Source organism: Alkalibacterium kapii (assembly GCF_007988865.1).
In the GTDB taxonomy this organism is placed as follows: domain Bacteria; phylum Bacillota; class Bacilli; order Lactobacillales; family Carnobacteriaceae_A; genus Alkalibacterium; species Alkalibacterium kapii.
The window spans coordinates 1-47,059 of record NZ_BJUY01000013.1; the positions used below are offsets into that span (position 1 = coordinate 1).

The 47,059-nt window shown below is 37.5% G+C and carries 50 protein-coding genes and 3 other annotated features; of the genes, 46 read left to right on the top strand and 4 right to left on the bottom strand.

Features of this window, described 5'->3' with window-relative positions; genetic code table 11:
- The first annotated feature begins 94 nt into the window (after nucleotides 1–94).
- The 18 genes from AKA01nite_RS05655 (at nucleotide 95) to ileS (ending at nucleotide 18,114) form a co-directional block, all read left to right on the top strand.
- Nucleotides 95–655: a YceD family protein gene (locus AKA01nite_RS05655; protein WP_186805114.1), complete on the top strand. Its 561-nt coding sequence runs from the start codon at nucleotides 95–97 to the stop codon at nucleotides 653–655.
- A 40-nt stretch (nucleotides 656–695) separates the two neighbouring features.
- Nucleotides 696–875 (top strand): 50S ribosomal protein L32, encoded by a 180-nt coding sequence (gene rpmF / locus AKA01nite_RS05660; protein WP_091489072.1) that lies wholly within the window; start codon nucleotides 696–698, stop codon nucleotides 873–875.
- 155 nt (nucleotides 876–1,030) lie between these two features.
- Nucleotides 1,031–1,369, top strand: coding sequence for a DUF3397 family protein (locus AKA01nite_RS09470; protein WP_371860864.1), 339 nt, complete (start codon nucleotides 1,031–1,033; stop codon nucleotides 1,367–1,369).
- A 180-nt stretch (nucleotides 1,370–1,549) separates the two neighbouring features.
- Nucleotides 1,550–1,981 (top strand): division/cell wall cluster transcriptional repressor MraZ, encoded by a 432-nt coding sequence (gene mraZ, locus AKA01nite_RS05670; protein WP_146924353.1) that lies wholly within the window; start codon nucleotides 1,550–1,552, stop codon nucleotides 1,979–1,981.
- 27 nt (nucleotides 1,982–2,008) lie between these two features.
- Nucleotides 2,009–2,962, top strand: coding sequence for a 16S rRNA (cytosine(1402)-N(4))-methyltransferase RsmH (gene rsmH, locus AKA01nite_RS05675; protein ID WP_146924354.1), 954 nt, complete (start codon nucleotides 2,009–2,011; stop codon nucleotides 2,960–2,962).
- Nucleotides 2,963–3,000: 38 nt separating this feature from the next.
- Entirely contained in the window at nucleotides 3,001–3,387 is a 387-nt protein-coding gene (gene ftsL, locus AKA01nite_RS05680) for a cell division protein FtsL (RefSeq protein WP_146924355.1), read from the top strand.
- Nucleotides 3,384–5,558, top strand: coding sequence for a penicillin-binding transpeptidase domain-containing protein (locus tag AKA01nite_RS05685; protein WP_146924356.1), 2,175 nt, complete (start codon nucleotides 3,384–3,386; stop codon nucleotides 5,556–5,558). The genes ftsL and AKA01nite_RS05685 overlap by 4 nt, the downstream gene beginning before the upstream one ends.
- 26 nt (nucleotides 5,559–5,584) lie before the next feature.
- Nucleotides 5,585–6,547 (top strand): phospho-N-acetylmuramoyl-pentapeptide-transferase, encoded by a 963-nt coding sequence (gene mraY, locus AKA01nite_RS05690; RefSeq protein WP_146924357.1) that lies wholly within the window; start codon nucleotides 5,585–5,587, stop codon nucleotides 6,545–6,547.
- Nucleotides 6,548–6,642: 95 nt separating this feature from the next.
- Nucleotides 6,643–8,016, top strand: a complete 1,374-nt coding sequence (murD, locus tag AKA01nite_RS05695; RefSeq protein WP_146924358.1) for a UDP-N-acetylmuramoyl-L-alanine--D-glutamate ligase — start codon at nucleotides 6,643–6,645, stop codon at nucleotides 8,014–8,016.
- Between the two features lie 29 nt (nucleotides 8,017–8,045).
- Nucleotides 8,046–9,182 (top strand): undecaprenyldiphospho-muramoylpentapeptide beta-N-acetylglucosaminyltransferase, encoded by a 1,137-nt coding sequence (gene murG / locus AKA01nite_RS05700; RefSeq protein ID WP_146924359.1) that lies wholly within the window; start codon nucleotides 8,046–8,048, stop codon nucleotides 9,180–9,182.
- A gap of 11 nt (nucleotides 9,183–9,193) precedes the next feature.
- A complete protein-coding gene (locus tag AKA01nite_RS05705) occupies nucleotides 9,194–9,988 on the top strand; it encodes a cell division protein FtsQ/DivIB (RefSeq protein ID WP_146924360.1) in 795 nt (264 codons plus the stop codon).
- A 221-nt stretch (nucleotides 9,989–10,209) separates the two neighbouring features.
- The gene (gene ftsA / locus AKA01nite_RS05710; protein ID WP_186805115.1) at nucleotides 10,210–11,520 is read left to right on the top strand and encodes a cell division protein FtsA; all 1,311 of its coding nucleotides are present in this window, start codon (nucleotides 10,210–10,212) and stop codon (nucleotides 11,518–11,520) included.
- A gap of 30 nt (nucleotides 11,521–11,550) precedes the next feature.
- Complete coding sequence (gene ftsZ / locus AKA01nite_RS05715; RefSeq protein ID WP_146924362.1) at nucleotides 11,551–12,768, top strand: cell division protein FtsZ; 1,218 nt, start codon at nucleotides 11,551–11,553, stop codon at nucleotides 12,766–12,768.
- A gap of 23 nt (nucleotides 12,769–12,791) precedes the next feature.
- Nucleotides 12,792–13,265 carry a cell division protein SepF gene (locus tag AKA01nite_RS05720; protein WP_146924363.1) on the top strand — a complete coding sequence of 158 codons (474 nt, stop codon included), beginning with the start codon at nucleotides 12,792–12,794 and terminating at the stop codon, nucleotides 13,263–13,265.
- Between the two features lie 25 nt (nucleotides 13,266–13,290).
- Nucleotides 13,291–13,581, top strand: a complete 291-nt coding sequence (locus AKA01nite_RS05725) for a YggT family protein (RefSeq protein WP_146924364.1) — start codon at nucleotides 13,291–13,293, stop codon at nucleotides 13,579–13,581.
- A 16-nt stretch (nucleotides 13,582–13,597) separates the two neighbouring features.
- Nucleotides 13,598–14,383: a YlmH family RNA-binding protein gene (locus AKA01nite_RS05730; protein ID WP_146924365.1), complete on the top strand. Its 786-nt coding sequence runs from the start codon at nucleotides 13,598–13,600 to the stop codon at nucleotides 14,381–14,383.
- 31 nt (nucleotides 14,384–14,414) lie between these two features.
- Entirely contained in the window at nucleotides 14,415–15,062 is a 648-nt protein-coding gene (locus AKA01nite_RS05735) for a DivIVA domain-containing protein (RefSeq protein WP_146924366.1), read from the top strand.
- 271 nt (nucleotides 15,063–15,333) lie between these two features.
- The gene (gene ileS / locus AKA01nite_RS05740; RefSeq protein ID WP_146924367.1) at nucleotides 15,334–18,114 is read left to right on the top strand and encodes an isoleucine--tRNA ligase; all 2,781 of its coding nucleotides are present in this window, start codon (nucleotides 15,334–15,336) and stop codon (nucleotides 18,112–18,114) included.
- 51 nt (nucleotides 18,115–18,165) lie between these two features.
- Here the strand turns inward: ileS and AKA01nite_RS05745 are convergent, their stop codons facing one another.
- The 3 genes from AKA01nite_RS05745 to AKA01nite_RS05755 all read right to left on the bottom strand — a co-directional run bounded on the left by AKA01nite_RS05745 (nucleotide 18,166) and on the right by AKA01nite_RS05755 (nucleotide 20,430).
- Nucleotides 18,166–18,408: a GlsB/YeaQ/YmgE family stress response membrane protein gene (locus tag AKA01nite_RS05745; RefSeq protein WP_146924368.1), complete on the bottom strand. Its 243-nt coding sequence runs from the start codon at nucleotides 18,406–18,408 to the stop codon at nucleotides 18,166–18,168.
- A 96-nt stretch (nucleotides 18,409–18,504) separates the two neighbouring features.
- Nucleotides 18,505–19,695, bottom strand: coding sequence for a toxic anion resistance protein (locus AKA01nite_RS05750; protein WP_146924369.1), 1,191 nt, complete (start codon nucleotides 19,693–19,695; stop codon nucleotides 18,505–18,507).
- Nucleotides 19,696–19,737: 42 nt separating this feature from the next.
- A complete protein-coding gene (locus tag AKA01nite_RS05755; protein ID WP_146924370.1) occupies nucleotides 19,738–20,430 on the bottom strand; it encodes a 5-bromo-4-chloroindolyl phosphate hydrolysis family protein in 693 nt (230 codons plus the stop codon).
- A gap of 120 nt (nucleotides 20,431–20,550) precedes the next feature.
- Here AKA01nite_RS05755 and AKA01nite_RS05760 point away from each other — a divergent pair, with 120 nt between their 5' ends.
- From AKA01nite_RS05760 to rpsD, 7 genes are all read left to right on the top strand, one after another.
- Nucleotides 20,551–21,150, top strand: coding sequence for an NUDIX hydrolase (locus AKA01nite_RS05760; RefSeq protein WP_246117001.1), 600 nt, complete (start codon nucleotides 20,551–20,553; stop codon nucleotides 21,148–21,150).
- Nucleotides 21,151–21,152: 2 nt separating this feature from the next.
- Nucleotides 21,153–21,398, top strand: a complete 246-nt coding sequence (locus AKA01nite_RS05765) for a hypothetical protein (protein ID WP_146924371.1) — start codon at nucleotides 21,153–21,155, stop codon at nucleotides 21,396–21,398.
- A gap of 18 nt (nucleotides 21,399–21,416) precedes the next feature.
- Nucleotides 21,417–22,109, top strand: coding sequence for a 5'-methylthioadenosine/adenosylhomocysteine nucleosidase (locus AKA01nite_RS05770; protein WP_146924372.1), 693 nt, complete (start codon nucleotides 21,417–21,419; stop codon nucleotides 22,107–22,109).
- A gap of 33 nt (nucleotides 22,110–22,142) precedes the next feature.
- The gene (locus AKA01nite_RS05775; protein WP_146924373.1) at nucleotides 22,143–22,778 is read left to right on the top strand and encodes a DUF1054 family protein; all 636 of its coding nucleotides are present in this window, start codon (nucleotides 22,143–22,145) and stop codon (nucleotides 22,776–22,778) included.
- Complete coding sequence (locus AKA01nite_RS05780; protein WP_146924374.1) at nucleotides 22,775–23,332, top strand: sugar O-acetyltransferase; 558 nt, start codon at nucleotides 22,775–22,777, stop codon at nucleotides 23,330–23,332. Before AKA01nite_RS05775 ends, AKA01nite_RS05780 begins: the two co-directional genes overlap by 4 nt.
- A gap of 156 nt (nucleotides 23,333–23,488) precedes the next feature.
- Nucleotides 23,489–24,616 carry a baeRF6 domain-containing protein gene (locus AKA01nite_RS05785; protein ID WP_146924375.1) on the top strand — a complete coding sequence of 376 codons (1,128 nt, stop codon included), beginning with the start codon at nucleotides 23,489–23,491 and terminating at the stop codon, nucleotides 24,614–24,616.
- A gap of 322 nt (nucleotides 24,617–24,938) precedes the next feature.
- Complete coding sequence (gene rpsD, locus AKA01nite_RS05790) at nucleotides 24,939–25,544, top strand: 30S ribosomal protein S4 (protein WP_146924376.1); 606 nt, start codon at nucleotides 24,939–24,941, stop codon at nucleotides 25,542–25,544.
- A 104-nt stretch (nucleotides 25,545–25,648) separates the two neighbouring features.
- Here the strand turns inward: rpsD and msrC are convergent, their stop codons facing one another.
- Nucleotides 25,649–26,107, bottom strand: a complete 459-nt coding sequence (gene msrC / locus AKA01nite_RS05795) for a free L-methionine (R)-S-oxide reductase MsrC (protein WP_146924377.1) — start codon at nucleotides 26,105–26,107, stop codon at nucleotides 25,649–25,651.
- A 128-nt stretch (nucleotides 26,108–26,235) separates the two neighbouring features.
- On the opposite strand from msrC, the gene AKA01nite_RS05800 reads away from it, so the two are divergent.
- The 21 genes from AKA01nite_RS05800 (at nucleotide 26,236) to AKA01nite_RS05900 (ending at nucleotide 46,791) form a co-directional block, all read left to right on the top strand.
- On the top strand, nucleotides 26,236–27,960 hold the full coding sequence (locus AKA01nite_RS05800) for a septation ring formation regulator EzrA (RefSeq protein ID WP_146924378.1): 1,725 nt from the start codon (nucleotides 26,236–26,238) through the stop codon (nucleotides 27,958–27,960).
- 142 nt (nucleotides 27,961–28,102) lie between these two features.
- Nucleotides 28,103–29,239, top strand: coding sequence for a cysteine desulfurase family protein (locus tag AKA01nite_RS05805; protein ID WP_146924379.1), 1,137 nt, complete (start codon nucleotides 28,103–28,105; stop codon nucleotides 29,237–29,239).
- Nucleotides 29,240–29,251: 12 nt separating this feature from the next.
- On the top strand, nucleotides 29,252–30,469 hold the full coding sequence (gene thiI / locus AKA01nite_RS05810) for a tRNA uracil 4-sulfurtransferase ThiI (RefSeq protein WP_146924380.1): 1,218 nt from the start codon (nucleotides 29,252–29,254) through the stop codon (nucleotides 30,467–30,469).
- Between the two features lie 69 nt (nucleotides 30,470–30,538).
- Nucleotides 30,539–31,042: a thiol peroxidase gene (tpx, locus tag AKA01nite_RS05815; protein WP_146924381.1), complete on the top strand. Its 504-nt coding sequence runs from the start codon at nucleotides 30,539–30,541 to the stop codon at nucleotides 31,040–31,042.
- Nucleotides 31,043–31,057: 15 nt separating this feature from the next.
- Nucleotides 31,058–31,280 (top strand) — a binding site (T-box leader).
- A 45-nt stretch (nucleotides 31,281–31,325) separates the two neighbouring features.
- Complete coding sequence (locus AKA01nite_RS05820) at nucleotides 31,326–33,974, top strand: valine--tRNA ligase (protein ID WP_371860863.1); 2,649 nt, start codon at nucleotides 31,326–31,328, stop codon at nucleotides 33,972–33,974.
- A gap of 2 nt (nucleotides 33,975–33,976) precedes the next feature.
- Nucleotides 33,977–34,633 carry an HAD family hydrolase gene (locus tag AKA01nite_RS05825; protein ID WP_146924383.1) on the top strand — a complete coding sequence of 219 codons (657 nt, stop codon included), beginning with the start codon at nucleotides 33,977–33,979 and terminating at the stop codon, nucleotides 34,631–34,633.
- A gap of 62 nt (nucleotides 34,634–34,695) precedes the next feature.
- On the top strand, nucleotides 34,696–35,379 hold the full coding sequence (gene radC / locus AKA01nite_RS05830) for a RadC family protein (RefSeq protein WP_146924384.1): 684 nt from the start codon (nucleotides 34,696–34,698) through the stop codon (nucleotides 35,377–35,379).
- A gap of 212 nt (nucleotides 35,380–35,591) precedes the next feature.
- Nucleotides 35,592–35,792 carry a cold-shock protein gene (locus AKA01nite_RS05835; RefSeq protein ID WP_146924385.1) on the top strand — a complete coding sequence of 67 codons (201 nt, stop codon included), beginning with the start codon at nucleotides 35,592–35,594 and terminating at the stop codon, nucleotides 35,790–35,792.
- An 831-nt stretch (nucleotides 35,793–36,623) separates the two neighbouring features.
- Nucleotides 36,624–37,634, top strand: coding sequence for a rod shape-determining protein (locus AKA01nite_RS05840; protein WP_146924386.1), 1,011 nt, complete (start codon nucleotides 36,624–36,626; stop codon nucleotides 37,632–37,634).
- Nucleotides 37,635–37,795: 161 nt separating this feature from the next.
- Nucleotides 37,796–38,650 carry a rod shape-determining protein MreC gene (mreC, locus tag AKA01nite_RS05845; protein ID WP_146924387.1) on the top strand — a complete coding sequence of 285 codons (855 nt, stop codon included), beginning with the start codon at nucleotides 37,796–37,798 and terminating at the stop codon, nucleotides 38,648–38,650.
- Nucleotides 38,650–39,216, top strand: a complete 567-nt coding sequence (mreD, locus tag AKA01nite_RS05850) for a rod shape-determining protein MreD (protein WP_146924388.1) — start codon at nucleotides 38,650–38,652, stop codon at nucleotides 39,214–39,216. Before mreC ends, mreD begins: the two co-directional genes overlap by 1 nt.
- Nucleotides 39,217–39,234: 18 nt before the next feature.
- Nucleotides 39,235–39,921 carry a septum site-determining protein MinC gene (locus AKA01nite_RS05855; protein ID WP_146924389.1) on the top strand — a complete coding sequence of 229 codons (687 nt, stop codon included), beginning with the start codon at nucleotides 39,235–39,237 and terminating at the stop codon, nucleotides 39,919–39,921.
- Nucleotides 39,914–40,708: a septum site-determining protein MinD gene (minD, locus tag AKA01nite_RS05860; protein ID WP_146924390.1), complete on the top strand. Its 795-nt coding sequence runs from the start codon at nucleotides 39,914–39,916 to the stop codon at nucleotides 40,706–40,708. The genes AKA01nite_RS05855 and minD overlap by 8 nt, the downstream gene beginning before the upstream one ends.
- A 24-nt stretch (nucleotides 40,709–40,732) precedes the next feature.
- Nucleotides 40,733–40,966: a binding site (T-box leader), on the top strand.
- 110 nt (nucleotides 40,967–41,076) lie between these two features.
- Nucleotides 41,077–41,871, top strand: coding sequence for an amino acid ABC transporter substrate-binding protein (locus tag AKA01nite_RS05865; RefSeq protein WP_146924391.1), 795 nt, complete (start codon nucleotides 41,077–41,079; stop codon nucleotides 41,869–41,871).
- Nucleotides 41,872–41,919: 48 nt separating this feature from the next.
- Nucleotides 41,920–42,525 (top strand): amino acid ABC transporter permease, encoded by a 606-nt coding sequence (locus AKA01nite_RS05870; RefSeq protein WP_186805116.1) that lies wholly within the window; start codon nucleotides 41,920–41,922, stop codon nucleotides 42,523–42,525.
- Between the two features lie 11 nt (nucleotides 42,526–42,536).
- Nucleotides 42,537–43,181, top strand: a complete 645-nt coding sequence (locus tag AKA01nite_RS05875; protein ID WP_146924392.1) for an amino acid ABC transporter ATP-binding protein — start codon at nucleotides 42,537–42,539, stop codon at nucleotides 43,179–43,181.
- 102 nt (nucleotides 43,182–43,283) lie between these two features.
- Nucleotides 43,284–43,359, top strand: a sequence feature (ribosomal protein L21 leader region).
- Between the two features lie 48 nt (nucleotides 43,360–43,407).
- Complete coding sequence (gene rplU, locus AKA01nite_RS05880) at nucleotides 43,408–43,719, top strand: 50S ribosomal protein L21 (RefSeq protein WP_146924393.1); 312 nt, start codon at nucleotides 43,408–43,410, stop codon at nucleotides 43,717–43,719.
- Nucleotides 43,720–43,741: 22 nt separating this feature from the next.
- On the top strand, nucleotides 43,742–44,083 hold the full coding sequence (locus tag AKA01nite_RS05885) for a ribosomal-processing cysteine protease Prp (protein ID WP_146924394.1): 342 nt from the start codon (nucleotides 43,742–43,744) through the stop codon (nucleotides 44,081–44,083).
- Nucleotides 44,084–44,099: 16 nt separating this feature from the next.
- Entirely contained in the window at nucleotides 44,100–44,384 is a 285-nt protein-coding gene (gene rpmA, locus AKA01nite_RS05890; protein WP_146924395.1) for a 50S ribosomal protein L27, read from the top strand.
- Nucleotides 44,385–44,575: 191 nt separating this feature from the next.
- Complete coding sequence (locus AKA01nite_RS05895; RefSeq protein ID WP_146924396.1) at nucleotides 44,576–45,583, top strand: class I SAM-dependent methyltransferase; 1,008 nt, start codon at nucleotides 44,576–44,578, stop codon at nucleotides 45,581–45,583.
- A 17-nt stretch (nucleotides 45,584–45,600) separates the two neighbouring features.
- Nucleotides 45,601–46,791, top strand: a complete 1,191-nt coding sequence (locus AKA01nite_RS05900) for an acetate/propionate family kinase (protein WP_146924397.1) — start codon at nucleotides 45,601–45,603, stop codon at nucleotides 46,789–46,791.
- Nucleotides 46,792–47,059 lie beyond the last annotated feature (268 nt).

A 47,059-nucleotide genomic window follows, 5' to 3' on the forward strand; every position in this document is an offset into this window, starting at 1 on the left:
AAATATAAAAATAGATTGACATAAGCTTTTTAAACTAGTATAATTATTTTTGTTGCTCAATTAATAAAAGACGTTAAGCACTGAGGTGAAGTCTGTGAAAATAAAATGGGCATTAAATGAATTGAAAAAACACCAAGATTCTTCGCTGACTTTAGACGGGTCTGTCGATTTAGAGAAGTCTTTAAAAGAAAGAGACGATGATATCATTGCGGCAAGTCCGGTTTCTTTAAAAGGGTTACTCACAGTGGACGAAAAATCCGTTTATTATGTTGATATGACGATTGAAGTCACTGTCACCTTACCTTCTTCACGCTCATTAGAGCCGGTCGAATTGAAGATGACTATACCTTTTTCAGAAATATATCTGGCAGCTGATACTTCAGCTAGTCTAGAGCAATTTGGAGAAGAAGAATTGGTCGAACAATTACAGTCTGAAGTATTAGATCTGAAAAAACCGATTGAAGATGCGATATTGGCAAGCAAACCAAGTCAAATCTTCACATCAGAAGAACGTTTGTCAGATGAAATGCCTAAAGGTAAAGATTGGGTCGTTTTGCCGGAAGATCAGCATAGCAATGCTATGTTTTCAACTGATGGTAACGGAGATCCCAGGTTTGCAGTTCTTGAAGATCTCATTAAAGACAATAACGAGTGATAAGTAGAAACAGAAACCTTTTAAGGAGGTGTGTTGGAAAATGGCAGTACCTAAAAGAAGAACATCTACTAGTAGAAAAGCAAAAAGACGTACTCATATCAAATTGGATCTTCCAAACATGAGTGATTGTCCAAACTGTGGAGAAGTAAAACGTAATCATCACGTTTGTCCTTCATGTGGACATTACGCTGGTAAAGAAGTTATCAATAAAGAAGCGTAATCCAGTCTGGATATTAATTATTAAAAAAGTGCTTATGGCGAATGCTATAAGCACTTTTTTAATATTTTCTGTGGTATAATAATTCCTGGTTAATATACTGAAAATCTACAAGAAATGGAAGTGAGTTCATGTACACAATTAGAGAGTTGTTCCCGATGATCGGATTTTATTTAGTCCCTTTCGTTATTCTGTTCTTTTCCAGATGGGTCAGTAGCTACTTCAAACGGCTGAGGATATCAGTAAAATTAGTTGATCTTATCATTCCGTATATGTTCATGCTTTTGTTTATTATGAGTCAGATGTATTTACCAATAAATCTTATTCCGTATATTTTTATTGTCATCTCAATTGTGGGTATAATATTATCGACGTATTTCACCTTTTTTAAAAAAAAATTAAGCGTATATTTCTTTATCAGAATCTGGTGGCGTATTGTCTTTATCGTTTGTCTGATTTTTTACATAGCAACAGGAATATGGATCATTTATTTGTAAAAATCTATGAAGGTTTCAGTCATGAAAATTTAATAAACGCTTGTTCCCTAGCCGTTTCCATAAGCGGCTGGTTTTTTTTATGTTGAAAAATAAAAGCAAGATTTTTTAACTTATATTTTGTGGTGGAAAGTGGGGAATTGTGGTAGACTTTAACATATAAGTGGAAGGAGGGACATCATATTGTTATTAGGCGAGTATAAGCACTCTATTGATACTAAAGGACGATTGATCGTCCCTTCTAAATTTAGAGATGACTTAGGAACTAACTTCATTGTGACTAGAGGTCTGGACGGTTGTCTCTTTGGATATCCTATAAACGAGTGGCAGCAGCTCGAACAAAAATTAAAACAGCTGCCACTTGCAAAAAAAGAAACGAGAGCGTTTACACGCTTTCTTTATTCTGCAGCGACTGAATGTTCTTTTGATAAACAAGGACGTATAAATCTACCCAGCACATTAATTAAGCATGCTGGGCTAAAAAAAACATGCTACATCATTGGTGTGTCAGATCGAATAGAAATTTGGAGTGAAGAAAGATGGACATCATTTGCAGAAGAGGCAAATGAATCTTTTGAAGAAATCGCTGAGGAAATGATCGACTTTGGTTTTTAAATACCTTAGGAGCAGAGGAGTACCACAATGTTGAAATTTGAACATGAAACAGTATTATTAAACGAAACAGTAGATGGGCTAAGTATAAAGCCTGACGGTATTTATGTAGACTGTACCTTAGGCGGTGCCGGCCATACGGCACTTTTGCTGGACAAGCTTGGATCGGATGAGCGTGTTTATGCATTTGATCAAGATATGATCGCAATACAGAATGCTCGCAAAGAGTTATCGGATGAATATGAAAGCGGGAAACTAGTATTTATTCATGATAATTTTAGAAATTTAAAAAAAGCACTTCAAGATGAAAATATATTTAAAATAGACGGTATACTTTATGATTTAGGGGTTTCTTCTCCACAACTAGACGTTACAGAACGAGGTTTCAGTTATCATAGAAATGCCCGATTAGATATGAGAATGAACCAGAATCAAAAACTTACTGCACATGATATTGTCAATCAATGGGATTACAGCAGTCTGGTCCGTATTTTTTTCCGCTACGGCGAAGAAAAATTTTCAAAACAAATTGCACGGAAGATTGAAAGTAAGCGAGCCGAACAAACGATAGATACAACACATGATTTAGTAGATATTATAAAAGATGCAATCCCTGCACCTGCTAGAAGAAAAGGCGGACATCCTGCAAAACGAATCTTTCAAGCTCTGCGTATAGCAGTTAATGACGAACTTGGTGCACTAGAGGATTCACTTGAACAGGCTGTAGACATGTTGAAAGTTGGTGGCCGAATAAGTGTGATCACTTTCCATTCCTTGGAAGACCGTATCGTGAAACAGCTATATAAAAGTTATTCAGAACTGCCTGACTTGCCTCGCGGGTTACCGGTTATACCAGATGATAAACAACCTGTATTAAAAATGATAAATAAAAAACCTATACTGCCAGAAGCAGACGAACTGAACCAGAATAATCGCTCACGAAGTGCTAAACTGCGAATTGCAGAAAAACAGAGAGAAAATTAATAGACATTAAATATAGTTGTAGAAAGGAGACGATTACAATGATGAATGATAATCTAGCAAGGCCTTTGATAGATGAAACGCAACATAAACCACAACCCTATGCTGATCAAAAATATAACCAGAATAAAGACATACCGGAAAAAACATATAAAAAAGGACTTACTCGTATTGAGATGATTGTCAGCAGTTTGTTCTTATCTGTGCTTTTTATTATGGCGGCAGGACATATTACATTATCTATGCAAGTATCCACAATGAATAGAAGTATTCAGGATATCAAAACAGAGTCATCTCTAATGCAAGTTGAAAATACTAATTACGAACAGAATGTTCAGGAATTATCACGATATGATCGTGTGTATTCTATTGCTAAGAAGAATGAACTCAAAATGAACGAAGAGCAAATTAGGAATGTATTTAAATGAAACAGCTAAAGAGAAAGATAAAAGGAGCAAACCCTTTTCGTAATAGAAGATATATAGCGATCGTGCTGTATATTTTTTGTTTTTTGTTATTTTTCGGTATTTTTTCTCGTTTAGCATGGATAATGGTCAAAGGTGAGGTCAATGGGGAAAATTTAGATTCAAATGTACACAGTCTTTATACAAGAAATAATATCCTGAAAGCGAATCGCGGAACGATATATGATGCTTTTGGGAATCCAATTGCTATGGACTCCAATACTTATAAAATGATAGCTGTCTTGACAGATGAATGGTCTACATCTGAGCGGCCCATTCATGTTCAAAAACCAGAAAAAGTTGCAAAAATTTTAACCAGACATTTACCGATGAGTGAAGAAGCGCTGCTCGAAAAACTGACGAAGGACAATAGTCAGGTTGAATTTGGGACTGCCGGTAAAAATTTAACTTTTGAAACAGTTAATGCAATTAAAGAAGAGCTTGAAAAAGAAAACTTGACAGGCATAACATTTGAAGAGAAGAAAAGCCGACTTTATCCCAATGGTGTGTTTGCTTCACACACTATTGGACTGGCACAAAACGACACAGAAAACCAAAAAGAGCAAACACTTGAAGGTGTGCTTGGGTTGGAAAAAGAATTTGATGATATTTTAAGCGGCGAGGATGGCTGGATCGAATATCAAAGGGACCGGTTCGGGTATGTAATACCTAACCAGGAAATCAAAGAGGTCCAACCTGCTGATGGAAAGGATATACACTTGACACTGGATAGACGCCTGCAGATTTTTCTGGAGAGCATCGTAGAAGAAGTCAACAAAGAACACGAACCGGAAGTTCTGACTGCTACTTTGATGAATGCCAAGTCAGGCGCAATCATTGCAACCACCCAGCGCCCGACATTCAATGGTACGACAAAAGAAGGAATAGATCAGACATGGCAGAATTATCTGACTGAGTACACATTCGATCCGGGATCTACGTTTAAAGTAATGACTTTGGCCTCAGCAATAGAAGAAGGTACATTCAAACCGAATGATTATTATCAGTCCGGCAAGATCCAAGTTGGTGGAGGAACGGTCCACGACGTTAAACCTGAAGGCTGGGGACAAATATCATATCTTGAAGGTGTTGCGCGTTCCAGTAACGTAGCCTTTGTCCATCAGGTACAGAAAATGGGTCTGGATACATGGAAAAAACATCTGGACAGTTATGGTTTCGGGAAGAAAACAGGTATATCATTACCCAATGAATATGCTGGGGCAAACCCGTTTGGCGGCGTTCTTCAAAAAGTGAATACCTCTTTTGGCCAAGGAATCTCTGTTACTCCTGTGCAGATGCTTCAAGCTTTTTCTGCTGTAACTAACAAAGGAAAAATGGTTGGACCGCATTTAGTGAAAAAAATCAGTGATAATCAGACTCATGAGGAAGAAATATTCGAGCCAGTTGAAACAGCTACTTTGATATCTGAAGAATCAGCTGATCAAACACTTGAATATTTAACTGAAACAGTATACAGTGATGTGGGTACAGCTAGAGGCTATGCAATAGAGGGCTTTAAAATAGCAGCTAAAACCGGAACTGCCCAAATCGTGGGTGACAACGGAAGTTACTTGAAAGGCGGCTCCAATTACGTGTATTCTATCGTAGGAATGGGACCAGTTGAGGATCCAGAGCTTATATTTTATGTTACGGTACAAAAACCTGAATTAAACGGGGTAGGACATGGAAGTCATGTTGTCCAAAAAATATTTAATCCGGTAATGAAAAGGGCTCTTGAATACTATTCTTTAGAGAATACCGGAACCGCCTTTGATTTAGAGTACGAAAACATCGATAATATGATTCAAAAAAACACTCAAACAGTGCTCGATGATCAGAATCTTGAAGAAAAAAATGTCAGTATTATCGGTACAGGCAATACGATTGTTCAACAATATCCCATCCCTGGCTCTGAAATAAATAAATCTGATAGAATCATACTTATGACAAATGGAGCGATGACTCTTCCGGATTTAACAGGCTGGTCCAGGAGTGATGTTCTTAAACTATCAGAAATGACAGGGATCAAAGTTTCTTTTGAAGGGGAAGGATTTGTTGATTCCCAGAATTTACCTGTCAATTCTTTTATAGAGAGTGAGACAGAAATCACAGTATCTTTATCAGCAAACGAATAAAATAGTTTCATGAAAGGAAAAAAATAGTGCAGATCACAGAATTACTTTATCCCTTTATTTTAAGTGGATTGATCGTTGCGGGTTTAACACCGGTATTTATTAAAATTTTTAGAAAGAGACAACTGGGACAAACGACTAGAGGCGAAGGACCTTCTTGGCATCAAGTTAAATCAGGGACACCTACAATGGGTGGAATAGCCATCCTCATTGCTGTGTCCATCATAACAGTGCTTTTCGGCCGGATATATCCGGTTAGAAGCAACCTCGTTTTGTTGTTAACATTTATATTACTAATATACGGAAGCATAGGCTTTATTGATGATTACATCAAGGTCATGATGAAGCGTAACTTAGGATTGACGAGTTTACAGAAATTGATAGGCCAAATTATAGCGGCGGTACTTTTTTATCTTGGGGTATCACAAATACTAGGTATAGAGAGCATCGCATTACCTTTTGGGGTCAGTTTGAATTTAGGTATATTCTACCTTGTTTTCGTACTCTTTTGGCTTGTTGGATTTTCAAATGCCACGAATTTGACAGATGGACTTGATGGATTGCTGACAACCACTGCTTTTATTGCCTATTTTAGTTACACAGTGATAGCTGTCGTCCAAGATCAATATGAAGTGGCTATTTTCACCAGTGCTATATTGGGTGCATTGGCAGGCTTTTTCTTATTCAACAAAAAACCAGCTCAAATATTCATGGGAGATGTTGGCTCGCTGGCATTAGGCGCAGGACTAGCCGGTGTGTCTATCATATTGAACCAAGAGTGGACGTTATTGCTGATAGGGATAATATTTGTTGCAGAAACAGCGAGTGTGATGCTTCAAGTCTCATCTTTCAAGTTAACAGGTAAGAGATTATTCAAAATGAGCCCGATCCATCATCACTTTGAAATGGTTGGGTGGGGAGAGTGGAAGATAGTTATCGTCTTTTCACTTATTACTCTAGCTGCTTCAATAGTGACATTGCTGATTTTATAACAAAATTAAAAACTGGCAGTAGTCTTTCTACTTCCAGTTTTTTTAAATTCACTGTACAATCTTACATAAGATAGTTAAAAAAGAGGGATTTTTAGATGAAAAACACAACATACTTCAATGATAAAAATGTTTTAGTTCTAGGTCTTGCGGTTTCAGGATATAATACCGCGTTACTGCTTTTTCGTTTAGGAGCTAAAGTAGTGGTCAACGATTTCAAAGATTTGAGCGATAATAAAGAAGCAGAGGACTTGAAGAATAAAGGAATAAAAGTGATTTCTGGTGGACATCCTATGAACATTTTAGAGAAGCCATTGGATTTCATAGTGAAAAATCCGGGAATACCGTACTCAAATCCGCTGATTAAAAAGGCAATGAGTAAAAAAATAAAAATCATTACTGAAGTGGAACTTGCAGATATGATCTCCGAAAGTCCGGTCATCGCAATTACTGGAACAAATGGTAAAACAACTACAACGATGATGTGTGAAGCACTTTTGAATCAAAATCGTTCAGAGGGAAAGGCTTATGCAGTGGGGAATATCGGAGTGCCTGCAAGTCTTGTAGCACAAGAAAGTTCAAAAAAAGATGACTTGATCATGGAAGTTTCAAGTTTTCAATTAATGGGTACTGATAAGTTTCATCCATCGATTGCGGTCATTACTAATATATATTCGGCGCATTTAGATTATCATAAAAACCGGAAAGAATATGTCGAGGCCAAAATGGCTATTACAAAAAATCAGAAAGAGACCGATTATATTGTCTTTAACCGAGATCAGGAAGAACTTACTCAATTAATAGCTCAAGGAGCTAAAGCTGAATCTATCCCTTTTTCAAGAAAAAAAGCACTGGGCTACGGGACATTCATTAAAAACAATAGGATAATGTTTAATGACGAAGAGGTTATGCCCGTTGATGATTTACTGATACCTGGCGAACATAATTTGGAGAATGCTTTGGCAGCTATCACGGTAGCAAAGCTAAAGGGGGTCCCAAATGAAGATATCAAACAAGCATTCAATCGTTTTAAAGGGGTAAAACATCGTTTGCAGCTTGTAGATACAGTCAATGGCAGAACATTTTACAATGACTCCAAAGCGACAAATGTTCTGGCAACCAAACATGCTCTTGAAAGCTTTTCCCGCCCAGTAATTTTAATTGCCGGTGGATTAGATAGAAAAGAATCACACGAAGAGTTGATTCCAGTACTCGAAAAACACGTTAAAGCAGTAGTGACCTTTGGTGAAACAAAAAGTCAGTTAGCCGAAGCAGCCAATAAAGCACACGTAGACACAGTGATTATTAAAGATACTGTTTCAAATGCTGCAAGAGAAGCCTTTAAAAACAGTGAGGAAGGCGATGTTATAGTGTTATCACCAGCTTGTGCCAGCTGGGATCAATATGCGAATTTTGAAGAACGTGGGAATGATTTTATTGAAACAGTCAGAAAGATAAGTCAGTCAATCTGAAAAGGGGGAAGCACTCAGGTGCATACATGATGAAAATATTAGTTACAGGCGGCGGAACCGGGGGACACATTTATCCTGCTCTTGCATTAATGAACAGAATGAAAGAACTTGATGGGGAAACTGAATTTTTATATGTAGGAACACATCGTGGTCTGGAAAGTACGATTGTCCCAGATCAAGGCTATGCGTTTGAACCACTGAAAGTCGAAGGATTTAAGCGAGACATGAGCATTAAAGGTATCTTGTATAATCTGAACACAGTGAAACTCTTTCTGTCGTCAGTATTCAAAGCCAAGGCAATAGTGAGAAAGTTTCAGCCGGACATCGTTATTGGCACAGGAGGGTATGTCAGCGCTCCTGTATGCTATGCAGCTGCTAAATTGAAAGTACCTACGATCATTCATGAACAGAACAGTGTTGTAGGATTGACCAATAAATTCCTTTCCAGATATGTCTCAGCTATTGCTGTATGCTTTGAAGAGGCACGGGAACAATTTGGGAAATATCAACATAAAATCGTATATACAGGTAATCCACGTGCGCAAGAGGTGTCAGGATATAAAGAAACAGATGTATTGAAAAAATATAATTTAAACCCAAAAAAACCTACAGTACTTATATTTGGCGGGAGTCGTGGAGCTCTCAAGATTAATGAAGCCGTTCTAAAAATGGGTGATAAATTAATGGAAAAATCTTATCAGACACTATTTATCACTGGGAAACAACATTATGCGTCCATAAAAGAGAAGTTTGACAAAGATAAACTTATGAATAAAGATAGGAATAATAATCTGGCGATCGTTCCATATATCAATGAATTGCCTCAAGTTTTTGCATCGGTATCCTTGGTGGTCTCTCGCAGTGGCGCAACAACTCTTGCAGAGTTGACTTCGCTTGGAATACCGAGCATCCTGATACCTAGTCCAAATGTTACAGAAGATCATCAAACTAAAAATGCTCAAAGTCTTGTCGACAAAAATGCTGCTTTAATGATCAGAGAGTCTGAGCTGAATGAGGATATTTTGATGAATAAAATAGATTTTCTAATGAATAATGCGGTTGAGAGAATTAAAATGAGCCAAGCATCTAAAGAACTGGGTAAACCTAATGCATCAGATTTGATCATTAATATCATTTTGAAACTATTAAAAAATGAGTCACTTTAGGAGATAGTTCTATGGGGAAGAATAAGAAAGAATATAAAAAAACTGAAAAAAGTCCTGAGTCTTCTGTGATATATTTAAAAAACAATAAAAATAGATTTTTAAAATGGGGTCTGCTTGTCACCTTATTTACTTTGATATTGCTCATCTCGGTTTATTTTATCAGTCCTTACCGGCTTGTGGAGAACATCTATGTAACCGGGGCAAATGAAGTTTATGATCAGAAAATTCTCGATTCCAGTGGGTTGAAATCCGGGGAGTCGATTTGGGAATATTATTTTGACAAAAGCGAAATAGAAGAACAGGTTATGAATTCTGATCCTCAAATAAAAAATGTTGAATTGTCATTATCTGGATTGCAAGATTACACCTTAGCTGTTGAAGAGTACGAAACAGTTGCTTATCTGACTGAAGAAGATAAGTATAAAAAGATATTGGAAAACGGGGATATTTTGACTGCGTCTACAGCCAACATGGACGCCGAATATCCAATACTTCATGATTTTAAAAAAGGAAGAGTTCTAGAACAGTTTCTTGAAGAATATAAACAGGTGGATAAGAAAGTCAAAGATCAGATTTCAGAGATAGAGTACATGAAAAATAAACCAGGGAAAAGACTCATTTATATCTTCATGAATGATGGCAACGAGGTTCTGGTCACTGTGCCTGACTTTTCTGAGCGGCTCAATTATTATCAAGAAATGAAGGGAGCAGTGGATAAAAGAAAAGGATTGTTTGATTTAGAAGCCGGTGCGTATTTCAAGCCATTTTCTGATGAAGAAGAAAATGAAGAAAAAAATAATGAATAGACAGAAAGAATAGCCCATTATAAGGTTCTTGCTATCTGTTATGTATCATTTATTATGGGCTGTTACATAAAAGTAATCGAAAAAAACTGATAAATCAGTAAACACACTTCATTATAAGACTCATTTTATGGTAAAATGAATTGGAGTAATAACTTTAATAATAAAAAAATTTAAATTATCTAGAAGACGAATAAGTATTGAAGATAGGAGGTTTCAATAAATTGAAAAATGGTGTGTATACAAGCTTGGATATTGGAACCACTTCAATTAAAGTCATTGTTTCTGAAGTTATAAATAATCAGATGAATGTTATTGGAGTTGGAAGCGAACGAACAGACGGTATAAGTAAGGGATTAATCGTTGATATAGATGAAACGGCTCAATCAATCAAAAAAGCTGTCAATCAGGCAGAAGAAAAAGCAGGTATTTCCATCGATTCACTGATCATAGGCGTACCTGCCGTAAATATTGAAATCGAACCCTTTCACGTTAATGTCAACGTTTCAAGCACTAATCAGGAAATTAATGATGAAGTCATCCATACTATGGTGAAACAGATCCGTGAAAAAAAAGTTTCTTCAGATCAGACGCTACTTTCCATAATGATCGAAGAATTTATAATAGACGGATTTGATGGAATCAAAGACCCGAGAAAAATGGTTGGTGATCAGATAGAATGTTATGGCACGGTATTGACTATTTCAAAAACTGTGCTGCACAATATCAAAAAAAGTATCAACAATGCAGGCTATGTCATCGATGATTTACTTTTCCAGCCTAAAGCGATGTCTGAACTGATAATGTCAGAGGATGAGAGACGTTTTGGCACGATACAGATTGATATGGGAGGCGGACAAACGACGGTTTCTGCTGTTCATGACCAGCAAGTCAAATTCTCTAAAATGATCAAAGAAGGCGGATATAACATTACTAAAGACATATCGGTCGTTTTGAATACATCTTTGAAAAATGCAGAAAAAATTAAAAGAGAAGTGGGCTATGCGTTTGTTGACGAAAATGATTTAAACAACAGCCAGTCTATTTCTATAGATGTGGTGGGACAGGACCAAAAGTCTCAAGTAAAAGAATCATATATAGCTGAAATCATTGAAGCAAGAGCGGCACAAATTTTTGAGCAAGTCAAAGCAGAGCTTGATGAAATAGGTGCTTTAGAACTTCCGGGCGGCGTTATACTGACAGGTGGAACATCAGCTATTCCATTAATAGAAGAACTGGCTGAAGACATATTTGAAGTCAATGTCAAAAAATATGTCCCTGATTTTATGGGGGTGCGCTACCCATCGTTTACGAACGGAATCTCACTAGTCTATTATAAATCAAGCATGGACGATCTTCATGAGATGATGAATCATTATGCGCTGTTCAACGAGAAAGAACCACCCAAAAAAATGATGAAAGCGCAGGAAAACGGTACATCAGAGTTATCTGTTCAACAATACAAGGATACCCAAGATAAAAGCGAAACATTTATGGATAAATTCAAAAAATTCTTGAAGCATTTTTTTGATTAGTAATTAATTTTCTACAGGAGGATAAACAATATGGATCTAGAATTTGACTCTTTTGCTGCAAATGGAGCAAAGTTAAAAGTAATTGGTGTAGGTGGAGCAGGTGGTAATGCTGTCAATCGCATGATCGAAGATGGCGTTGAAGGTGTGGAATTTATTGTAGCCAATACAGACCTGCAGGCTTTAGATATGATGAGTGCTGAAACTAAAATACAGCTCGGACCTAAGCTGACGCGTGGACTGGGTGCAGGTGCCAATCCTGAAGTGGGGAAGAAATCTGCTGAAGAAAGTGAAGAAGCTATCGCTGAAGCTTTAAGTGGCGCAGATATGGTTTTCGTAACTGCTGGAATGGGTGGCGGAACAGGGACAGGTGCTGCCGGAATCGTTGCAAGAATTGCCAAAGAACAAGGTGCATTGACAGTGGGCGTGATCACTCGACCGTTTACATTTGAAGGGCCGAAAAAAGGACGCTTTGCTGCCGAAGGAATCGCTTCCATGCGTGAACATGTGGATACACTGGTAACTATTTCAAATAACCGTCTCCTTGAAATCGTTGATAAAAAGACACCAATGATGGAAGCTTTTAGAGAAGCAGACAATGTCTTGCGTCAAGGGGTACAGGGGATATCTGATCTGATCACAAATCCTGGGTATGTCAATCTGGACTTTGCTGACGTGAAGACTGTCATGGAAAATCAGGGATCAGCCTTAATGGGGATCGGTACAGCTACGGGCGAAAACAGAACTGCAGAAGCAACTAAAAAAGCGATTTCTTCTCCACTTCTTGAGGTATCTCTGGATGGAGCTGAAAATGTTCTGCTCAATATTACAGGTGGTTCTGATTTGACACTATTTGAAGCGCAGGACGCTTCAGATATCGTCTCAGCTGCAGCAACTAATGAAGTGAATATCATTTTCGGTACATCGGTAAATGAAGAATTAGGGGATGAGGTCGTTGTTACAGTTATAGCAACGGGAATAGACCCTGAAAAACGAGGATCCCAGTCCAAACAGACTAAACAGAAAAGCGCTAACCAGACTTCAACGGTAAACAAAGAAAAGGATCCATTCGGTAACTGGGATATTAGAAAAGAACCGAATCTGAGAGATAGACATAATGCCGATTTAGACGAAAAAAATAAAAACAAAACAGACTCAACTAAAAATCTTTTCGAACGAGAAGATTCATCAGAAAACAAAGCTGATGATGAAATCGACACACCGCCTTTCTTTAGAAGAAGACGTAAATAATTCATTGGAAAGGATGAATATAGATGAGTTTAAAAGATAAATTCAATAATTATTTTTCTCTAAATGACTCGGATGATGATTTTGAATATGAAAGTACTGAAAGCACTGAAAATATGGTCCAAAAAGAAAGAGAGAAATCACCGAAACCTTTAGCAGTAGAAAACAGAAAAATGAATCATAAAAGTTTAAATCAAAATATCGTGGCAATCAATCAGCAGCAGGCTATAAAAAAACCTAAAATAAAGGTGGTTGAACCACGCTTATACTCAGACGTTCAGTCTATTGCAGATATATTATTAAATAATCAATCTGTGATCCTCAACTTCAGGAGGATGGAAAAAAATCAGGCGAAAAAAATGCTCGATTTTCTAATGGGGGCAACCTATGCCGTTAAAGGAGATATCGAACGACTAGGCGAAGAAATATTTATCTGCACACCTCAGTCATTTGAAATCGATGGCTCAGAACTGCAGTCACTAAAAAATAATGATTTTTAATTAGAATGGGGTTCCAATTCATACTATGTCAGCACAAATTTTAATAACACTACACAGATTGGTGATGCAAGGTATTGACCTTTATAGAATAGCGCTGGTCGTTTATTTTCTATTGTCCTGGATGCCGGGAGGGTACCAGTCTAAGCTTGGGCAATTCCTTATTCGCATCTGCGAACCTTATGTTGGGATTTTTCGACAGTTTGTTCCGCCGATCGGTATGATCAGTTTAGCAGGAATCGTAGCCTTTTTCGCTTTGAGATTTATTGAGTATGGTGTTACAGCCGTATTTCAACTTGTTTTTAATCTATTAATTTAAATTGGATGATGATTAAATGGAAGAGATTTATCAACATTTTAGAGAAGAAGAGAAAGTTTTCATAGATAAAGTGATTGACTGGATTCATAAAGTTGAATTTCAATATTCACCTTATCTCACTCCTTTTTTAAATCCTAGGGAACAATATATTGTAGAATCGATGATTGGACGACATAACGATATTAAATGGGAGTCATTTGGTGGTTATGAAGCAGCAGAAAGAAAACGGCTGTTTCTTTCTCCATCATACTTTGAACCTGCTCAAGACGATTTTGAAATAAAAACTGCTGAAATCCGATATCCTAAAAAGTTTGCAGAATTATCACACGGTAAAATATTGGGTTCTCTTTTGGGTTCAGGCCTTAAGCGTGAAATGATCGGTGACATTATAACAGATGGAGAAGACTGGCAGTTCTTTATCGATCAGACTATTATGGAGTATCTATATTCTTCATTATCTAAAATCGGAAATATCACTGTCAAACTTGAAGAAATTCCTTATACAGATATCCTTTTACCTAAAGATACTTGGGATGAGCAGACGCTCATTGTTTCTTCTTTGCGACTCGATGTGGTATTAGCCAGTGTATTCAACTTTTCCAGACAAAAATCCAAAGAACTTATTTCATCGAACAATGTGAAAATAAACTGGGTTGACGTCATGCGTCCGGATATCGTTTTAGGCATCCATGATATTGTTTCTATAAGGAAATATGGACGCATAAGAATAAATGCGATGGAAGGGAAAACAAAAAAAGAGAAAATCAGATTGAAGTTGGGGATCTTGGATCGAAATAGATAAAAAAGACTAATAAAATATGGAGGTGTTGTCCATGGCTTTAACACCAATGGATATACATAATAAAGAATTTCCTGTTAAAATGAGAGGCTATGATCAGGATCAGGTCAATGATTATCTTGACCAGATCATTAAAGATTATGAAATGCTTTTAAAACAGAAAAAAGAAACTGAAAAAAAATTGGACATGTCTGAAGAAAAACTAGCTAATTATGATCAGATGCATGATTCTTTAAACAAATCGATCCTCGTGGCTCAAGAAGCAGCAGACAGATTGAAGCTGAATGCCGAAAAAGAAGCTGAAATGATCACAAAAGAAGCAACTACAAATGCATCCAATCTCATCCATGAAGCTGAAAACAATGCAGATGAGTTATTGAAAAATGCAGTAAACAAAGCACGTAAGATCGAACAGGAAACAGAGGAACTTAGAAAACAAAGCAGAATATTTAGACAAAGGCTTCAATTAATGATAGAATCTCAATTGGAGTTAGTAAAAAAAGAAGAATGGGACGATATATTACAGCCGCCGCTTTCGGATGAAGCTGAAATAGAGACTATCAAAGAAGTAAAAAAAGAATTAGATGAAAAAAATGAAGAAACAGAAAAAATAGACAGTGAGATGACAGACATATCAGCTAATGAGTCATTTGAAGAAAGTATATCTCCTGCAGCAAATTAATATTAATTTAAATAAACAACAAAATTTTTGAGATAGCTTTTAAAGTGAAAACTTAACAGAGAGTCAAATAATGCTGAGAATTTGACAGGCGGAAACTTTGATCGATCACTCAAAATAAACATATGATGAATAGAGTAGTTATTTGCGTATTCCTGCGTTAAAGGATCAAGAAAAAGTATTTAAACTTTTTAAATTAAGGTGGTACCACGAAGATTTCGTCCTTTCAGGATGGAGTCTTTTTTTATTAAAATAAAAAATCAAGGGTGATAATATGGAAATGAAAGAAACATTGAATTTGCTGAAAACCAAATTCCCAATGAGGGCAAATTTACCAAATAAAGAAATAGAGAGACAAAAAGAATGGAACGAACAAGAGATTTATACTAAAAGACAGGAACTTAACAAGGATAAACCGGCTTTCATATTACACGATGGCCCTCCTTATGCTAATGGGAATATTCACATCGGGCATGCATTAAATAAAATATCAAAAGATATCATTGTAAGATATAAGTCGATGTCTGGTTATCGCGCACCCTATGTGCCCGGATGGGATACACACGGACTTCCTATCGAACAGGCTCTGACTAATACCGGTGTAGACAGAAAATCAATGTCGATTGCAGAGTTCAGAAAACTGTGTGTAGATTATGCCTGGAAGCAAATAAACAAACAGCGCGATGACTTTAAACGATTAGGTATTTCGGGTGAATGGGATAATCCTTATGTTACTTTGAATAAACAATATGAATCAGAACAAATTCGTGTATTTGGAAAAATGGCTGAAAAAGGTTATATATACAGAGGCTTGAAACCCATCTACTGGTCCCCGTCAAGTGAATCCGCACTAGCTGAAGCTGAAATAGAATACCATGATGTTCGTTCTCCAAATATCTATGTCGCTTTCGACGTAAGAGAAGGAAACTCGGTGCTAGAAGAGGGAACCTCTTTTGTGATTTGGACGACGACACCATGGACGTTGCCAGCTAACTTGGCTATTACCGTGAAGCCAGATGCTGAGTATGGCGTGTATGAGGTAGATGGAAGAAAATTTGTTGTTGCTGTAGATCTAGTGGATAAAGTAGCAGAAACACTAGAATGGCACAATATAAGACTGATAAAAGAAGTTTCAGGTAAAGAATTGGAAGGAATAAAGGCCAAGCATCCATTTTATGACCGGGACTCCTTGCTCATTGTTGGCGACCATGTCACACTGGAAGACGGGACAGGTTTAGTCCACACGGCACCTGGCCACGGTGAAGATGATTACATCGTTTGTCAGAAATATGATTTGCCAGTTATATCTCCAGTAGACAGTAAAGGATGTTTTACCGATGAAGCCCCTGGTCTTGAGGGTGTGTTTTATGATAAAGCAAATAAAACCATTACAGAATGGTTGGAGGAGAATAATGCACTACTGAAACTGGATTTCTTTACGCATAGTTATCCGCATGATTGGAGAACTAAAAAACCTGTTATCTTCAGGGCAACACCTCAGTGGTTTGCTTCTATCAAAGACTTCAGACAAGATATCCTGGATTCTATAAAAGATGTGGACTGGCTCCAGCCTTGGGGGATGCAGCGCATCTATAACATGGTTCGAGATCGTGGGGACTGGGTCATATCAAGACAGCGTGCCTGGGGGGTTCCATTGCCTATTTTTTATGCAGAAAATGGCGAATCGATCATTACACCAGAGACAACTGAACATGTTGCCAAACTGTTTGCTGAGTATGGTTCCAATGTCTGGTTTGAAAGAGAAGCAAAAGATTTATTACCAGAAGGATTCAAGCACGAAGCAAGTCCCAATGGTCATTTTGAAAAGGAAACGGACATTATGGATGTCTGGTTCGATTCAGGTTCTTCCCATCAGGCAGTGCTGCGTCAAAGAGAAAATCTTGAATTCCCTGCTGATATGTATCTAGAGGGATCTGATCAGTATAGAGGCTGGTTCAATTCAAGTTTGACAACGTCTGTAGCGATAAATGGAGTTCCCCCTTATAAGTCAGTGCTGTCACAAGGGATGGTTCTGGATGGAAAAGGGAAGAAAATGAGTAAATCTATCGGAAATGTTATTGATCCGAATAAAGTGATCAAACAGATGGGTGCCGATCTTATCCGTCTATGGGTGTCTAGTGTTGACACACAAGCGGATGTAAGGGTAAGTATGGAAATCCTGCAGCAAGTATCAGAAGTATACAGAAAAATAAGAAATACGATCCGTTTTCTCATTCAAAACACTGAAGACTTTAATATCAGAGAAAATGGTATTGCATATGATGACTTGAGACCTGTTGATCAGTATTTAATGAATAAACTGAATATGACGGTTGAGCATGTGACTGACGGTTATGAACGTTATAACTTCTCGGATATATTCAAAGAGATCAATCACTTCTTGACGCTAGACGTTTCAAATTTTTATGCTAACTTTGCCAAAGATGTTCTTTATATCGATGCACCGGATTCTTACGATAGACGTGCGATGCAGACGGTCTTTTATCATATAACAACAGAATTGACTAAACTATTGACTCCAATCCTTCCACATACAGCTGAAGAAATATGGAACTATCTGGAAGAAGAGGAAAATTATGTTCAGTTGTCTGAATTCCCACAAGTAAAAGATTACGAAAATTCAGAGAAATTGATGAATCAGTGGCGTCAGTTTATGTCTCTTCGGGATAAAGTACTGAAGGCAAACGAAGTGGCTCGGGAAAACAAGATCATTGGAAAAGACTTCGAAGCCAAAACAACGATTTATGCCTCTGAAACCATTAAAGAACTATTGACTGATTTGAATAGTGATATCAGACAAATATTGATTGCTTCTGAGGTAAATATAAAAGATTTGGAAGCTAAACCTGAGAATGAACGTATTTTAGACTTTGAAGATGTCTCGATTCTTGTTGAAAAAATGCCTGGAGAGGTATGTACACGTTGTCGCATAACAACTGAAGAAGGTATTAAACTTTCTGAAGATGAATTTTTATGTCAACGCTGCTACGATATCTGTGAAGAACACTATCCAGAAGTATTAAACAAAAAATAAAGAGTAAAATAAAAAACTTCCTCGTTCGAGGAAGTTTTTTTTATAATTATTTTATAAACGACTTGCAATCAAACCATAAAGGAAGACGACGATGATTGCTCCGATAATAGCTGGAATAACATAAAAGTCAGCTAGTTGAGGCCCCCATGAGAATAGGAATTGTCCTGCCCAAGCACCGATAAAACCAATGATTATATTACCAATAATACCGCCTGGTACATCCGTGCCTACTATTGCCTGACCGATCGCCCCGATAATTCCTCCAATGATAAGTGACCATATAAATCCTAACATATTAACCTCTCCTTTTTCTTGATTATCTTACTTTTCAAGTATAGGATATTGCCACATTTTATTCAAATAATTTGCTTCTTACACAAATCAGTCGATTTAATCATTGGACTCAGTCAATTTAAGCAGCTGATTGCGCAGGCTGCTTTCTAATTGAGTAAGCTGTACTTCGGCTTCTTTACGTTTAGAACGGCCATCTTTTTGTATATTTAAAGTTTCTTCAAGTGTTTCGATCAAATCAGATTGCGTTTTTTCAAGAGTCTCTATATCAATGATACTTCGCTCATTCTCTCTTGCTGTCTCAATAGAAGACTGTTTAAGCATTTCAGAATTCTTCTTCAGCAAGTCGTTGGTTGTTTCAGAGACTTGCCTTTGAGCTGTCACTGCTTCTTTTTGACGAAGGAGTGTCAAAGCGACAACGATTTGGTTTTTCCACAAAGGAATGGCAGTATTGATCGACGTCTGAATTTTTTCAGATAAAGCCTGGTTTGTATTTTGAATAAGTCTGATCTGAGGTGCTTGTTGAATAGTCATTTGACGGGCGGTTTTCAAGTCATAGACTCGTTTATCGAGTCGACTCAAAAACTGATTCAAATCATTCACCTTTTGAACTTCCATCTGATTGTTGCTGGTTTCGGCTTGTTCGATTGCTTTAGGGATACTTTCGTTCTGTAATTGTTCCATTTTAACTTCACCGGCAGCAATGTAAACGTTTAAAGCTTCAAAGTACTCGTAGTTTTTATCATATAACTCTTCAAGCATTTCATTATCTTTTAAAAGGAGTTCGCGTTCCTTATCTAATTTCACTGCTATTTTATCAACTTGAGCACCGATTTTCTGATATTTGGCTGTGGTTTCGTAAATCGATCGATTGATTTTTCTGAAAAACTTTTTGAAAATATTCTGATTTTCAGCTTTAAGTTCATTAGGGTCTGCTTCATTCAGTCGAAACATTAAATCATTCAACGTCTCACCAATGTGATTGGTTTCCTGATTTTGAACATGATTAAGCACGCTATGTGAAAATTCGCCTAATTTCTTTTGAGCTTGAGCGCCATAATTCAATAATGAATCTGTGTCTGTCGTATCGATCTGTTTCGCCAAATCATAAGCCTGTTCTTTACGCTGTTCACTTAACGTATCAATGATTTTTTTTGATTTGGAAGATTTAGTGACAATTGATTTGTTTGCTTTTGGATCCATTTCATTCGTACCGAAGGGATCGGACAATAAGTGATCTATTTCCGACGAACGATTATTTTCTAAATTTTCATTTTGATTGGCTGACATACTATACACCTCTTGTAAATTTGTTTGCTGGTCAGTTATTATTTAAATCGTATCATCAAATGAGTGGCTGGTTGTATTGTCTTTACTGAATGATTGTTTAGCGGACTCAATTTCGACTGACATATCCTCGATATCATCTTCTTTAAATCTGACGTAGTCTTCAGCAATCTGTTCACACATCTTATCGATTGTATCGGCAGATTTTTGAAGTATGTCATAAGTGGTCTTGCTCTTAGCTTTATGACTTTCTATTTCCACATATTTTTTTGACAGATCCGCCAGTGACGGTAGATGAACATAGAGAAATTTATCGACATCATGAAGGCGGTCGGGTTCATTAGTAATGTTTTTGAATAACTCTTTAGCTAAAGAAACCGTATTGTTACGATGTTCAATGGCTTTTAACTTTCCGGACTGATTCATATTTTCATCTATAGTAATGATTTGCTGGTGTGCCTGAGACATTGTACGACGGAAATAACTGATATCTTCTTTTGATAGACCTTTCGATAAATAAAAGGCTTCCTTCTCTTTAGACAGCCGCGGGAGTCTCTGATCAGTCTGGACTGCAGTCTTATTAGTCATAACATTAAGCATGACTATACCTATTCCGATGCTTAATAAAAAGGAGACCAGAATATTAATTTCAAAACCTACCAGTAATAAAAAGATGAACATGATAATAAACAAAATGAGTGCGTAAATGAGATTCAAACGAGTATTTGAGCGTTTCATAATTTAATCCTCCATTTCAGTCAATAGATAATTATCTTCTGCATTTATAATATCACAAAATACCCTGATTGTTATATAAGACCTAAGATGGATTTTATATAGGATGAATTATTTGATTAAATGGGTTATGATAAAAATACATTTAAAGGAGATGACATCATGCTTTTTTACGAAGAGACAATCAAGAGTACATCGATTTATAAAGGGAACATCACTGAATATGTCGTCGAAGACGTTAAATTACCTGATGGAAAACAGGCCAAAAGAGAAATAGTGCGTCACGACAGCGCAGCAGCGGTTTTACCTTTTACTAAGGATGGAGAACTTATATTAGTTAAACAGTACCGTAAAGCCATCGATCAGATAAGTATTGAAATCCCAGCAGGACTACAAGATAAAACGGACAAGGATGGGATGGAAACAGCCAAGCGCGAATTAGAAGAAGAGACAGGCTATAAAGCAAAAAAGTGGTCGTTTGTCACTTCTTTTTACAGTACTCCAGGTTTTACAGATGAATTTTTAGAAATTTATGAAGCGACTGACTTATACCTTGCAGAAGATCCGCTGAGTCAGGATGAAGATGAGAATCTAGAGTTGATTACCGCATCTTATGAGCAGGCCTGGGACCTTTACCATAAAGGATTACTCAGAGATTCAAAAACAGTTTTTGCATTATTTTACTGGAAAATGAAGAAGTTAGATATAAAGCTAGGGGAATAAGTATGTCATCTAGAGTCAAGAAAAAACAGGAAGAAAACAGGATGGAAAAAGAAAGAAGAAATCTTGAAAGGAAAAAGAGAAAAGCAGATAAAAAAAATGAAAAAAAATTAAATAAAACCGGGCGGACAGCTAAAAAAAGGTCAAATGAAATGAGTAAATATAGACGTGTTGAAAAACAATTGACACTTGCTATAATCATCGTTGCTTTACTATTGCTGATTGTTTTATTTTATGTTTTTTTCATATAATGTAAAGGAAGTTTTAGAATGAGAATAGGTATTATTGCTGCTATGGAACAAGAAGCACAGACAATTATTGATCGGCTGCAGTATTTGAAAAGTTCTACAAAAGCTAATCAGCAGTTTTATGAAGGAGATATAGGTAAAGCACATATCGTTCTGGTACAGTCAGGGATAGGGAAGGTGAATGCAGCTATAGCGACAACATTACTCATTGAAAGCTATAAAGTCGAAGCTGTAATCAATACAGGTTCTGCAGGCGGCATCGGAGTGGATCTGTCAGTTGAAGATTTAGTCATTTCAAATGAACTTTCCTATAATGATGCGGATGCACGTGCTTTTGGTTACGTTTATGGACAAATACCTCAGATGCCGGTGACCTACTTATCTGATCCTGGATTAGTTGAAAAGTTTAAACAGGCAGCTGTAAAGAAAAGTTGGACGATTAAAGAAGGCCTTATTGTTACAGGAGATTCATTTATAAGTGATGCAGGCAAGGTTAGAGAGATTCGAAAAAATTTCGAAAATGCTTTAGTAACTGAAATGGAAGGCGCTGCCGTGGCTCAGACATGCTATCAATTTGATACTCCCTTTGTGGTTATTCGTGCTGTATCGGACGTCTCGGATGCAGAAGCTTCTTATTCGTTTGATGAATTTATCGAAAGAGTAGGAAAGAAATCCGCAGAGACAGTGCTGGAATTTATTTCACTTATCGATTGATTTTAATATTAAGAAAGTGAAAGAAGGAATAAAATGAAGGTTTGCTTTGATTATAAAGATTTTGAGATCTTTGATATTGAAGATTTAGAGGGAAGAATGAAAGCAATAAGAGAGAATATACAGCCTGTGTTTCAGTATTTTGGCGATACACTGTTAGAAAGTATCAACGACTACACTGGATATGCAGGGAGTTTTCATATTGCAAAGCATAGAAGACGGACGGTTAATCCACCTGGATCAACATGGAGTGCATTCGGAGGGAATAAGCGTGGGTATAAAAAATATCCGCATATACAGATAGGCATCAATGAAAAATATATTTTCATGTTCCTTGCTATCATCGATAATCCCAGACATGAGAAAACAATGGCCAGATATCTTTTGGATAACCCCTCTTTATGGTCAGGATTGAGCGAAGAATATCATGTTTCTCGTGACCATACAAAGATAGCACTAATAAAAGCTGATGACTACAGCATAAGTACAACATTGCAGCATGTGAATGCTGTCAAAAAAGGTGAATTTATGATCGGGAGGATTATGACTCCTGACAGTGAGCACCTACAAACCTGCGAAAGTCAAGAAAGCTTTTTCAAGGAAACTTTAGTCACACTTCTTCCTGCATATAAAGCATTACTTGAGCTTTACCACAAGGAGGAGAACAGATGAAAAGTGAGATCGAAAAAATGATTGCAGGTGAACTGTACAGACCTGAAGATGAAGAACTGGTAATTAAAAGAAGATCAGCACGTCTAAAAGCACACCGTTTCAATCAAGTTGAGAGTGATCAGAAAAGAATGGATATAATTAAAAAATTATTTGGAAGCACCGGGGAGAACATCAAGATCGAGCCCACTATTAGAGTGGACTACGGGTTCAATATACATGTCGGCGAAAATTTCTATGCAAATTTCAATTGTGTTTTTTTAGATGTCTGTCCTATTAAAATAGGAAAAAATGTAATGATTGGACCAGGAGTGAGTTTAGTTACACCGGAACACCCACTAGAAGCAGCAGCACGTAATTCAGGATATGAATTTGGAAGACCGATAACGATCGGCGATAACTGCTGGGTAGGTGCTGACGCTACGATCGTTGGCGGAGTAACGTTAGGGGATAATGTCGTTGTCGCAGCCGGTGCTGTTGTGAAAGACTCTTTCCCTGACAATGTTGTCGTCGGCGGAGTACCTGCTAAAATCATAAAAACGATTGATCCAGATTGAAAAATAAACGTCATCTCACCATTTAAACTGCTCATATTTAGCGTATCTTTAGACAATTTTTATTAAGTTCGATATGATGTAAGTATAGAACTCTTCTGAAGCCAGTATCGGTAAGACTGGTGTTTTAGAAGAAATAATGAATGGAAGGTGAAGCACATGAAAGAACTGTTTACGTTTCCAACTGATGAACTTTTAGAGGAAAAAGAGGTTGTCGTTTCAATATCACTGAATTCAGAATCCAACTCTTTTGAAACAGAAGCAAATCAGATACAATTTCAAAATTTATTAAAAGAAGCCAAAGAAAAACTTTGCGAGAAGTATGACGAAAAGTTTTGTGAATCATTGCTTGAAAAAGTCGATGGATTAAGAGAGAATACTGATTTTTGGAGAAAAATGACAGAAAGTGTCGTCATTTATATTACTCCCCAGAATGTATATTTCTACAGATTGAGTGTTCCGATCAGTACTGGAACAGTTGTTTCTGATCAGCCGTATATACTACCGCTGATAACGAACTTCCAGTATATTAGCTACTACCACTTGCTTTGCTTGAATCATGATAAATTCAGACTATTTAATGGTCGTGGAAGTAAAGTTCAGGAAGTCGAGTTGCCAGATGATGCACCTACAACCTTGACTGAAGCCTTAGGCGATGAACTTACTGGCGGAAAACTGAACGTAGGTAGCTATGGCGATGGAGCCGGCCAGGGGATGTTCCATGGGCATAATGAAAAAAGCGGTGAAGTGGAAATCGATCAGATAAATTACTTCAGAGTCGTTGATAAGTATATTTATGATAATTTCTCCAAACCGACAGAATTACCACTTGTTTTATTTGCTTTGCCGGAAAATATCGCTGACTTCGAAAAAATATCCAAAAATGAATTTCTGGATGAAACAAAAGTTGAAGCGTCGCCTGCTCAACTCTCAAATCAGGAAATACAGGATAAAACGAGTGAAGTTGTTGATGAGATCGTAAACAGACGCTATCATTCACTGGTAAAACGCTATGAAGAAACTACTCCTGAATACAAATTGGATGCACAGTATAATGATCTGGCTATGGCAAGTATCCAGGGCAAAATCGACACATTGCTGTTGGAAAACCATTACCAAGTACGTGGACGTATCGATGAAAATGGTCAATACCATGAAGGGACTGAAATGAACATTTATGTTAATCAGTTAGTTCATAATGTATTGAAAGCCAACGGAAAAGTGTATGTACTGGAAAAAGCCAGCATGCCTTCTGATACTGGAATAGCTGCATTGCTTAGATTCTAAGCATTGGAGCTGAAACTCTCTTGATTATTTAACTTGTACCTTCTGGAACCAATAAGCTGAATTGGATCCAGAAGGTACTTTTTATAAAAATACAAAATTATTCTTTCCTTGACTCCTTGAAACAATACTGGTATACTTGACGTTGTGTAAAATATCGCAGCAGAGAGTGGTAACCGCGTCAACAGTTTCTTGCCATATGCAATATGAGCGCAATTGTGTAACCAGCGGCTGCAAAGGTGAAGATTGAAAAGAAACTGCACGTATTACTGAGCTTTCACACGTTATTTTACTCCATATATTATAACAATGGAGGAATTTTATTATGTCAAGATATACAGGACCATCATGGAAAAAATCAAGACGTTTAGGTATTTCTTTAACAGGTACTGGTAAAGAAATCGCACGTCGTCCCTATGCACCAGGTCAACATGGACCTACTGCACGTGTTAAATTATCAGAATACGGACTTCAATTAAAAGAAAAACAAAAACTGCGTTACATGTACGGTTTAAATGAGCGTCAGTTCTTCAATCTATTTATTGAAGCAGGTAAAATTCGTGAAGGTAAACATGGTGTCAACTTCATGATCCTGCTTGAGCAGCGTTTAGATAATGTTGTTTACAGATTGGGACTTGCCACAACTCGTCGTCAAGCACGTCAGTTAGTCAATCACGGACACATTACTGTTAACGGTAAACGTGTAGATATTCCATCTTTCCGTGTATCAGTTAATGATGTCGTTGGTGTCAGAGAAAAATCTAAAGATTTGAAAATTATCAAAGAATCTGTAGAATCACTCTTTGGACGTCCTGACTTTGTTTCATTCGATGATGAAAAATTAGAAGGAACGCTTACACGTTTACCATTGCGTGAAGAAATGCCTGCTGAAATCGAAGAAGCATTTATCGTTGAGTACTACAACAGATAATAATCAATAAAATAAAAAAGCTGAGATGTTTTAATATCTCAGCTTTTTTTATGATTCAAATAGTAAAATTGGGAGATTCTCTTTTGGAAAAGGAAAAAAGAAGGTTATATACGCTCCATTAAAACGTTGGTAAATTCTTCCAGAATCAACTGATCTGCTTTAGTGAATCGATTTTTAACTGGCGCATCAATGTCCAGTACACCAATTTTCACACCATCTTTTATAAGGGGCACTACGATCTCTGACTGACTGTTTGCATCACAAGCGATGTGGCCAGGAAAAAGATCAACATCATCAACGATAAGTGTTTGTTCTTTTTCCAATGCTGTACCGCAAACCCCTGCACCTTCTGCGATTCTGATACAGGCAACTTTGCCCTGGAAAGGTCCCAGGACTAATTCTCTATCGATTTTATCCCAAAGGTAAAAGCCGGCCCAATTTATATTGGGGAAATGCTCCCATATCAAAGCAGAAGCATTGCTTAGATTTGCGATCAGATTTGTTTCTTTTCCGATAATAGCCGCAAGTTGTTTGCTGACCATGTGCTTGATTTCGTGTGACATATAGTGTTCCTTTCTTTATTAAAATTATTTATTTTGCTTGCTAGTATAACATAATTCAATTAAGTTTGATATACTGTACTAAATAACTTGAGAGCCATAAATGGCAAAGAAGCGTTGGAGGCCAAATCATGTCAGTTGAATTAATCATTACATTGAGTGTTGTCGTACTCATTTTACTCATCTATACTCTTACATATTTTATCAGAAAGAAACATTATGAAAGAATCGATGGGTTGGATAAAGTCAAAAAAGAATTGCACACTAAAATACCGGTTGAGAAAGTATCGACATTAGATAAAATGATGATAACAGGACAGTCTAAAGAAGTAGCGACTAGCGTGATGGCAGATATCGATACGATCGAAGATGAGAATTTACCATTAGTTGAATCCTATTTATTTGAGGCGGAACAGGCAACAGATCGTTATCGCTTCGGCCAATCAACAAAAATTGAAAGTCAAGCTGAGCAGTTACTTCAGAAAATTGAAGAGAATATAATAATTGCTTCAGAAAAAATAGAAGAGCTGCTTCAGAGAGAACAGGCAAACCTGAGAAAAATTGATTCCATAAAGAAGCGATATCATAAAGTTCGTAAGGAGCTGTTGGCAAAGAGTTTCACTTTCGGTGATTCCATAAATAGTCTGGAAGATAAGTTAGGCATAATGGAAGGGTTATTTATGTCTTTTTCAGATTTAACAGCTTCTGGGGATCATGAAGAAGCAAAAAAAATCGTAAATCAGTTGGATGCAAAGTTAAATGAAATGGAAAGTATGATGGCTAGTATACCTGAAATCAATAATAAAATTGAAAATGATTATAAAAAGCAGCTTCAGGAAATAAAGCAGGGGTACAATAAACTGATTGAAAAAGACTACAAATTTCCTGAATCTATAGATATTGAAAAAAAATCCGAGCAGTTAACTGAGGGAATAAATCATTTAAAAGAACTTTTAGCCCAACTTGAATTAAAGAAAATCGAGTCAGAACAAATTGAAGTTGAAAAACGAATCGATGAGTTATATGACGCAATGGAAAAAGAAATCAGCGCTAAGAGAGAATTAGCGAAACTATCTCGGAAGATGCCAAAAATCCTGTATTACCTGACAACTGAAAATAAAGAACTTGGGTTGGAACTTGACCGAATAGGCCAAAGCTACCAACTTGATCAGGGGGAGCATAAGAAATATTTAGTAATGAAAAGTATTTTAGAAGAACAAGAGACACTTATCGCCAAGGTTTCTGATAAAATCGAAAAAAACGAGATTTCCTATTCAGTAGCTTTGGAAACTCTGGAAGAATCGTTTGAAAAATTAGAAACTCTTTCACATTCTTACGAAGAATTCAGACTAAGATTGTATGCTTATCGGGAGAAAGAAAAAGAAATAAAAGAAGACGTGGAAGAGATGGAATATGCTTTGCGTGAAATGAAAAAATATATAGAGGCGCAGCATCTGCCGGGCCTACCTGATGATTATTTGGATTTATTTTTTTACACGACTGACCAGCTGGAGAAGTTATCAACTGAACTAGCCAAACACAAACTGGATTTGACTAAGGTACTGGAACTTCATTCTATGTGTGACGAAGATGTGGAGCAGCTCGCTGACAAAACGGAAGAAATCGTAGACAATGCACTGCTTACTGAATTAACCAGTCAGCGCCTTTATCGTTACAAGGAAGAACATCCTGAAGTCATAGAAACGATCAAATACAGTGAATCGCTGTTCCTCGATGATTATGACTATGAAACAGCCTTGAAGATGGTAAGAGAAAAACTCGAGTCGATTGAGCCAGGAGCTTTTGATTCGGTAAAAGACCTCTACAAGAAAGAGATGCAAAAGCAGAATGAATAACAAGAAACTCTCAGACAAAATACAAAGTCTGAGAGTTTTTTATATAAAAAACGTTATCTTTTTTACATTGCTTGAAGCCGCCGCATATTCTGCTATAATAGAAAGAGTTTGTTGGAAGAGAAGAAATAAAAGAGGTGCAGGAATGATATATTTTGATAATTCAGCGACGACCAGGACAGAAGCATCTGTCTTGGATACTTACCGAGCTGTCAATGAACAGTATTTCGGTAATCCATCAAGCTTGCATCAGCTGGGCGAACGATCCAGGCAACTTCTTGATCAGTCAAGAAAGCAAATCGCAGAACTAATGGGTGTAAACAAGGAAGAAATAGTTTTCACTAGCGGTGGAACTGAGGGAGATAACTTTGCCATTAAAGGTACTGCCATGGCTAAAAAAGGTTACGGCCGCCATATGATCACCTCGATCACAGAGCATCCTGCTGTTCTCAAAAGCATGGAACAGCTTGAGAGTATAGGATGGGATGTGACTTATCTTTCTGTAGACAAAAAAGGTAAAATAAATCTGAACGAATTAAAAACGGCTATAAGGAAAGATACGGTGCTGGTTTCTTTGATGGCTGTCAATAACGAAACGGGCAGTCTGCAGCCGTTGAAGGAAGTCAGCGAAGTGCTTGAGGATCATCCTTCTATTCATTTTCATGTGGATGCTGTCCAGGCATTGGGTAAAGTAGATTTGGATTTAAACGAATCCAGAATCGACATGGCTGTCTTTTCCGGGCACAAGTTTCATGCACCAAAAGGCACTGGTTTTATGTATGTGAGAAAAGGCAGGAAGTTATCCCCATTATTAAGTGGCGGGGGTCAGGAAAGTGGACTTAGAAATGGGACTGAAAATGTACCCGGGAATGTAGCTTTGGCAAAAGCGTTACGATTGTTGTTGAAAAATAAAAAGGCAACTAATGACAGACTGTCTAGTATGAAACAGTCATTATTGAACTATTTCAGTGAACTGGAGAAAGTGACTGTTTTTTCTCCGGAAGAGAGTGCCCCGCATATTATATCATTTGGCATAAAAAACAGCAGAGGCGAGGTGCTTGTCCATGCGCTTGAAAAAGAAGGCATTTATATATCGACGACAAGTGCTTGTTCAAGCAGGAAAAATAAAAGCGTGCACTCCATAAAAGAGATGGGGCATTCAAAAGAACAGGCAGCATCTGCCGTGCGAATAAGTTTGAGCAATATGAATACGAAAGATGAAGTGGAAATATTCAAAAAGACATTCAATAAAGTTTATGAACGATTAAAGGCAATAGAATAGCGAGGTTAAGAGTTGGAAATCACAGAATTACTAATTAGATACGGAGAGCTATCAACAAAAGGAAAAAACAAAAAAAAATTCCTGAAAAAATTATATCAAAATGTTGTCGAAAAGTTGAAAAAGTTTGATCAGGTATCAGTAGGGTACGATCGTGATCGCATGCATGTGAAATTGAATGGAGAAGATGCTGAATCAGTTATTAAAGAATTGAAAGAAGTCTTCGGCATCCAGTCTTTTTCCCCTGTGATAAGGGTGGATCGTTCGATCGAGGCTGCAAAAGAAGCAGTCATAGAATTGATCAAAAGTAGTTATACACCGGGTATGTCATTCAAAATCAATACCAGAAGATCTGATCACACTTTTCTATATGATACGAATGAGATCAATCGATTCCTAGGGACTGCTGTTGAGAAAACTTTTGATGATATTCATGTCAAAATGAAAAATCCTACTACTACTGTAAGAGTAGAAGTCAGAAAACGGGGTTTCTTTATATCTGTTGAGACCATCAAGGGCCTGGGAGGGCTGCCGGTTGGAACAGGTGGCACAGGGATGCTGATGTTATCAGGGGGGATTGATTCGCCGATAGCTGGGTATCTATCGCTTAGAAGAGGAATGAGGATCGAAGCAATCCATTTTCACAGTCCTCCGTATACTAGCCCCCAAGCTTTAAAAAAAGCAAAAGATTTGACTGAAAAACTATCACATTACGCAGACGAATTAACATTTATAGAAGTGCCTTTTACTGAAATACAAGAACAAATAAAAAAACTGATCCCTGAAGAATATTCAATGACTATCACAAGAAGAATGATGTTAAGGCTTACTGACGAAATCAGGAAAAAACGCAATGGATTAGCCATCATAAATGGAGAATCATTAGGTCAAGTAGCGTCTCAAACGCTTGAAAGTATGGCCGCAATCAATGAAGTAACGAATACTCCTGTCTTACGTCCACTTATATCCATGGATAAAACTGATATCATTAAAATCGCCGAACAGATAGACACTTATGAGTTAGCTATACAGCCTTTTGAAGACTGCTGCACGATTTTCGCATCAAATAGACCTAAAACAAAACCTCAGCTACAGAAGGTGAAAGGGTTTGAAAAAGCCCTGGATGTAGAAACATTAATGATTAATGCAATAGAGGGTATAACTATTCAAAAAATCAGTGCTGAAACAAACGAACGAATAGAAATGGAAAAAGAATTTACTTCTTTGTTATAATGTTTTAGTTGCAAAGACCTGTTCAAACAGGTTAAACTAAAGGTATATTATAAGAAAGAAGGGATAACAATGGATGTAACATTGAAAGGCGAAAAATTTCAGACAAATGGTACTGCTCCACAAGTAGGGGATAACGCTCCTTCCTTTAATCTTAAGAATTTAAATGATACCGACGTGAAATTATCCGACTATGAAGGAGAAGTGGTTATATTAAGTACCTTTCCTGATATAGAAACAAGTACATGTGCCAGACAAACCGATACATTTAATGAAAAAGGTAAAGAGTTAAGTAATACGACAGTCTTGTCTATTTCAGCAAATACAGTCAATGAGCAAGAAGAATGGGCCAAGTCTAAAGATGTCGACACAGTCCTGCTTCACGACAGTGACCGTACTTTTGCTAAAGCATACGGTCTTTACATCGAAGACATCGATAAAATCGCCCGGTCGGTTTTTGTATTAAATAGAAATGGACAAATCGTCTACAGAGAGATTGTAGAAGAAATGGCTGATGATCCAAATTATGAAAAGGCTGTAGCAGCGGCAAAAAAAGAAGAAGCTGAATTGAGTTAAATAATCTGATAATAAATACAGGCGATGATCATGAGTAGTATCAATAACATTGATCCAAGAGAATGGGTGTATGGTGGAAATCCCTGATCGATCTTTTTGAGAAGTAGCATGGGAGCTCTGGCAGTGAACGATAAAGTAGCTGCTGATGGACTGACAGAACATTAAATCTGTTTTCAAGAGATCACTGTTTACTATTCAGTGATAATTTAGGTGGTACCGCGAAGCATTCGTCCTATGAGTATAGGATGAATGCTTTTTTAATGAGAAAAAAGGAGAGATGAATTTGGAAGAATCATTAGATATGTCAAAAAAATATGAACCATCAAAAGTAGAAGAAGGACGCTATGAGAAATGGCTCGAAGAAGATTTATTCAGGCCGGATGAAAAAGGCACAGAACCTTATTCTGTCGTTATACCGCCTCCTAACGTGACAGGAAAACTCCATCTGGGACATGCTTGGGATACGACGCTTCAAGATATTATTATCCGTCAAAAAAGAATGCAGGGATATGATACCTTGTGGCTGCCGGGGATGGATCACGCCGGGATCGCCACACAGGCAAAGGTCGAGGAAAAACTTGCCCAGGATTCTATTTCTAAATATGACTTAGGCAGAGAAAAATTTCTGGAAAAAGTATGGGATTGGAAAGAAGAATACGCAGATAATATTCGTCAACAATGGTCTAAAGTAGGTGTTTCAGTTGATTATTCCAGAGAACGTTTCACTTTGGATGAAGGTCTCAATAAGGCTGTGAATAAAGTCTTCGTCGACCTGTATAACAAAGGGCTCATCTACCGCGGCGAGTATATCATCAACTGGGATCCTAAAGCCCAGACCGCTCTATCAGACATTGAAGTTGACCATAAAGATGTCAACGGTGCGTTTTACCATATCAAGTATCCGATCGTCGATGGAGAAGGTGAAGTAGAGATCGCAACTACACGCCCTGAAACGATGCTGGGAGATACAGGGGTCGCTGTTCATCCTGAAGATGAGAGATACCAGCACCTTATAGGTAAAAAAGTACTGCTGCCGTTGGTCAACAGAGAGCTCACCGTCGTAGCAGACGATTACGTGGATAGAGAATTTGGTACGGGAGTAGTCAAAATAACCCCAGCCCATGACCCTAACGATTTTGAGATCGGCAAGCGTCATGATTTGGAACAAATGAATGTGATGAATAAAGACGGCTCTATGAATGAAAATGCCGGAAACTATGCAGGAATGGATCGCTTTGAGGCACGAAAAGCACTTGTCAAAGATTTAAAAGAAGCCGGATATCTTATCAAAGTAGAAGATATGACACACAGCGTTGGTCATTCTGAACGTACAGGAGTAATCGTCGAACCAAGACTGTCTACTCAATGGTTTGTTAAAATGCAGCCGCTGGCAGAACAGGCACTGAAAAATCAGCAGACTGAAGACAAGGTGACCTTCGTTCCCGAGCGATTTGAGAAAACATTCAACAACTGGATGGAAAATGTCCACGACTGGGTCATATCCAGACAGTTATGGTGGGGACACCGCATACCAGCCTGGTACCATAAGGAAACCGGTGAATTGTTTGTTGGAGAAACAGCTCCTCAAGACAGTGAGAACTGGGAACAGGACAATGATGTTTTAGATACATGGTTCAGTTCAGCCTTGTGGCCTTTTTCGACAATGGGGTGGCCTGATCCCGATGCAGAAGACTTCAAGAAATACTTCCCGACGAGTACTTTAGTTACCGGATATGATATCATCTTTTTCTGGATCAGTCGCATGATCTTCCAGAGCCTGGAATTCACTGGAAGAGCACCATTTAAAAACGTTTTGATCCATGGACTGATACGAGATGAACAAGGCAGAAAAATGAGCAAGTCCTTGGGCAATGGTATCGATCCAATGGATGTCATCGACCAGTACGGTGCCGATGCCTTGAGATGGTTCTTATCCAATGGCTCATCTCCAGGTCAGGACGTTCGTTTCAGTTATGAAAAAATGGACGCTTCATGGAACTTTATCAATAAAATTTGGAATGCCAGCCGTTATGTAGTGATGAACCTCGGTGATTTCTCATACGATGCCATCGATTTGAGTGGAGACAAAACGATTGCGGATAAATGGATCCTGGCCCGCTTGAATCAGACGATCGAGCAAGTGACTGAGCTTTTTGAAAAGTTTGAATTTGGCGAAGCCGGGAGGAAGTTGTACACCTTTATTTGGGATGACTATTGTGACTGGTATATTGAAATGAGTAAGGAACTACTGATTCAGGGAACAGAAAAACAGAAAGTAACCACTAAATCTGTCCTTGTGTATGTTCTGGATCAGACTCTGCGCTTACTTCATCCTATTATGCCATTCGTCACTGAAGAAATCTGGGAACATATTCCTCATAAAGGAAAATCGCTGGTTACTGCCGACTACCCGGAAACAGATAGCCGATTGAAAAATCAAGAAGCGATCGATAATATGAACATGCTGATCGAACTGATCCGTTCCGTTCGAACAATCCGATTGGATGCTAAACGTCCATTATCCAAAGAGATAGATATTTTAATAAAAACCAAAGGTGAAAAAGAAAAAGAGTTTTTACGTGAGAATCATTCCTTTATTGAACGGTTCTGCAACCCGAATGATTTAGTCATTGATACTGAAATTGAAATACCCGGCGAAGTAAAATCGGCAGTTATTTCAGGGGCTGAAGTTTATATTCCTCTGGCTGGTCTAGTTGATGTCAAAGAAGAAATAAAACGATTGGAAAAAGAAAAAGAGAAGTGGCAGCAAGAAATAAATCGAGTAGAGAAAAAACTGGCTAATGATAAATTTGTAAAAAATGCACCGGAGAATATCGTTGAAGCTGAAAAAGAAAAAGGCAAAGATTACAAAGAAAAATTTGAAGCAGTAACCAATCAGATCGAAAAACTAAAAAATATTGGAGAAGGATAAACATGAATAAGGTTGTCGTTTTTGATATGGACGGTTTGATGTTTGACACTGAACCCATTTATTTCAAAGCCAATAAAAAAACTGCTAAAAGATTTGACATCCCCCTTGACTACCCTTTTTATGAAAAATATATAGGAGCAAGTGAAGCAGATTTTTTTGATGCTATGTACCAGGCTTTTCCAGAACATGATGTTAAGCAATTCACCATAGACAGTAAAAAAGACGTAGAAGATCTTTTACTTGCTGAGCTGCCTGTAATGAAAAAAGGTCTGGTGGAGCTTCTCACTTATTTAAAAGAGCAGGGTTATAAAACAGTCGTCGCTTCCAGTTCTGAACGGAAACTAGTGGAGAAATTACTCGACATAACCGGATTAAAAACTTATTTCGATGGATATATCGGAGGAGACGAAGTTGCTGAATCAAAGCCGAATCCTGAGATATTCCAAAAAGCGGTCGCCCTTGCTGGAAATAAAGAATCTGATGTGCTAGTCCTTGAAGACTCTTTGAACGGAATCCGTGCCGCCCACTCAGCTGGATATAAAGTTGTTATGATACCAGATCTTATTCAGCCTACAGAAGAAGCAGAAAAGAAAACATTAGAAATATGTGAGGATTTGGAAGAAATTCTTATCAAAATAAAAAGTGAGAATTTTTTTTAAATGACAGTATATATTGAAGAGGAGATAAAATCTTCTCTTCTTTTTTTACTGGAGGGGTTAACATGCGGAATCAAAAATTTGTCGATGTTCCAAAGCAATCAAGACCAAGAGAGCGTATGGCTGAATATGGACCTGAGGCACTGGCTAATCACGAACTGTTGGCTATCTTGCTGCGAACGGGTACCAAGGAATACAATGTGTTGCAATTAAGTATGCAGGTGTTTTCATACTTTGATGATTTATACACATTCAGAAATGCCTCGCTTGAAGAACTGTTAGGAATACCAGGGATAGGTAAGGCTAAAGCTTTTGAACTGCTCGCATCTATCGAGTTAGGGAAACGCTTAGCTAAAACTACAGTATTAAAGGAAGGAGTCGTCACATCAAGTCAGTACGTGGGGAAATTACTACTTGAAGAATTAAATGGTCTGCAGCAGGAACTGGTCGTAGGTTTATTTTTAAATACAAAAAATGAAATCATTAAAAAAGAAACTATATTCAAAGGAAGTTTGAATACCAGCGTTGCACATCCAAGGGAAATATTTAAAGCGGCTATGAAGTATTCATCGGCTCGGGTGATCATTGCACATAATCATCCTTCTGGAAATCCCGAACCATCGGAGGCCGACCTGGAGTTTACAAAACGCATGGTTGAAGTTGGAAAAATCGTTGGTATTGAACTCTTAGATCATTTTATAATCGGTGAAGAATGTTACATAAGTTTAAAAGAGTACGGTGCTATGTAAGATAACTCGGAACAAAAAGATAGCTCATATAAAATCATATAAAATTTAATAAAAAAGTTTAAATACTTGCATTAGTTGATATACCATGGTACTATAAATATAGCATTTTGTTAGGGAAAGAAAAAAGTAATGTTTGATAACATTCCGATTCGTACCTATAGCAATAATGTGAAATATTTTGTGCTTTAAGGCACGAGGAGGAAACAGTAAACATGGAAAACGGTACAGTAAAATGGTTTAACGCAGAAAAAGGATTCGGATTTATCGAGCGCGAAGGTGCAGACGATGTATTTGTACACTTCTCAGCTATCAATGAAGAAGGATTCAAATCTTTAGAAGAAGGTCAAGAAGTTACTTTCGATATCGAAGAAGGCGCTCGCGGACCTCAAGCAGCTAACGTAGAAAAAGCTTAATACTAAACTATTATAATTTTTGACCGAGTGGGATATTTATCCTGCTCGGTTTTTTCGTGGTCAAAATCACGAATTTAAGTGTTTCTTAATGTTAACTGTATATCAGTTTAAGACACGATCAGTTATTATACCGTGTCTCTTTTATGTTTTTATTTAAGAGCGATCAAAAGCTATTATTAAAATGAGCGAGTCAGCTTAAATTAACTTTCTGACAATTGAATGCTTTCTTTAGCTCACCAGTCATTAGATAACGATTTTAGTTTCTACTCGGACTATTTTATTCTTGGAGATCGTGTCAACGTCTTCTGTTAATGACTACTCCAAATATATGTCGTTTCAGTGGTAAATAGATACTGTATGTAAAGATATCTCAAAAACATTATATCCGTGAGTAGGCAAAACTATCCTGTTTTAGTGAATACTTCTGACCTTTTCAGTTGCGAGCTGACCAAAGGGTTACGAATGCAGTACACTCCTGTCAGTGAAGACATTCGAATGTTTTATACCATAAGAAAATACGAGGTTGAAAGTAGAAAGCGTCATTACTGATTTATAAAATCCCATACTTTTAAATCAGAGTATTTTTTCTAATGCTCAAACATCTGTCACTAACTGACTTTACTGCGAGTACCGTCTAGATTCAATTAGTGTGAATCAAAATAAAAAAACACTGATTTTACTGAAGAAAAATTAAAGTGACATTTCAAATATTAAATTTAAAATAAACTGCTCGTTAGATAGTGCATATTGTTGAAGAAAAAGGTACAATTATATAATGTAAGTCTACAATTAATAATTCAAGTATGTAACGTGTTGAAGGGAGATTTTTTAGTGTTCGGGTTTAGAAAAAAAGGTGTCGGTATAGATTTAGGTACCGCCAATACTAATGTATATGTAGAAGGAAAAGGTATCGTTCTAGGCGAGCCTTCCGTAGTAGCAAAAGATAAAACGAATGATGAAGTTGTTTCTGTTGGTGAAGATGCACAAAAAATGATTGGTCGTACCCCTGGCAGCATTGTCGCTTTGCGTCCTATGAAAGATGGAGTGATTGCTGACTTTGATATAACAGCCGCAATGCTTGAGTATTTTATAACCAAAGCTGTGGGAAAACGTGGGTCTAAACCCGAAGTCGTTGTATGTGTACCTGGCGGCGGAACCGAAGTTGAAAAAAGAGCAGTCATTGATGCCGCTAAAATGGCTGGCGCAAAAGATGCTTATTTAATCGAAGAACCATTTGCTGCAGCTATTGGAGCCGGTTTACCGGTGAATGAACCGACAGGCAGTATGGTAGTAGATATAGGCGGCGGAACAACAGATGTTGCCACAATATCATTGGGTGGCATCGTCAGCAGTCGGACGATCAAAATGGCAGGGGATCAAATGGATCTGTCCATTATCCAGTATATTAGAAATAAATATAACCTGTTGATTGGTGAAAGAACTGCAGAAGCTGTCAAAATGGAATTAGGCAGCGCCTCTATAGAAGCAGCTAGTGATATGGGAACGATGGATATTCGCGGAAGAGACCTCTTGACAGGCTTACCTAAAACTATTTCTATCCCAGCCAGTGATGTAGCTGAGGCTATCAGGGAAGTTATTGAAAGCATTCTGCATGCTGTTAAAGGAACACTGGAAGATACCTCGCCAGAAATTTCAGCAGATGTTATTGATCGCGGCATCGTCCTTACAGGGGGTGGAGCGATGCTGAAACACTTAAGTGATGTTATCGCTGAAGAAACAGACGTTCCGGTATTTGTAGCGAGCAACCCATTAGATTGTGTAGCCGTGGGAACTGGTGAAGCGCTGAATCATATGAATATATACAGAAAACAATCAAGGTAAATAGTTAAACTAGCGGGAAGATGTCTTCCCGCTAGTTTAATAACTTTGTAGATTCATGGCATCAAACCTGACGCTTAAGCAGCAATAATTTGATCTATCTCTACGAACTTACTGTGATCTATGGTAAAATAAGCGAAGTTAATTTATATGAGGTGTAACAATTGAACCAGTTTTTTACAAATAAAAAATTAATCGTTTTGCTTGTCAGTGTGATTTTGTTTGTCTCACTTATTTCAATTTCGATGAGAAATTCAAGCAGCATTCCTTTTATACAACAAGCATCTAATGATATCACTGCGGTTTTGGGAAGGATTTATTCAAAACCTGCCAATGCAGTTATCGGTATTTTTGATTCTATAGATAACCTGCAGGATACTTACACAGAAAATCAAAGATTGAAAGTGGAAATCGACCGTATATATGAACGTCAAGCAGAATTAAATACGCTGAAAGAGGAAAACGATCGTCTCGAAGAAGAGTTGGAATTGAAACAGTCTCTGACTGACTATCGAACGATTTCTGGAGCGGTCATTTCCAGAAATCCTGATAATTGGGTCGATCAAGTAATTATTGACCGGGGAAGTCAGGATGGCGTTTCAGTCGGTATGCCCGTAATGTCTGGGAACGGATTGATTGGTCGGATATCAGAAACAAATCCGACAAGTTCCAAAGTGGTTCTGTTAACTAATATTGAACAAACGTCAAACCAGGTTTCTTCAGAAATCATCTCCGAAGACAAAACGATTTATGGAATAATCAGTGATTACAATGAAGAAACAAATCAGTTGCTCATGTCTCAAATTACTTCAACATCTGAAATCCAAGTAGGGGAACAAGTGACGACCAGTGGTTTAGGTGGATCGATACCAAGAGGACTGGTCATAGGTGAAGTTGAAGAAGTTTCAATGGATTCATATGGGCTTGCTCAACAGGTTTATGTGAAACCTGCCGCTGACTTTGACAATATTAGATTTGTAACAATTATTCACCGCCTGGCTGAAAGTGGTGAAGAGTAGTGGCTAACTGGAAAAAAATTACTCTCCCCATTTTTCTTTTGTTTTTTACATTACTTTTAGACGGAGGATTAACTTTTTTATTTCGTGAACAGTTGAGTACTGCTGCAACATTGATTATCCCTCGTCTCGTTGTTCTTACTTTGATTATGTTTTCTTTTTACTTGGAACCTAGACAACTTTTTATATTAGCTTTTGCTTCTGGGTTTATTTATGATAGTTACTACAGCGGTGTCTTAGGCATCTATATTGCAGCGTTTATAATGATCCAGTATTTGATCGTTCAAATTCGAAAAATGATCAATCCTCACTTTTACACTATCCTATTGGTAAATATTGTTATTTTATCCTTGATGGAATTATTCGTCTTCGGAGCGTACCGGATTATTGGTTTGGCTGATATGACTCTTCAGTTATTTTTAGTGAACCGTTTAAGCGGTACCCTGATTTTTAATACAGTGGTATTTTTGATCATTGGCTATCCTTTTAGAGAGTGGATCAAAATGCTTGTCAAAGTAGATGAAAATAAAGCGGGAATGACCAAAAAAAGCAATGTATCGATTAGATAAAATTAGAGGTGGAGTAAAATGAAAGGTACAGTATCACTCAAAGGAACTCAAGAAGGCTATCAATTGATCATTCAGTCTTCAGCCTCTTTAGAAGATGCTTATGAAGAGCTGAAATCACTGACTTCCCAGATGAGAAAAGATTCTCATAACAGAAGAGAAATCAAGTTTCATGTTAAGACGGGACTTAGAGAACTTACGGATAAAGAAAAAAATATAATCATAGAAATCGTTGAAGATGATTACTTTAAAATTTCCTCATTTGAATCAGACGTCATAACTAGAGAAAAATGTGTAAGGTGGCAAAAGGAAGCAAGTCCAACTTTGGAAGTAAGGACAGTCAGAAGCGGACAGATGGTCGAAGCTGAAGGAGACATGCTGCTTATAGGTGTCGTTCATCCGGGAGGGATCGTGCGTGCATCCGGAAGCATATACATTATCGGTGAACTGAAAGGGACAGCCCATGCAGGTGTGAATGGTAAAGAATCGGCTGTTGTAGTAGCAAATTTCCGGTACAATGCTCAGGTTCGAATAGGGGACAACGTTCATGTCATAGAAAAAAAAGACCGTCAAATAGACGAAGAAGCGGATACAACAGAGTTTGTATATGTTAATGATTTACATATCATTGAAGTATCTAAGTTGGAGGAGTTAAAAGCTCTCCGGCCTGAATTAGATAATTATGCAGGAGGTATTTATAATGGGTAAAGCCATCGTTATAACATCAGGTAAAGGTGGAGTAGGTAAAACCACGTCTACAGCAAATATTGGAACAGCTCTGGCTCTGCAGGGAAAAAAAGTCTGTCTTGTAGATATGGATATCGGCTTGAGAAATCTCGATGTCATTTTAGGACTGGAAAATAGAATCATCTACGACATTATAGATGTCGTGGAAGGCAGAGCTAAACTTCATCAGGCCTTGATAAAAGATAAACGATTCAATGACCAGTTGTTTCTTTTACCTGCTGCTCAGCATGCAGATAAAAATGCAATCAATGAAATACAGATGGTGGATTTGGTCGAAGAATTGAAAAATGATTTTGAATATATTCTCATAGACTGTCCTGCCGGGATCGAACAAGGCTTTAAAAATTCGATTGCTGCTGCTGACGATGCCATATTGATTACCACACCAGAAATTTCTGCTATCCGAGATGCTGACAGAATCATTGGGCTTATTGAACAAACACCGATAAAAGCTCCACAACTTGTCATCAATCGTATCCGTAAAGGAATGATGGAAGCTGGAGACGTTATGGATGTTGAGGAAATCACACGTCACCTATCGATAAAGCTACTCGGAATTATTTATGAAGATGACGAAGTTGTACGTGCATCAAACAGAGGGAACCCTGTCGTACTGGATCCAGATCACCCATCCTCTCAAGGGTACCGTAATATTTCAAGACGCATTCTAGGCGATACCGTACCTTTAATGACATTAAAAGAAGAAAAAGTGAGTTTTTGGAAAAAAATATTTGGCTTTGGAAAATAAGTATGCTATGATATGAAAACAATAAATTTAGCAATGATGAGTAAAAGTAAAAGCAATCCCTTTTCAGAGAGGTTACAGTTGGTGAGAGTAACTAAAGGAGACCTTTGAAAACACATCTCTAAGCTTAAAGCTGAACTCGAGTAGGCTTGAACGGATGCACCCGTTATCGTGCCGGCGTTTAGTAGTTTTGAACGTGCTGAGCCAACATTTTTTGTGTTGCGAACAAAGGTGGGCCCACGATATTTAATCGTCCTTTAATCTTCTTTTACGAGAGGATTAAAGGGCGTTTTTTGTTTTATATAGGGACTGCAGCCTTATATAATTCACCAGTGAAAAATGATTTTATAAAATATCAGGAGGAAATAAAGATGAAAAACACAAAAATGTTATTAATGGGATTAGTCATATCAGGGATGGTTTTGACCGGTTGTCAATCAAATGAAGCAGCAGATAATACAGGCGAAAGTGAAAGTAAAAGCGAGTACGTTATTGGTCTTGATGATACTTTTGCACCTATGGGATTCAGAAATAATGAGGGAGACCTAGTAGGGTTTGATGTCGACTTAGCTAATGCCGTAGCAGACGATTTAGGTTATTCCCTCAGCTTTCAACCAATCGATTGGGCCTTGAAAGAAACAGAATTAAATGCGGGCAATATTGATATGATCTGGAATGGATATACAATCACGGAAGAGCGCTCAGAAAAAGTTGATTTCAGTACACCTTATCTAAAAAACAGCCAGATGATTGTGACTTTAGAAGGAAACGATATTGATTCAAAAGAAGATTTGGCAGGGAAAAAAGTTGCTGCCCAGCAGTCTTCAAGCGCAGTCAATGCCATAGAGGATGATCCTTCAAATATACTGGAAGAATTCAACAACGGAGAAGTTGTACAGTTCCCTACAAATAATGATGTTTTCAATGATTTGATCTCTGGTCGAAGTGAAGCGATCGTTGTTGATGAAACACTTGGAAGATATTACATGTCTCAAAACGCATCTCCTGAATACAAGGTTTTAGAGGATGACTTCGAGAAAGAAGAGTATGCCGTAGGATTTAGACAAGAAGACGATGAATTAAGAGAAGAGTTCAATCGTTCGCTTGAAAAAGTCATGGAAGAAGATACTTACGATAATATTTATAAAACGTGGTTTAAAGATTAAAAGTAAGCGATAGGAGTGTACATTATGTTATAGTCAGCATTACCGTCAATTGTTGGAGGCCTTGAATTAACATTGAAGTTATTTGGACTAGTCCTGGCATTATCCCTGCCACTTGGTCTTATAGTCGCCGTTGTAAAGGTTTATGGACCAACTGTTGTTCAATGGTTCATCACATTATACATCTATGTGATGCGGGGGACACCTCTGCTTCTCCAATTAATGTTTGTTTTTTTCGGTCTTCCTTATATTGGTATAACACTTGACCGCTTTCCAGCAGCAGTATTTGCCTTTGTTTTAAATTATGCAGCATACTTCGCAGAAATTTTCAGAGGTGGCATGGTAGGAGTGCCGGCTGGCCAATTTGAAGCAATGAAAGTCCTTAGGATCGATCATTTTAAGGGGTACCGCAAAGTGATCTTTCCTCAAGTTTTAAAAACGACACTGCCAAGTATAGGCAATGAGGTCCTCGCTTTAGTTAAGGATACCTCTCTTGTTTATATATTAGGATTAGGAGAAGTACTGAGGGCGGGGCAGATCGCTGCTAACAGATATGCTTCGCTCATCCCTTTTATATTCGTGGGGGTTTTATATCTGATTGTTACTGGTGTTCTTTCGTATATGCTGAATAAAATCGAAAAACGGTATCAAAGATAAGGAGTGGGAAGATGCTGGTCATTGACCGATTAGGGAAACAGATGAATGGAACAGATTTGATCAAAGATTTTTCATTAAAAGTGAAAAGAAAAGAAATCGTATCGATCGTAGGTGAATCAGGTTCAGGAAAGACGACCTTTATACGCTTGCTTAATCAATTGGAAAAACCGGATGAAGGACAGATCAAGCTGGATAATGACCATCTATTTACCGACCAGCGAAGCAATAAGAGCGCATCGACAAAAATAGGGATGGTCTTCCAGGATTTTCAGCTTTTTCCTAATCTGACAGTTAAAGAGAACTGTATGCTGAGCCCATTGCTTAATAAAACTCTCAGTAAAAAAGAAGCCGAACTTAAAGTGAATGATTTATTGGGAAAGCTGGATATTTCTGACAAGCGGGATGCTTATCCTGATGAGCTTTCGGGAGGACAGAAACAGCGTGTGGCTATAGCTCGGTCACTTATGCTGGAACCACAAATTTTATGTCTGGACGAGCCTACTTCTGCACTAGATTATGAAACAGCTGATCGGTTCGGAGAACTTTTAAAATCGATTATTAAAAATAACGTTGGTATTATAATGATTACGCATGATTTAAGATTTGCTGAGAAATTCAGCGATCGTATCATTTCGTTACAACAGTTTTTGAATTAGTATCTCCTTTTAGAAATAGAAGATTTTTTCAATTTTTTCCTGGTTTCAGATTGACTAAAAGACCTTGATTTGCTATGATAGTAATGTTGTAAATGTGTAGCACCACAACTACAACCGCTCGTATATAAGTTTTTAAAGTAAAATATTACTACTTATAACGGCGAGTCTAAGTGCTTAAGAATAAAACAAAACGTTTTATTCATTAACTAAAGGAGGTGCAGCAAACATGTACGCAATTATTAAAACAGGTGGAAAACAGTTCAAAGTCGAAGAAGGCCAGGAGATTTTCGTAGAGAAATTGGACGGAGAAACTGGAGACTCAGTGACTTTTGATGAAGTTTTGTTTGTTGGAGGAGATAATACTGTCGTAGGAAATCCCTTCATCAAAGACGCAACTGTCGAAGGCGAAATTTTAAAACAAGGTCGCGCTAAAAAAGTGACTACTTATAAATACCGTCGCAGAAAAGATTCTCACAACAAAAAAGGACACCGTCAACCTTATACAAAGGTTTCTATCACATCAATAAAATCAAATTAATCTTTGAGAAGAGGAAACTGGAATGATAGCTATACAATTTCGCAGTAAAGGGTCAACGATCAGGTCAGTTAAAATAACTGGTCACGCTGACGCTGGACCGTACGGCTATGATATTGTGTGTGCTGCTGTTTCAGCTTTAAGTATCGGAACCGTAAATAGTCTGTCAGAAATAGCTGAGATACCTTTAGAGGTTATTTCTGCTGAAGATTCTGGTGGCTATCTGGAATTTAAAATTCCTTCTGGTATAACTCAAAAACAATTGGATACAAGCCAGATACTCCTGCAAAGTCTTCAATTATCTTTAAATAGTATACAGGAAGAATACAGAGAGTATGTGAAAATTAATTCTCTAAAAGAGAAGTAATGGAGGTGCATTGAACATGTTGAAAATGAATTTACAATTTTTTGCTACTAAAAAAGGTGGCGGTTCAACAACTAATGGTCGTGATTCACAGTCAAAACGTTTAGGAGCTAAACGTGGAGATGGACAAGTTGTTTCAGGTGGATCTATTTTATTCCGTCAAAGAGGAACAAAAATACATCCTGGCGAAAACGTAGGTCGAGGTGGAGACGATACATTATTTGCTAAAGTTGACGGTATTGTCCGTTTTGAACGTAAAGGAAAAAACAAAAAGCAAGTGTCTGTTTATCCTGTAGCAAATTAATTATCATATAATTTGGAATCATAAATCTTAAGGATTTTGATTCCTTTTTTTCTATCGTCATAACAATTATTATAAAGCGATGAGTTGTACATAAAATCGTTTTCCTGGTTTTATGAGAGTCATAGGGATGTCTGTGAACCATTTTCAGCTTTATATGGGTGCAACTGGAAAAAGTAGAAGGGGTTGTTGCAGTGGATTTAACGAAAGTAGAAAAATTTTACACTGTGTTACTTGAATCAACAAACCTTCTAAAAGAAGAATTAGATACTTCTTTCATAGAAGCGTTTATTGAATCTGGAGAAAATATATTGGACAACGGTACGATACAAGTAGAAAATAATGTACCGCTGCCAGAAACAAGAGAAAAGTTGAAAAAGTTATATGAATCGATAGCAATCGAAGAATTATCTCTGGAAGAAAAGAAAAAATCTGTACAGATGATACTGATCAATATGGTAAAAGAAGATCAGATGCAAATGAATCATCAGCCGACACCAGATGGGATAGGCGTGATACTATCGCATTTTATCGACCTGTTTTTTGAAAAAGACACCTCTCTACACCTGGCTGATTTGTCAGTTGGGAGCGGGAACTTGCTCTATACAATATTTACAACACTTTCTTCAGATACAGATGACATAAAATTAACTGGAGTGGAGAATGATGAGCTGCTTATTGCACTAGCCTCGACTCTTTCTGCCCTTTTAAATATACCTATAGAACTGATGCATCAAGATGCTTTGCAGCCTCTACTTTTAAACCCAGTTGATTTGGTGGTTTCAGACCTTCCAGTAGGATATTATCCAAAGCAAGTAAACGAAGACCAATTTGACACGGCGTTTGAAGAAGGGCTTTCTTACAGTCATTATTTGCTCATGGAACAAGGGTTCAACTACTTGAAAGATGAGGGTTATGCTTTTTATGTCTTGCCAACAAGTGTATTTGAGGCTTCAGAAGTAAAAGGTTTATTGAGGTATATTCACAGTGTAGGCCATGTACAGGCAATCGTTCATATGCCACTGGAATGGTTCAGCTCAGAAAAATCAAGAAAATCATTGTTAATTGTACAGAAAAAAGGCGAAGAGAGTAAACAGGCTTCTGAAGTCCTAGTTGCTGATGTTCCAAGTGTCAAAGATAAAAAAGCCTTCAATGCTTTCCTTTTAGAAATAAAACAATGGAAAGAAAAACAATCGATCTAGAATAAGGAGTGACTAATATGTCAAAAACTATCGCAATCAATGCAGGAAGTTCAAGTTTGAAATGGAAATTATTCACAATGCCTGAGGAAAGCGTCCTTGCTTCAGGAATCGTTGAGCGTATTGGATTGAACGATTCAATATTTACAATCAAATATAACGACGGGGAAAAATATGAAGAAATTGTTGATATTGATGATCATGAAATAGCTGTTGAAATGCTATTGAAACAGTTGACAGAATTAGGTATCATCAATGACTTCAACGAAATAACAGGTGTTGGTCACCGGGTCGTAGCCGGAGGAGAAATTTTTCAAGACTCTGCGCTTGTAACGGATGAAGTAATCGAACAAATTGAAAGTCTATCTGAATTTGCACCTTTGCATAACCCTGCTAACGCTACCGGAATAAAAGCGTTCAGAAAAATTTTACCTGATATCACTAGCGTAGCTGTTTTTGATACATCCTTCCACCAGACAATGCCTAAAGTAAACTATTTGTACAGCATTCCCTTAGAATATTACGAAAAGTATAATGCGCGTAAATATGGTGCTCATGGAACAAGCCATAAATATGTTGCTTTTAGAGCAGCTGAAATGCTCGAAAAACCGATCGAAGATTTAAAAATCATTACTTGTCATCTTGGTAATGGTGCTTCTATTACAGCGGTAGATGGTGGAGAATCAATCGATACGTCTATGGGATTCACTCCATTAGCAGGTGTAACAATGGGGACGCGTTCTGGAGACATCGATGCTTCACTGCTGCCATTCTTGATGGAAAAAGAAGGAATCGAATCGATCAATGATATGATTTACATCCTTAACAATAAATCAGGGCTGAAAGGACTCTCAGGTATATCAAGTGACATGAGAGATCTTGAAGATGCTGAAGATACTAATGAACGTGCAGCCTTGGCCTTACGCATTTTCGAAGATAGAGTAGTGAAATACATCGGATCGTATGCAGCAGCGATGAATGGTGTGGATGCCATCGTATTTACTGCAGGTATTGGTGAGAACGGTACTGAAACGCGTAAGAATATTATCGATCGAGTAACCTTCCTTGGTGCAAATATCGATGAAGAAAAAAATAACGTTAGAGGTAAAGAAAGAATAATCTCTACAGAAGATTCTAAAGTAAGTGTTTTATTAGTACCGACGGACGAAGAAGTCATGATTGCTCGAGATGTTCAGAAATTCAGTAAATAAACTTTCAGTTAAGTCATTTACTTTTAAGCGTATCATTTAATTTATGAGACGACATCTTTTGATTACTGAAAAGACAATACTACTAAAAAAACAGCTGGCTTTCGTTCTATTAAACGAAAACCAGCTGAATTTTTTTATAGTAAATAAAATTATAGTATTTGACAGAGCTATTTTTTAAAAAAAATCGATTTTTTAAGAGGTACTGAAAAAACACTCTGGCTTTTATAAAAGTGCAGACTCAGCATAGAGATTACCGGTGAGTTCGACA

What these genes read in the sequence shown, in the direction of transcription:
- rplU (WP_146924393.1), top strand. Translation starts at nt 43,408, where the DNA reads ATGTACGCAATTATTAAAACAGGTGGAAAACAGTTCAAAGTCGAAGAA.
- rsmH (WP_146924354.1), top strand. Translation starts at nt 2,009, where the DNA reads ATGTTGAAATTTGAACATGAAACAGTATTATTAAACGAAACAGTAGAT.
- msrC (WP_146924377.1), bottom strand. Translation starts at nt 26,107, where the DNA reads ATGTCACACGAAATCAAGCACATGGTCAGCAAACAACTTGCGGCTATT.
- AKA01nite_RS05900 (WP_146924397.1), top strand. Translation starts at nt 45,601, where the DNA reads ATGTCAAAAACTATCGCAATCAATGCAGGAAGTTCAAGTTTGAAATGG.
- murD (WP_146924358.1), top strand. Translation starts at nt 6,643, where the DNA reads ATGAAAAACACAACATACTTCAATGATAAAAATGTTTTAGTTCTAGGT.
- tpx (WP_146924381.1), top strand. Translation starts at nt 30,539, where the DNA reads ATGGATGTAACATTGAAAGGCGAAAAATTTCAGACAAATGGTACTGCT.
- rpsD (WP_146924376.1), top strand. Translation starts at nt 24,939, where the DNA reads ATGTCAAGATATACAGGACCATCATGGAAAAAATCAAGACGTTTAGGT.
- ftsZ (WP_146924362.1), top strand. Translation starts at nt 11,551, where the DNA reads ATGGATCTAGAATTTGACTCTTTTGCTGCAAATGGAGCAAAGTTAAAA.
- AKA01nite_RS05855 (WP_146924389.1), top strand. Translation starts at nt 39,235, where the DNA reads ATGAAAGGTACAGTATCACTCAAAGGAACTCAAGAAGGCTATCAATTG.
- AKA01nite_RS05875 (WP_146924392.1), top strand. Translation starts at nt 42,537, where the DNA reads ATGCTGGTCATTGACCGATTAGGGAAACAGATGAATGGAACAGATTTG.
- AKA01nite_RS05760 (WP_246117001.1), top strand. Translation starts at nt 20,551, where the DNA reads ATGGGTTATGATAAAAATACATTTAAAGGAGATGACATCATGCTTTTT.
- AKA01nite_RS05705 (WP_146924360.1), top strand. Translation starts at nt 9,194, where the DNA reads ATGGGGAAGAATAAGAAAGAATATAAAAAAACTGAAAAAAGTCCTGAG.
- AKA01nite_RS05745 (WP_146924368.1), bottom strand. Translation starts at nt 18,408, where the DNA reads ATGTTAGGATTTATATGGTCACTTATCATTGGAGGAATTATCGGGGCG.
- AKA01nite_RS05765 (WP_146924371.1), top strand. Translation starts at nt 21,153, where the DNA reads ATGTCATCTAGAGTCAAGAAAAAACAGGAAGAAAACAGGATGGAAAAA.
- AKA01nite_RS05800 (WP_146924378.1), top strand. Translation starts at nt 26,236, where the DNA reads ATGTCAGTTGAATTAATCATTACATTGAGTGTTGTCGTACTCATTTTA.
- AKA01nite_RS05780 (WP_146924374.1), top strand. Translation starts at nt 22,775, where the DNA reads ATGAAAAGTGAGATCGAAAAAATGATTGCAGGTGAACTGTACAGACCT.
- radC (WP_146924384.1), top strand. Translation starts at nt 34,696, where the DNA reads ATGCGGAATCAAAAATTTGTCGATGTTCCAAAGCAATCAAGACCAAGA.
- AKA01nite_RS09470 (WP_371860864.1), top strand. Translation starts at nt 1,031, where the DNA reads ATGATCGGATTTTATTTAGTCCCTTTCGTTATTCTGTTCTTTTCCAGA.
- rpmF (WP_091489072.1), top strand. Translation starts at nt 696, where the DNA reads ATGGCAGTACCTAAAAGAAGAACATCTACTAGTAGAAAAGCAAAAAGA.
- rpmA (WP_146924395.1), top strand. Translation starts at nt 44,100, where the DNA reads ATGTTGAAAATGAATTTACAATTTTTTGCTACTAAAAAAGGTGGCGGT.
- AKA01nite_RS05725 (WP_146924364.1), top strand. Translation starts at nt 13,291, where the DNA reads ATGTCAGCACAAATTTTAATAACACTACACAGATTGGTGATGCAAGGT.
- AKA01nite_RS05775 (WP_146924373.1), top strand. Translation starts at nt 22,143, where the DNA reads ATGAAGGTTTGCTTTGATTATAAAGATTTTGAGATCTTTGATATTGAA.
- AKA01nite_RS05750 (WP_146924369.1), bottom strand. Translation starts at nt 19,695, where the DNA reads ATGTCAGCCAATCAAAATGAAAATTTAGAAAATAATCGTTCGTCGGAA.
- AKA01nite_RS05720 (WP_146924363.1), top strand. Translation starts at nt 12,792, where the DNA reads ATGAGTTTAAAAGATAAATTCAATAATTATTTTTCTCTAAATGACTCG.
- minD (WP_146924390.1), top strand. Translation starts at nt 39,914, where the DNA reads ATGGGTAAAGCCATCGTTATAACATCAGGTAAAGGTGGAGTAGGTAAA.
- murG (WP_146924359.1), top strand. Translation starts at nt 8,046, where the DNA reads ATGAAAATATTAGTTACAGGCGGCGGAACCGGGGGACACATTTATCCT.
- AKA01nite_RS05755 (WP_146924370.1), bottom strand. Translation starts at nt 20,430, where the DNA reads ATGAAACGCTCAAATACTCGTTTGAATCTCATTTACGCACTCATTTTG.
- AKA01nite_RS05735 (WP_146924366.1), top strand. Translation starts at nt 14,415, where the DNA reads ATGGCTTTAACACCAATGGATATACATAATAAAGAATTTCCTGTTAAA.
- AKA01nite_RS05805 (WP_146924379.1), top strand. Translation starts at nt 28,103, where the DNA reads ATGATATATTTTGATAATTCAGCGACGACCAGGACAGAAGCATCTGTC.
- AKA01nite_RS05770 (WP_146924372.1), top strand. Translation starts at nt 21,417, where the DNA reads ATGAGAATAGGTATTATTGCTGCTATGGAACAAGAAGCACAGACAATT.
- ileS (WP_146924367.1), top strand. Translation starts at nt 15,334, where the DNA reads ATGGAAATGAAAGAAACATTGAATTTGCTGAAAACCAAATTCCCAATG.
- AKA01nite_RS05865 (WP_146924391.1), top strand. Translation starts at nt 41,077, where the DNA reads ATGAAAAACACAAAAATGTTATTAATGGGATTAGTCATATCAGGGATG.
- AKA01nite_RS05885 (WP_146924394.1), top strand. Translation starts at nt 43,742, where the DNA reads ATGATAGCTATACAATTTCGCAGTAAAGGGTCAACGATCAGGTCAGTT.
- AKA01nite_RS05835 (WP_146924385.1), top strand. Translation starts at nt 35,592, where the DNA reads ATGGAAAACGGTACAGTAAAATGGTTTAACGCAGAAAAAGGATTCGGA.
- AKA01nite_RS05785 (WP_146924375.1), top strand. Translation starts at nt 23,489, where the DNA reads ATGAAAGAACTGTTTACGTTTCCAACTGATGAACTTTTAGAGGAAAAA.
- AKA01nite_RS05685 (WP_146924356.1), top strand. Translation starts at nt 3,384, where the DNA reads ATGAAACAGCTAAAGAGAAAGATAAAAGGAGCAAACCCTTTTCGTAAT.
- AKA01nite_RS05730 (WP_146924365.1), top strand. Translation starts at nt 13,598, where the DNA reads ATGGAAGAGATTTATCAACATTTTAGAGAAGAAGAGAAAGTTTTCATA.
- ftsL (WP_146924355.1), top strand. Translation starts at nt 3,001, where the DNA reads ATGATGAATGATAATCTAGCAAGGCCTTTGATAGATGAAACGCAACAT.
- AKA01nite_RS05825 (WP_146924383.1), top strand. Translation starts at nt 33,977, where the DNA reads ATGAATAAGGTTGTCGTTTTTGATATGGACGGTTTGATGTTTGACACT.